46 protein-coding genes and 1 pseudogene (1 of these 47 running past the window's edge) are annotated in these 57671 nt (G+C 67.0%); 21 read left to right on the forward strand and 26 right to left on the reverse strand.

The window, feature by feature from the left end; all coding sequences use genetic code 11:
- Positions 1–365: 365 nt before the first annotated feature.
- The 18 genes from JHD77_RS29295 to JHD77_RS29380 form a co-directional block, all read right to left on the reverse strand.
- Positions 366–902: an HIT family protein gene (locus JHD77_RS29295; protein ID WP_023114306.1), complete on the reverse strand. Its 537-nt coding sequence runs from the start codon at positions 900–902 to the stop codon at positions 366–368.
- A 41-nt stretch (positions 903–943) separates the two neighbouring features.
- Complete coding sequence (locus JHD77_RS29300) at positions 944–2584, reverse strand: alpha/beta hydrolase family protein (RefSeq protein WP_073658683.1); 1641 nt, start codon at positions 2582–2584, stop codon at positions 944–946.
- Positions 2581–3792 carry an MFS transporter gene (locus JHD77_RS29305; protein ID WP_004349335.1) on the reverse strand — a complete coding sequence of 404 codons (1212 nt, stop codon included), beginning with the start codon at positions 3790–3792 and terminating at the stop codon, positions 2581–2583. Before JHD77_RS29305 ends, JHD77_RS29300 begins: the two co-directional genes overlap by 4 nt.
- Before the next feature lies 1 nt (position 3793).
- The gene (locus JHD77_RS29310) at positions 3794–3982 is read right to left on the reverse strand and encodes a hypothetical protein (protein WP_003088166.1); all 189 of its coding nucleotides are present in this window, start codon (positions 3980–3982) and stop codon (positions 3794–3796) included.
- A complete protein-coding gene (locus JHD77_RS29315; protein ID WP_191519456.1) occupies positions 3979–5130 on the reverse strand; it encodes a PepSY-associated TM helix domain-containing protein in 1152 nt (383 codons plus the stop codon). Before JHD77_RS29315 ends, JHD77_RS29310 begins: the two co-directional genes overlap by 4 nt.
- Positions 5131–5170: 40 nt before the next feature.
- Positions 5171–7585 carry a TonB-dependent receptor gene (locus JHD77_RS29320; protein ID WP_031756259.1) on the reverse strand — a complete coding sequence of 805 codons (2415 nt, stop codon included), beginning with the start codon at positions 7583–7585 and terminating at the stop codon, positions 5171–5173.
- A 208-nt stretch (positions 7586–7793) separates the two neighbouring features.
- Positions 7794–8744, reverse strand: coding sequence for a FecR domain-containing protein (locus tag JHD77_RS29325; RefSeq protein ID WP_031756261.1), 951 nt, complete (start codon positions 8742–8744; stop codon positions 7794–7796).
- Complete coding sequence (locus tag JHD77_RS29330) at positions 8741–9247, reverse strand: sigma-70 family RNA polymerase sigma factor (protein WP_003088185.1); 507 nt, start codon at positions 9245–9247, stop codon at positions 8741–8743. The genes JHD77_RS29325 and JHD77_RS29330 overlap by 4 nt, the downstream gene beginning before the upstream one ends.
- A 91-nt stretch (positions 9248–9338) precedes the next feature.
- Positions 9339–10019 carry a hypothetical protein gene (locus tag JHD77_RS29335; RefSeq protein ID WP_003114933.1) on the reverse strand — a complete coding sequence of 227 codons (681 nt, stop codon included), beginning with the start codon at positions 10017–10019 and terminating at the stop codon, positions 9339–9341.
- A gap of 106 nt (positions 10020–10125) precedes the next feature.
- A complete protein-coding gene (locus tag JHD77_RS29340; protein ID WP_003161731.1) occupies positions 10126–11352 on the reverse strand; it encodes a DUF2599 domain-containing protein in 1227 nt (408 codons plus the stop codon).
- 567 nt (positions 11353–11919) lie between these two features.
- Complete coding sequence (locus tag JHD77_RS29345) at positions 11920–13467, reverse strand: PucR family transcriptional regulator (RefSeq protein ID WP_031640646.1); 1548 nt, start codon at positions 13465–13467, stop codon at positions 11920–11922.
- A 63-nt stretch (positions 13468–13530) separates the two neighbouring features.
- On the reverse strand, positions 13531–14763 hold the full coding sequence (locus tag JHD77_RS29350) for an aromatic amino acid transport family protein (RefSeq protein ID WP_003105845.1): 1233 nt from the start codon (positions 14761–14763) through the stop codon (positions 13531–13533).
- A gap of 44 nt (positions 14764–14807) precedes the next feature.
- Positions 14808–15155 (reverse strand): cupin domain-containing protein, encoded by a 348-nt coding sequence (locus JHD77_RS29355; RefSeq protein ID WP_003088200.1) that lies wholly within the window; start codon positions 15153–15155, stop codon positions 14808–14810.
- A gap of 12 nt (positions 15156–15167) precedes the next feature.
- A complete protein-coding gene (locus JHD77_RS29360; RefSeq protein ID WP_016253533.1) occupies positions 15168–16568 on the reverse strand; it encodes an NAD(P)/FAD-dependent oxidoreductase in 1401 nt (466 codons plus the stop codon).
- A gap of 193 nt (positions 16569–16761) precedes the next feature.
- The gene (locus JHD77_RS29365) at positions 16762–17460 is read right to left on the reverse strand and encodes an anaerobic ribonucleoside-triphosphate reductase activating protein (RefSeq protein ID WP_016253532.1); all 699 of its coding nucleotides are present in this window, start codon (positions 17458–17460) and stop codon (positions 16762–16764) included.
- Complete coding sequence (gene nrdD / locus JHD77_RS29370) at positions 17457–17603, reverse strand: anaerobic ribonucleoside-triphosphate reductase (RefSeq protein ID WP_003088212.1); 147 nt, start codon at positions 17601–17603, stop codon at positions 17457–17459. Before nrdD ends, JHD77_RS29365 begins: the two co-directional genes overlap by 4 nt.
- 43 nt (positions 17604–17646) lie before the next feature.
- Positions 17647–19674, reverse strand: a complete 2028-nt coding sequence (locus JHD77_RS29375; RefSeq protein ID WP_003111559.1) for a ribonucleoside triphosphate reductase — start codon at positions 19672–19674, stop codon at positions 17647–17649.
- A 157-nt stretch (positions 19675–19831) separates the two neighbouring features.
- On the reverse strand, positions 19832–20641 hold the full coding sequence (locus JHD77_RS29380; protein WP_003088221.1) for a class I SAM-dependent methyltransferase: 810 nt from the start codon (positions 20639–20641) through the stop codon (positions 19832–19834).
- A gap of 167 nt (positions 20642–20808) precedes the next feature.
- On the opposite strand from JHD77_RS29380, the gene JHD77_RS29385 reads away from it, so the two are divergent.
- The 6 genes from JHD77_RS29385 (at position 20809) to metE (ending at position 32198) form a co-directional block, all read left to right on the forward strand.
- On the forward strand, positions 20809–22770 hold the full coding sequence (locus JHD77_RS29385) for a TonB-dependent receptor domain-containing protein (RefSeq protein ID WP_016851722.1): 1962 nt from the start codon (positions 20809–20811) through the stop codon (positions 22768–22770).
- Entirely contained in the window at positions 22770–26615 is a 3846-nt protein-coding gene (gene cobN / locus JHD77_RS29390) for a cobaltochelatase subunit CobN (protein WP_031756265.1), read from the forward strand. Before JHD77_RS29385 ends, cobN begins: the two co-directional genes overlap by 1 nt.
- Positions 26612–27088, forward strand: coding sequence for a MotA/TolQ/ExbB proton channel family protein (locus JHD77_RS29395; protein ID WP_003088234.1), 477 nt, complete (start codon positions 26612–26614; stop codon positions 27086–27088). Before cobN ends, JHD77_RS29395 begins: the two co-directional genes overlap by 4 nt.
- Entirely contained in the window at positions 27088–27414 is a 327-nt protein-coding gene (locus tag JHD77_RS29400) for a DUF2149 domain-containing protein (RefSeq protein WP_003088238.1), read from the forward strand. The genes JHD77_RS29395 and JHD77_RS29400 overlap by 1 nt, the downstream gene beginning before the upstream one ends.
- Positions 27415–27494: 80 nt before the next feature.
- The gene (locus tag JHD77_RS29405) at positions 27495–29765 is read left to right on the forward strand and encodes an OsmC domain/YcaO domain-containing protein (protein ID WP_031632880.1); all 2271 of its coding nucleotides are present in this window, start codon (positions 27495–27497) and stop codon (positions 29763–29765) included.
- A gap of 132 nt (positions 29766–29897) precedes the next feature.
- Positions 29898–32198 (forward strand): 5-methyltetrahydropteroyltriglutamate--homocysteine S-methyltransferase, encoded by a 2301-nt coding sequence (gene metE / locus JHD77_RS29410; RefSeq protein WP_003102365.1) that lies wholly within the window; start codon positions 29898–29900, stop codon positions 32196–32198.
- A 61-nt stretch (positions 32199–32259) separates the two neighbouring features.
- On the opposite strand, the gene JHD77_RS29415 is transcribed toward metE, so the two are convergent.
- Positions 32260–32829 (reverse strand): GNAT family N-acetyltransferase, encoded by a 570-nt coding sequence (locus JHD77_RS29415; RefSeq protein WP_003119171.1) that lies wholly within the window; start codon positions 32827–32829, stop codon positions 32260–32262.
- Between the two features lie 46 nt (positions 32830–32875).
- The gene (locus JHD77_RS29420) at positions 32876–33172 is read right to left on the reverse strand and encodes a DUF7660 family protein (RefSeq protein ID WP_003088248.1); all 297 of its coding nucleotides are present in this window, start codon (positions 33170–33172) and stop codon (positions 32876–32878) included.
- A 371-nt stretch (positions 33173–33543) separates the two neighbouring features.
- Here JHD77_RS29420 and JHD77_RS33165 point away from each other — a divergent pair.
- From JHD77_RS33165 to JHD77_RS29450, 7 genes and pseudogenes are all read left to right on the forward strand, one after another.
- A pseudogene (locus tag JHD77_RS33165) lies at positions 33544–34311 on the forward strand (PAS domain-containing protein); the annotation flags it as partial.
- A 180-nt stretch (positions 34312–34491) separates the two neighbouring features.
- Positions 34492–34839 (forward strand): methyl-accepting chemotaxis protein, encoded by a 348-nt coding sequence (locus JHD77_RS33170; protein WP_371020990.1) that lies wholly within the window; start codon positions 34492–34494, stop codon positions 34837–34839.
- 169 nt (positions 34840–35008) lie between these two features.
- The gene (locus JHD77_RS29430) at positions 35009–35521 is read left to right on the forward strand and encodes a (2Fe-2S)-binding protein (RefSeq protein ID WP_003088271.1); all 513 of its coding nucleotides are present in this window, start codon (positions 35009–35011) and stop codon (positions 35519–35521) included.
- A complete protein-coding gene (locus JHD77_RS29435; protein WP_031756269.1) occupies positions 35518–36507 on the forward strand; it encodes an FAD binding domain-containing protein in 990 nt (329 codons plus the stop codon). The genes JHD77_RS29430 and JHD77_RS29435 overlap by 4 nt, the downstream gene beginning before the upstream one ends.
- Positions 36504–38708, forward strand: a complete 2205-nt coding sequence (locus JHD77_RS29440; RefSeq protein WP_003102357.1) for a xanthine dehydrogenase family protein molybdopterin-binding subunit — start codon at positions 36504–36506, stop codon at positions 38706–38708. Before JHD77_RS29435 ends, JHD77_RS29440 begins: the two co-directional genes overlap by 4 nt.
- A 493-nt stretch (positions 38709–39201) precedes the next feature.
- Positions 39202–39582 (forward strand): DUF4354 family protein, encoded by a 381-nt coding sequence (locus JHD77_RS29445; RefSeq protein ID WP_003114920.1) that lies wholly within the window; start codon positions 39202–39204, stop codon positions 39580–39582.
- Between the two features lie 526 nt (positions 39583–40108).
- Positions 40109–41473 carry an AlbA family DNA-binding domain-containing protein gene (locus JHD77_RS29450; RefSeq protein WP_124121732.1) on the forward strand — a complete coding sequence of 455 codons (1365 nt, stop codon included), beginning with the start codon at positions 40109–40111 and terminating at the stop codon, positions 41471–41473.
- Positions 41474–41701: 228 nt separating this feature from the next.
- Here the strand turns inward: JHD77_RS29450 and JHD77_RS29455 are convergent, their stop codons facing one another.
- Both JHD77_RS29455 and JHD77_RS29460 read right to left on the reverse strand, forming a co-directional pair.
- Positions 41702–42199, reverse strand: coding sequence for a hypothetical protein (locus tag JHD77_RS29455; RefSeq protein WP_124121733.1), 498 nt, complete (start codon positions 42197–42199; stop codon positions 41702–41704).
- Positions 42200–42426: 227 nt separating this feature from the next.
- A complete protein-coding gene (locus JHD77_RS29460) occupies positions 42427–43047 on the reverse strand; it encodes a tyrosine-type recombinase/integrase (protein ID WP_003111265.1) in 621 nt (206 codons plus the stop codon).
- A 155-nt stretch (positions 43048–43202) separates the two neighbouring features.
- Here JHD77_RS29460 and JHD77_RS29465 point away from each other — a divergent pair, with 155 nt between their 5' ends.
- The gene (locus JHD77_RS29465) at positions 43203–43805 is read left to right on the forward strand and encodes a hypothetical protein (protein ID WP_003111266.1); all 603 of its coding nucleotides are present in this window, start codon (positions 43203–43205) and stop codon (positions 43803–43805) included.
- A 182-nt stretch (positions 43806–43987) separates the two neighbouring features.
- Here the strand turns inward: JHD77_RS29465 and JHD77_RS29470 are convergent, their stop codons facing one another.
- The 4 genes from JHD77_RS29470 to JHD77_RS29480 form a co-directional block, all read right to left on the reverse strand.
- Positions 43988–45127 (reverse strand): catalase family protein, encoded by a 1140-nt coding sequence (locus JHD77_RS29470; RefSeq protein WP_003088286.1) that lies wholly within the window; start codon positions 45125–45127, stop codon positions 43988–43990.
- 178 nt (positions 45128–45305) lie between these two features.
- Positions 45306–47201 carry a di-heme-cytochrome C peroxidase gene (locus tag JHD77_RS29475; protein WP_003088288.1) on the reverse strand — a complete coding sequence of 632 codons (1896 nt, stop codon included), beginning with the start codon at positions 47199–47201 and terminating at the stop codon, positions 45306–45308.
- A gap of 311 nt (positions 47202–47512) precedes the next feature.
- Positions 47513–47647 (reverse strand): hypothetical protein, encoded by a 135-nt coding sequence (locus JHD77_RS32690; RefSeq protein ID WP_003088290.1) that lies wholly within the window; start codon positions 47645–47647, stop codon positions 47513–47515.
- A gap of 157 nt (positions 47648–47804) precedes the next feature.
- A complete protein-coding gene (locus tag JHD77_RS29480; protein WP_003113487.1) occupies positions 47805–48902 on the reverse strand; it encodes a GNAT family N-acetyltransferase/peptidase C39 family protein in 1098 nt (365 codons plus the stop codon).
- A 189-nt stretch (positions 48903–49091) separates the two neighbouring features.
- Here JHD77_RS29480 and JHD77_RS29485 point away from each other — a divergent pair, with 189 nt between their 5' ends.
- The 7 genes from JHD77_RS29485 to rbsK form a co-directional block, all read left to right on the forward strand.
- Positions 49092–50579: a RimK family protein gene (locus tag JHD77_RS29485; RefSeq protein ID WP_003088294.1), complete on the forward strand. Its 1488-nt coding sequence runs from the start codon at positions 49092–49094 to the stop codon at positions 50577–50579.
- Positions 50580–50714: 135 nt separating this feature from the next.
- Positions 50715–52043, forward strand: a complete 1329-nt coding sequence (locus JHD77_RS29490; protein ID WP_003102344.1) for a sigma-54 dependent transcriptional regulator — start codon at positions 50715–50717, stop codon at positions 52041–52043.
- A gap of 218 nt (positions 52044–52261) precedes the next feature.
- Positions 52262–53221: a sugar ABC transporter substrate-binding protein gene (locus JHD77_RS29495; RefSeq protein ID WP_191519455.1), complete on the forward strand. Its 960-nt coding sequence runs from the start codon at positions 52262–52264 to the stop codon at positions 53219–53221.
- 21 nt (positions 53222–53242) lie between these two features.
- Positions 53243–54775: a sugar ABC transporter ATP-binding protein gene (locus tag JHD77_RS29500; protein ID WP_023911130.1), complete on the forward strand. Its 1533-nt coding sequence runs from the start codon at positions 53243–53245 to the stop codon at positions 54773–54775.
- Positions 54776–54798: 23 nt separating this feature from the next.
- Positions 54799–55797, forward strand: coding sequence for an ABC transporter permease (locus JHD77_RS29505; RefSeq protein ID WP_003088303.1), 999 nt, complete (start codon positions 54799–54801; stop codon positions 55795–55797).
- A gap of 3 nt (positions 55798–55800) precedes the next feature.
- Positions 55801–56814, forward strand: coding sequence for a LacI family DNA-binding transcriptional regulator (locus JHD77_RS29510; protein WP_003119158.1), 1014 nt, complete (start codon positions 55801–55803; stop codon positions 56812–56814).
- Between the two features lie 53 nt (positions 56815–56867).
- Positions 56868–57671: the 5' portion of a ribokinase gene (gene rbsK / locus JHD77_RS29515; RefSeq protein ID WP_003450278.1), read on the forward strand. It continues 123 nt past the right edge of the window; 804 of the gene's 927 nt are visible here — the first part of the coding sequence; its start codon is at positions 56868–56870; its stop codon lies beyond the right edge, outside the window.

A 57671-nucleotide genomic window follows, 5' to 3' on the forward strand; every position in this document is an offset into this window, starting at 1 on the left:
CGCCGGCGTTTCATGGCGGATAACCGCAAGCGGTTATTCGCCCTACGCGGCCTCGAAGCCCACCCAACCGCACGCGGTCATGCGTCCCGCGGCCCCGGAGTCGGGCCGTAGGGCGAATAACGCCACCGGCGTTATCCGCCGCTGCGCCGACGTCTCATGGCGGATAACCGCAAGCGGTTATTCGCCCTACGCGGCCTCGGAGCCCATCCAACCGCACGCGGTCATGCGTACCGCGGCCTCGGAGCCGGGTCGTAGGGCGAATGACGCCACCGGCGTTATCCGCCGCTGCGCCGACGTTTCATGGCGGATAACCGCAAGCGGTTATCCGCCCTACGCGGCCTCGAAGCCCACCCAACCGCACGCGGTCATGCGTCCTGCGCGGACTCGGAGTCCGGCCCAGACGATGTTCGGGGTTGGACGCCGTAGCCGAATGCCCGGCGCAATCCGGCGATCGCCTGTTGCCGATCCATGCCGCGCCCGGCCGGTGGATCGGCGCGTTCGCAGAATTCGCGCCAGACGAACAGGGTCAGCTCGGCGCCATCGGTAAGGGGTTCGGCGGTCGGCACGCCGAACTGCTGGAGCGTCCGGTAACGCGTGTCCTCCCAGAACAGTTCCTCGACCCAGTCGTACAGTGGAATCAGGTGGAAATGCACCGGCAGGCCGGGCATGTGGCCGTAGCGGCCGACATAGATGCGTCGCGGCCGCAGCAGCGCGTCCATTTCGCGTTCGACCCTGGCCAGCAGCGGCCCGAATTCGGCGAGGGCCTGTTCCGGCAACTGGTGGAAGGCCGTCGCCGGTTGCCGCGAGCCGAGCATGCAGTAGCCGGGCAGGGCCGAGTCGATCCGCTGGTTCAGCGTCCAGTGGCGGGTCTGGTGGATGATCAGCTCGGGCGGGATATGCATGGACGGCGCTCCGCAGATGGGGCGCCCACTGTAACCCGTCGTCAGGGAAGATCCAGCCCGGTCTTGCGCCGTTTCATTTCGTCGATGCGTTGTCGCAGCGCCAGGCGCTGGGCTTCCGGCTTGGCCAGCCACCAGTCGCGCACCGCCGAGTTGTCGTAGCGCGTCAGCCAGGCGGGGAAGCGCGCCATCTGCGCTTGCGGAAAGTCGTTGGCGCGGCCGCGCAGGTAGTGATCGAAGAAACCCAGCACCAGGGCGTTGGGAGCCTGGATGAGGACTTCCGTCGGTGCCGATCCGAGCAGCCCGTCGCGCAGCGGCCGGCGGATGAACAGCGGATTGTCGGTAAGCCCGGCATGGGCCGAATCGCGCAGTACCAGGCGATGAATGTCCTGGCGTTGGCCGGCGTGCTCGAAGCGTTCGTAGGAAAAGTCGTTGAAGCTTCTCGGGCGGGCCGGCGGTTCGATGCCGAACAGCCGGTAGAAGTTGCCAAGGTCGGCGTGCAGCATCAGCAGCGGTGCCGGGAGATCGCTATCGAAGGGCGCGAAGTCGAAGTCGCCGCCATCGAGGTTGACGGCCGCCGCGCAGCGTCGGTCGACCATGCAGACCGCGCCGGTGGTCGAGCCGCCGAAGGACATGCCCATCTCGCCGGTGTGCGCGAAGTCGCTGGCGGCCACCAGGTCGGCGACCCTGTCCGGGACCTCGCCGGCCTGCAGGCGGTCATGGACGAACAGGCGGTCGGCCAGCCATACCGGCGCGCTGAGGTTGATGGCGCGGTTGGCCGGGGCGGGCAGGTCGAGGGCGGTGTGCAACTGGCCGTCGAGGCGCTGGTCGAGATCGTCGCTGACATAGCCCTGGCGCATGGCCTGCGGCAAGCCGTCGTGGGCGGCCCGGCGCAGGTGTTCGACCAGCCCGGGGTCCATGGGCAGCAGCGTGCCATCGGGCAGGCGGGTCGGCGACGCGTCGCCGCTGTGCTGGATGGCGTAGACCGCGTAGCCGTGGCTGGCCAGTTCTTCCATCAGGGTCCAGTTGCCGCCGGCGAAGGCGCTGTAGCCATGGCTGTAGAACACCACCGGCAGGCGAGCGGAGTCGTCGCGCAGCGGGGCGTCCGGATAGGAATTGGTGCGCAGGTGCTTGAGGTAGGTGAGCAACGGCGGAAAGCCGAGTATTTCACCGAAGCCCCGCGCGGTGCTGCGCGCCTCGCCTGGGTCGAAATAGTGACGCGGCGCGGCGCCGGCGATCGGGCGTGCCGGGTACCAGGCGCGTACCAGCAGGCGCCGCGGCTGCCCGGCCGGGGCGCCGAGCAGGCCGGGCCGGCTGGGGTCATCCAGTTCGAAATCGCGCACGCCGACCGCATAGGGGCCGCTCGGCGCCGGCAGCGGCGCGACCGGGAACAGGTACAGCGCGGCGATTGCCAGCAGCACCAGCAGGCCGTACAGCGAACCGGTCCGGAACGGCAGGCCGCGCTCGGGCTTCCGGCGCAGGCAGGCGCCGAGCAGCAGGGAGAAACCGGCGAAGGCGCCGACGCCGGCTTGCCAGCGGTCGTCCCATGCAGCGTACAGGCTGGCGCCGAGCGCCAGCGTCGAGGCGAGCGCCAGCAGGCCACGGTGGCCGGGCAGGGCGGGTATCCACCAGGCGAGCAGGGCCGCCAGCAGGGTCGCGACCAGCAGCAGGTCGACAGCGGTCATGGTGCTTCGCTCCTCGTTTCCACGGGGCGCGTCGGTTGGCTCGGCCAGAACGCCGCCAGCGCCAGCAGCAGACCGACCAGCGCGTAGGGGGCGCGGCTGTCCAATTGGTGGAGCAGCGTGCCGAGCAGCGGCCCGCTGATCAGGCCGAAGCCATGTACGGCCACCAGGGTGCCGGCGGCGGCACCCTGTTCCTCGGCGCGCACGGCATTGGCGTTGAGCGCCGAGACTGCCGGGAATACCCAACCCATGCCCGCCGCGGCGACGAAGAAGGCCAGCCAGAGCAGCGGCGGCGAGTCGGCGAAGCACACGGCGGCGAAGCCGATGGCGGCGACCAGCCCGCCGACCCGGATCAGTCGCGGCGGTGGCCAGTCCAGGCGGCGCACCAGGAGCTGGGCCAGGATCAGCGCGACGCCCACTGCGGTCAGGGCGATGCCGGCCACCCGCGCGGCGTCGGCGGAATCCAGGCGCAGCCGGTCGAGGGCGAAGAAGCCCACGGTGATCTGCGCCACGGTGACGCTGAACATCGCCACGAAGCCCACCGCCAGCGGCCGCCGCAGGCGGCGGTCGCCGATCGCCAGGGCGGCGCCGCGGTTCGGCTGGCGACGCTCCTCGCGCGGCAGCCAGCGCCAGAGCGCCAGCAGGGCGACCAGGGGCAGCGCGCCGGTGACCAGCAACGGCAGGACCAGCCCGTGAGTCGCCAGGAGTCCGGCCAGCCCCGGCCCGATCACCATGCCTATCGCGCTGGCCGCGCCGAGTCCGGCCAGCGCCGCGGCGCGTCGTTGCGCCTCGACGTGATCGGCCACCAGTGCCGCCGTGCAGGCCGGCACCGCGGCGTAGAAACCGCCGGCGAGGCCGCGCAGGAGAACGATACCGGCGAAGGCGAACAGGGTCGGCAACGTCCAGTGCAGGGCGAGCACGATGAACAGGCAGAGCGAGCCGTAGGAGAGGGCGAAGCCGGCCAGCCCGCCGAGCAGTATCCGCCGTCGCCCATGCCGGTCGCTGGCGATGCCCCAGGGCCGCGCCGCGAGCATCCAGGCGATGCCGCCGACGGTCACCGCGGCGCCGGCCTGCCAGGGCGCCAGGCCGAGCTTGCGGGCGAGCGGGCCGACCAGGGCGACGAAGGACATCACCGCGAGGGTGCAGACGAAGGTCTCGAACATCAGCGGACGCAGGTCCAGGGTGTTGGCGGAGGGCGGCGGGGTGGTCACCTCAGGGGTTCCTTCGGGTTCGCGGCAGGCGCAGCCAGACCCAGCCGACCAGCACCAGCGGAGTGCCCAGGGCGAGCCAGGAGAGCAGGTCGTAGAGGCCGTCGCCGAGCAGCGCCGAGAGCAGCCCGAAGAGGCCGAGCAGGGCCAGTAGCAGGGGCCAGCGGAAGATCATCCAGAGACCGCGCCTCATGCCTTGCCCTCCGTCGCCAGGCTGCCGTCCGGCAGTTCCGCCAGGCGCTTCTCCAATGGCGTCTTGCGTCGGCCGAGCCAGAGGTAGAGACCGCTGGCGAGGATGACGATGCTGACGAGGTCGAGCAGCGCCCAGACGATCTTCAGCGGCATGCCGCCGTAGTCGCCGAAGTGCAGCGGCTGCGACAGCAGGAGCGTCTTCACGTACAGCGGCATCTCGCGCATGTCGGTGAGTTCGCCGCTCTGCGCGTCGATCAGTGCCGGCTTCAGCAGGCGCTCGGTGAGCGGCGTGTTGCCGCGCATGAACACCGCATAGTGATGCTGGCTGCTGAACTGGGTGCCGGGGAAGCCGACGAAGCTGACCTCCATGTCCGGCGCCGCCCGGCGTGCCGTGGCCAGGGCCGCGTCGAGCGAGCCGAGGCTCTGTAGCGGCGGCGCGTCCTTGTAGGGCGCGGTCATTTCCGCCAACTGCCCGCCTTGCCAGAGCATCAGGATTGGCAGGGCCAGGGTGTTGATCACTCCGGTCACGCCGACCACCAGTACCCAGGACAGGGTGACGATGCCCAGCAGGTTGTGCAGGTCCAGCCACTTCAGGCGACGGCTGCGTTCGGCGCGTACCGTGGCGAAGTCCAGCTTGCGCATGAACGGCGTGTATACCACCACCCCGGACACCAGCGAGGCCACCAGCAGCAGGCCCATCAGGCCGAGGAACAGGTAGCCGGGCAGGCCGAGGAACAGGTCGGTGTGCAGCTTCAGCATCAGGTACATGAAGCCGCCCGGCGGCGGCAGCGCGTCGAAGAATTCCCCGGTGCGCGCGTCGAACGGCTGCATGTGGCCGTTCTCCGGCGGCGGTACCAGGCTCGGCGCGCTGATCACCAGGCCCAGCGGGTCGTCCTTTTCGAATACCAGGAAGCGCACCACTTCGCCCGGCCGGGCGGCCAGGGCGCGGGCGATCACGTCGTCGTAGTCGATGCGCGGCGACTCGGCGGTGAGCGGCTCGAGCTGCGGATGCGGCTCGAAGTAGTGCTCGATCTCCTCGTGGAAGATCAGCGGCAACCCGGTGAGGCAAAGCATCAGCAGGAAGATCGTGGAGATCAGGCTGGTCCATTCGTGCACCAGGTACCAGGTGCGCAGGGTTTTCGCGGTCATTGGCTGGTCATCGGCGGTTTCTGGTTATGGTGGGGCGGACTCAGAAGTCCGCCGTGAGGGAAAGGGAAAGGGTGCGCGGCGAGCTGATCGACAGGTAGCCGTTGGCTGCGGTCCAGTAGTCCTTGCCCAGTGCGTTCTCCAGGTTGGCGCGCGCCACCAGCGGCTTGCCGGCGACCTGGAAGGCGTAGGCGGCGCCGAGGTCGACGCGGTTCCAGTGCGGCACGGCGAGGGCGTTGGCGCTGTCCACATAGGCCGAGCCGGTGTAGATCCAGCGGCTGTCGAGGGTCAGTCCGTCGACGAACGGGGTGTCCCAGCTGACCCCCAGGTTGGCCTGGCGGCGGGCCACGCCGGGCGCGTCCTTGCCTTCGCTGGCAGGGTCGCCGGTCTTGTTCTGCTCGGGCTTGATGTAGGTGGCGCCGGCCATCACCCGTACGCCGTCCAGCGGTTCGCCATAGAGGCTCAGCTCCACGCCGCGGTTGCGTTGCTCGCCGTCGGCGCGGAAGACGTTGCTGGCGTCGGTATAGGCGTTCGGTTTCCTGATCTCGAACAGCGCCAGGGTGGTGGTGAAGCCGCCCAGGTCGTACTTGGCGCCGATCTCGTATTGCTCGGCCTTGTACGGTGCCAGCACCTGGCCGGCGTTGGCCGCGGTCATCGGCGCCGCCTCGCCCTGGCTGAGGCCCTGGATGTAGTTGGCGTACAGCGACAGGTCCAGCAGCGGCTTGACCAGCACGCTGGCCATCGGCGTCCACACGTGCCGCTTGTCGTGGCTGGTGCGCGCGCCGCTGGTCTGGTCGTAGTTGCGCGACTCGATCTGCTGGCGGCGCACGCCCAGGGTGACCTGCACGCGATCCTCGAGGAACGACAGCCTGTCGGCCAGCGCCACGCCGCCGAGGTCGGTTTCATTGGTCTTCGGAATGCTCCCGTCGAGGCTGGAGAAGTCCGGCAGCGGCGTATGCGGCGAGGTCTGGTAGAGGTTGCCCGGCTGCATCCCGGTGAAGGCATAGACCATGCCCAGCCGTTCGTGCAGGCGGTTGACGCTGAGCGTCCAGTCGTGGCGGAGCGGGCCGGTGTCGAAGTTGCCGCGCAGGCCGACCTCGGCGGAATAGGTGCGGCGGTCGCCGCGCTGGCGTGCCAGGCTGTTGACGATATCGCCCTGGTTGCCGACGAGGATGCTGTTGGCGGCGATGGTTTCGTAGTTGCTCTGGCGGCCGCCGATGCTGGCGAACGCCGTCAGGTTGTCGGCGAGGTCGTACTCGCCGCGGTTGACCATGGAGTAATCCTCCTGGTCCAGGTAGGAATCGCGCAGGCCGAAGCGTGTCTTCGAGTCCGGGGCGTGGGGGATGTGGGTGGTTCCCGGGCCGGTCAGCAGCGGGCGCACCACGCCTTCCAGGCTTTCCTTCTGGTACAGCAGGTCGCTGGACAGGCGCAGGCGCTCGCCACGGAAGTCCAGGCCCAGGGAGAGCATGGGAAACTCGCGGCTCTGATGGTCGACGGCGGTATCGCCGTTGCGGTAGACGCCGTTGAAGCGCACGCCGAAGGCGTTGTTCTCGCCGAAGCGCCGGCCGATGTCGAGGTGAGTGCCGAGCTGGCCGCGCTGGGTCCAGTCGACGCTGACGCGGGTCAGCGGCTGGTCGTCGGCGCGCTTGGGCACCAGGTTGATGGTGCCGCCGACGCTGCCGCCGGGGGAAATCCCGCCGAGCAGGGCGTTCGGTCCCTTGAGCACTTCCACGCGCTCGGCGAATTCGATCGGTACCCGCCAGAACGGCAGCAGGCCATAGAGGCCGTTGAAGGCGACGTCGGCGTTCTGCACGCTGAAGCCGCGAATCGTGTAGCTGTCCACCAGGTCGCCGCGCCCGCCGACCACCCGCACCGACGGATCGTTGGCCTGTAGCAGGTCGGCGACGCTGCGCGCCTGCTGCTGCTCGATGGTCCTGGCGGTGTAGCTGGTGATGCTGAATGGCGCATCCATCACGTCGGCGTTGCCCAGCATGCCCAGGCGCGCGCCACGGGCCACCTGGCCGCCGGCGTACTCGGCGGGCAGGGTCTCGGCACCGGCGGCCTGGGCGGTGATCAGCGAGGATTGCAGTTCCAGCGCGCCATCGGTGGCTGCCGGCACCAGGGTGTAGCTGCCATCGCTGCGCTGCTGCAACTCCAGGCCGCTGCCCAGCAGCAGGCGGTGCAGCGCCTCGACCGGCGCGTAGCGGCCGCGCAGGGCGGCGCTGCGGCGACCCTCGGTGAGCGCCGGGTCGAACGCCAGGGATACCCCGTTGTCGCTGGCGAAGGCCGACAGGGTGCGACCGAGCGGGCCGGGGGCGATGTCATAGCTGCGCGCCGAGCTGGCGGCGGGCGCCTCGGCGGCAAGCAGGGCGGGGGCCGCGCCGGCGAGGGCGAGGGTCATGGCGGCGGCGTGGATGGCCAGGGACAGCGAACGGGGACGAAGCGTGCGTACGGGCATGTACAGGGTTCCTCGTGGTCTCTGCGGACCTTGGGTCGGGGCGGATTCCTCTACTTGCCAGCCGAGAAGGAAAAAGGTCTCAGGTCGAGGCGGTTATTTTTCTGCGGAGCACGGTATGTCGATGGCAACGCCTGTTCCGGCGCAACGGCGGACGGCCTGCCGGGGTGGACGCGAGGGGGCGGTTGCCACGGGGATGGCGGCCGCGCCGTCACGCCGGCACCAGGCTGATCCAGTAGTCGGTCACCCCGCGCACCTTCAGCGGATAGGTGGCCTGCAGCATGCCCAGCGTGCGCCGCAGGTCCAGCAGCGGATAGGCGCCCGACACCGCCAGCCTGGCCAGTTGCGGGTCGCAGCGCAGTACGCCGCGACGGTAGCGGGCGAGTTCGGCGAGCACCTCGGCCAGCGGCATCCGGTCGGCCATCAGCATGCCGCGGGTCCAGGCGTCCGGCAGGCCGTCGAAGGCCAGCCGGCGCGCTTCGCCGTCGGCGCCCAGGCGCACCGATTCGCCGCTTTCCAGCCAGCGCCCGCGTCCGTGGAGCGGGCTCAGTTCGACCCGCCCGGCGAGTACCGCGACCCGGGTCGCGGCCATCTCCTGGCGTACGTTGAAGCGGGCGGCACCGGCATGCAGCCGCGCTTCGGCGGTGGCGACGCGGAACGGACGCGGGTCGGCGCGGCTATCGACGAAGATCTCGCCGCGCAGCAGGCGTACCAGCCGCTGGCTGGCGTCGTAGGCCAGGTCCACGGCGCTGTCGGTGTTCAGGGTCAGCAGGCTGCCGTCGGGCAGGGTCAGGCGGCGCTGTTCGCCGACGCCGGTGCGCTGGTCGGCCAGCCAGTCGCGCAACGGTTCGGCCTGCCAGGTGGCGAGCCCCAGCGAGGCGCCGCCGAGGACCAGGGCGAGGTGCTTGATCGCGCGCCGCCGGTCCAGCCCGTGCTCGCGGCCGAGGGTCGGCAGGGCCAGCGCCGGCGGCAGTCGGCCGAGGCATTGCAGCAGGCGCTCGGCGCGCTCCCAGGCATGGGCGTGCTGCGGGCTGCGCTGCCGCCACTGGGCGCAGGCCTGGCGCGTGTCGTCGGTGCAGCCGCTGTCCTGCAGGCGCACCAGCCACTCGGCGGCCTCGTCGAGGATCGGCGAGGGAATCCGGCCTTCGTCCGCGGCGTTCATTCCATCAGCTCCAGGCACTGGCGGAAGGCCTGCTGCATGTAGCGCTTGACCGAACCCAGGGACACGCCCAGGCGCTCGGCGATGGCTTCGTACTTCAGGCCTTCGATCTGCGCCAGGAGAAACGCCTGGCGGACCCTGTCCGGCAGGCTGCCGAGCAGGGCGTCTACTTCATGCAGGGTTTCCAGCACCATCAACCGCTGTTCCGGCGGCGGCGCGAGGTCTTCCGGGAGGTTGGCCAGGGCATCGAGGTAGGCGCGCTCCAGCGACTGGCGCTGGAACCAGTTGATCATCAGCCCCTTGGCGACGGTGGTCAGGTAGGCGCGCGGTTCGCGCGCATCCAGTACCCGGCGCGAGGCGAGCAGGCGGGCGAAGGTGTCCTGGGCCAGGTCGGCGGCGTTTTCCGCGCAGCCCAGGCGTCGCCGCAACCAGCCTTGCAGCCAGCCATGGTGGTCCTGGTAGAGATGGCTCACAGCGTCGTGCAGGGAGGCGTCGGCCGGCGGCATGGAGGGGATCGCTGTTGTAATTGAGAATGAGTCTCATACTACTTACAGCGAGGGCATGCCTACAAGTCCCCCGGATCGGCGGCGCAGCGCCTCAAGCGTTTTCCAGGCCGTACTGGAAGAAAGCCATGTCGGCCAGGCGCCCGGTGGGGTAGAGGAGCCCCTTGCGGGCGGTCTCCAGGCGCGGGAACGACAGCCTTTCTTCGCCGATCAGGCGGTGCAGCGCGGTGAGGGTCCCGCCGTTGACGCTCGTCAGGCCCCGGCGTGGATACAGCGCGCGACAGGCGGCCACGTAGTGGCGGTCGAGGGCGGGAAACTCGCCCCAGACGCCGAGCAGGATCTTGCTCTTCAGGGTGTCGGTCCAGCTCACCCGGCTGCTGAGGGCGTCCATCGACCCGAGTACCGTTTCCAGCAGCTTGCGGTTGTGCGCCAGGCGCGCGCCGTTGCCGGCGAAATCCACCAGGGACAGCTCGAAGAGTTCCGGTCCGGCACCGCTGAAGAGCTGCCGGGCCAGCGCTTTCATCAGGTCCAGGTTGCTGTTCTGCAGCAGTCCCGAGGAGCCACGGAACATGCCCCAGTTGGCCAGGTAGAAACCCAGGTGCAGGGCGGTGGTGTCGAGCTGTTCGGGGGCGGTCAGGTCGTCCCAGCTGCGACTGGGGTCCCAGACATACTCCCAGAGGTACTCCCAGGCCCTCAGGCGCGGGTATTCGTTGCCCGGGGCGGGCGCCAGGCTGGCGTAGTAGCGGTGGACATAGCGGGCGGCATCGAAAGCCATGCGTTCGTTCCCTGGCGGCTTGGAAAGACGGCATGGTAGAACGCGTGATGTCAAAAGGCCATATCGCTGTTCGCAGGGGACGCCGTAGCGCCCCCGCGGAGCGGCCTCAGGTGTTATTGCAGCCCTTGGCGATGGAGTCCTCGTTGGAGGTGTACGGCCGCGAGGGTTCCAGGTTCCACTCGGGCTTGTTGCGGGCGACGTTGAAGTGGCAGACCAGTTGTCGGCGCATGCTGCCGATATTGCTGTCGCGGTTGTCCGGGTTGTCCTTCCATTCGCTGTCCAGGTAGTGGTCGACCACCAGCTCGTTGAAGAAATTGTTGGTCTGGTTGTCCTGGATCTTGCGCCCGCAATCGGTCGGTACCACTTCCAGGGTCATGATCTTCTTCCTGAAGCCCGGATCGTCGCGCTCCACCCAGGTGGCGCTTTCCACATAGCGCTCGCAGGCATTCTTCTCGCTGGTCGGGTAGATCGCCTGCTTACGCCCGTCGTAGGCGAACTGCGCGTCCTGCTGGCGGGTCTGCGGCAGTCGCATGTTGATGATCGGGAGGAATGCCTGGACCGACTGGTACCACTGGATCTGGTTGAGCCGAGCGCCCTCCAGGCCGGCGTCCTCGGTGTAGAACGCGGCGAGGATCGACGGCGACTTCGGCGGGTTTTCCTCCCACTTGGCCAGGCGCAGTTCGTTCTGGGTGGTGAAGGATTCGTCGGCGATCTGCGCCATCGCCCGGATGCTCTGGTAGAAGGCCGGGCCGGCGGCGGTATTGCGCTCGTCGCGGACGTCGAAGGAGCACTGCCGCGAATGGTCGCCGCGGTTCTGCCGGTAGTTCGCCGCCCACTGCTCGGCGGTGCTGACGTTGATGTCCTGGCAGGACTTCTCGACGCTGTTCGGCGTGCGCCGCGAATCGGTGCAACCCTGCTGGGCGCGGTCGTCGGTGGCGGCGTCGATGGGGAAGGAACAGAGCACCGCATAGTCCTGGTGGTCCTTCGGATTACCGAAGATGGTGTCGAAGATGAAGCCACTCTTCAGGCCATAGGCGAGCTTGCGGTACTTGGCGTCCTTGCGCAGGTAGGAGGCGGAGACGCCGCCGCTTTTCTGGCTCTTCGGACTGATGCTGTAGAACATGTAGTCGGTCGAAGGCCAGGTGGCGCGGAACAGCACGCCGGAACAGAGGAATGCCGGCTTCGACGGTCCGCCGCAATCCTGGCGGGTGTCGTTGTACAACTGGTTGAGCCGGGCGACCACGTCGTTGCCCCGGTCGGCCTGGGCCGCGGGTGTCAGCGCCAGGCCGGCGGCGGCGAGAAGGTAGAGAAAGATGGATCTGCTTCCGTTCATGGGATGGACTCCACGCAGGTTCGAAGGAGCGGGCCGGGGGCGGCCCGGTTGGTCCCGATGGGGACGAGCGCGACGGGCGGATCGCGGGGGATGAAGCGCTTGCGACGGCATGGCCGTCGGCGTTGGGACGTCAGCGGGACGTGGTGGCGCCAGTCTGCAACCGGGCGCTGCCGGGAATGCCGGGCGACCCCGGCGGGCGCTGGGCGGCGGGGGCCTGCCGAGCGTGTGGGGGAAGTCGCTCGAGGGAGGCGGTGAAGACCGCCGGCGGAGATACGAACAGGGTGGGTAGCGGGGCGGATACAGCGTGGATTCCGTTACGCATCGCAGGCCTCCTTTGCGCCGCGCCGATGGGCTTCCGTCTTACCGTTCGAGCCTAGAAGCGCGGGCCGCGCCGCTCCAGCGGCGGGGTGGCTAGCTAGCAAGGGGGATTAATGCATTCGCAACGGCGCTCGCTGCGATGCACCGTGGTCCGGCATCCACAGGCCACGCCGCTGCCAGGCAACTGTTCCTGGCCGCGCCTGTTGGCGGCGGCGTCGCCCTGCAAGCGCCAGGTATCGGGCTCCGCCGTCAGTCCATGTCGCCGCCATGGTGCGCGGACTGCTCCAGGAGGCTGCTCTTCGCCGTCCTGCCCCTCGCTTCCGGCGACAGCCGGGTTGCCTGCAAGGCGAACCAGAGGGTCGCCACATCGGCGGTGCTGTCCAGCGAGCGACCGCTGATTTCCTCGATGCGGCGTATCCGGTAGACCAGGCTCTGCTTGTGTATGTGTAGCCGCTGCGCGGCGTTCAACCAGGACCTGTTTTCCTCGAGAAAGACCTGCAGCGTGTGTAGCAGTGCGGAGCCATTGGCCGCGTCATAGTCGTGGAGGGCGCCGAGGACCAGGCGGAACGCCCGCTCGGCCTCGGCGAGGCTTCTGGGTAGCCAGGGCGCCTCGTCGTCCAGTTCCGCGTAGCGACACAACGGTCGCCGGGAATGGCTGTGGGCCAGGGCCAGGCGCGCTTCGCGCAAGGCCTCGGCGCAACGTTCGGCACGACGGAGCGGAGCGCTCACGCCCAGCGAGCTGTCCAGGGCTTCCTGCAGTGTCGAGGCGAGGCCGGCCTGGTGCAGCAGAATGATTTCCTGGCCTTGCGCGCGAACCAGCAGGCGTGAGTCGTGGCCCCGGAAAAGACCGATAGGGTCGGTCGCGAGCCCCTCGGAACTTGCCACGGAAACGACTGCATCGTCGAGATCGAGCCCGGGCAGCAGTTCCTCCAGCCGCTCCTCGGCTTGTTCCCGGTATAGCCGTCGTTGCAGCAGGTCGTCGAGCAATTCCGAACCCAGGCGCAGGTGGCGTTCGCTTTCGACGCGCAGCCGTTCGATCTCTATGCCGAGCACTGCCGTCAGGTGGTGCAGGAGACTGTAGTCCGGCAGCCGCTCGCCCAGGGCTATCAGCAGGCAGTTCCGGTCGGAGGGAATGCCGATGCTGAGCGCTTCGCCTTCCGCGAGCGGATGGCGAAGGACCATCGGCTGCGGCTCCGCCTGCTCGCGACGGCGGTTGCGCAGCGCGTCGGCCAACTCCACGGGCAGCCCTGGCAGGCCTGGCTGCCAGGCCGCCAGGGTGTCGGGAACAATGAGGTAGAGGCTGCTCCGCACGTCCTTGCCGAGGCGTTGCAGCAGCGCCGGCAGGCCCAGTCCCTGCATGCTCAACCGGGCGCTTTCGTATATCCGGGCCAGGGCGTTGCGGCGCTCGTATTCGTCTTTCTGCCCCGCATCGACGATGGCCCGGGTCACGGCGGCGAAAGGGACGCCGTAGTGGGTGAGAATCAACGGGAAGCCCAGGGCCTCGGCCGTCTCGCGCAGGGCATCGAGGTCGCTCGGGGCCTCCATGTTCTCGCCGATCATCATGCCTGCCAGGCCGGCCTCGGCCAGTCTTCGGACGTAACGCCGTTGCCGCTCGGCCTCGCTCGGTATGCCCAGCCCGGTGGTCATCAGCAGGTCACCCTCGCCGAGCCATTCGGTGGGGTCGTCGAGTTCGCAGACATGCGCCCAGCGAACCGGGCGGTCGAGGCCGCCGGCTCCGCTCAGCAGGCGTGAACGGAGTTCGGGGAGGGCGATCAGGTGGCGGATGCTCTGCGGCATGTCCAGGAAACTCCAGGCATGGGCCTTCAGTGTAATCGCCCCGGGCGCAGGCAGCGCGCCCTGTCACCAACTGGCGGGCAGCATCCCCAGTGCCGAGGCGATCGCATAGACCCCGCTGGAGGCGAACACCAGGACGATCAGCCCCTGTATCAGCGGATGGGCATACCAGCCGCAGCTGAATGCCGGCAGTTGGTCGCCGTGGCGCCGCGCCGCGTTGAGCAGGAGGATGGGGATGATGCCCATCAGTACGCCGCCGAAGGTACCGGCGAAGTACAGCGCGTTCACGAAGCCGCCGAGCCCCGCATAGGCCAGCAGGAACGGCGGGACCGAGACCGCGGCGAGCACCGCCAGGCGTTTGCGCCGGTTGGTTTCGCTGCCCAGGCGGAAGTGGTCGAAGATATTGGTGAACAGGCACCCGCCGAGTCCCCAGTAGGAGGTCAGCATCGCCAGCAAGGCGAAGGTGTTCGCCACGTAGTAGGCCCATTGGCCGAGGGAGCGTCCCCAGCTCAAGGTCGCCACCTCGCTGAGGTTGTCGGGGCCGACCAGGGCGATGACCGAGGCAGGAATGGCCGCCACCAGCAGGAAGGTCAGCAGCATGCCGACCACGATCAGGCGCGGCACGCGCCCGGGGGTTGCCAGGTTGCCGCGCACCAGCTCCGGAACCAGGAACTGCGCGCCGAACACGAAGACCGCCAGGTTGAACACTGGAACCACGTATTGCCACTGGCTCTGCCAAAGGTGGGCGAGACGGGCGTCGTCGTGCATCAGGGTAGCGCCGATGAGGATGCAGACGATGGCCACCATGCCGGCGCTGATCAGCTTCTCGCCCACGCCGAGCGCCTTCAGGCCCAGGTAGAGCACCAGCGCCGAGGGGACGAAGAAGATCAGGCTGCCGACCTGGCGCGTGAGGCCGTACTGGCCGAAGAACTCGAGCATGATGTTGCCGCTGCCGGTCATGTAGGCGACCAGGGCCCCGTAGCTGTTGGCCGCCACCGCGATGAAGATCAGCCAGCCGCCGAGCGGGCCCAGGTAACGCCGGGAGAGGCCGCTGAGCTGGTTGTTGCCGCGGGTTCTCAGGCAGGCTTCGGTCACGTAGAGCATGGTGACGATGCAGAAGAGGCAGGTCAGGGCCAGGCATACCAGCAACGGCACGTAGCCGACCTTGCGGGCGGCGTAGGCCATGCTCAGCACGCCGGCGCCGATGTTGGTGCCGATGATGATCGCGATCGTCTCGAGCGAGCCCAGGGGATGGGCCTTGAGGCCCGATGCGTTGTCGTTCGCTTCTCGCATACCCATTTCTTGTTTCCTCTGTCAGGGCGGTGGAGTTCGGTTCTTCGGGGTCAGTCGAAGATCAGGTAGGTCTTGCGCACGGTCTGGCGGATGTCCCAGGTGCCCTGGGTGGCAGCGGCGAAATAGAGCGCGTCGCCGGCGCGAAACTCCACGGCCTGGCCTTCGTCCGGGGTGAAGCGACCTTCACCGCTGACGATGTAGCTGTACTCGGCCTGCTCGACCTGTCGGCGGAAGCGCCCCGGGGTGCATTCCCAGATGCCGGTCACGCCGTTGCCGTCGGCGAGCGGGCGGTGGGCCGCGGTACGGGTCAGGGCTACCGGTTCGCCCAGCGGCTGGCCGACGGGCGTGGGCGAGGTGAAAGGACTTTCGTCGTCGAGACGGATGAGCGAAGGGTTCATGCCATGGGCTCCTCAGGATTTGTCTTCAAGGCCGGCGGGGGCGAAGCGCGCGAGAAAGCGGTCGGTGGCCGAGGGCGCGGTACCGGCGAGTTCCGCGCGTTCCTTGCGCAGGACGGCGTTGCGCACCAGGGAGCCACCCAGGTAGCGCAGCGGCTCGGGGGGGAAGCTCCGGCAGCGGCGTTCTACCAGCGGACAACGGCTCCACGGGTCGTCGCGGCCGAGGGCGAGGCTGGCGAGGATCCGCCCGCCCAGGCGGCTCGGTCCCACGCCGTTGCCGCTCCAGCCGATGCCGTAGTGGATGTTCTCGTGCAGGTGGCCGAAGACCGGCAGGCTGTCGTAGGTACGGTCGATGGGGCCGGACCAGCCGTCGACCAGCGGGATGTCGCCTAGCGAGGGATAGGTGCGGCGGAAGTCGGCCTCGGTCAGGGCCAGGCTCTCCCGGTCGACGTCGAATACCCGGTCGATGCGCGAACCGTAGCTGATGGCGCCGGTGCCCTTGCCGAAGGCGATGCGCCCGTCGCGGGTGGTGCGGTAGTAGTCCACCATCAGTTGGGAATCGGTGATGGCTTCCCCGCCGGTCCAGCCGATTCGCTCCAGCCGTTGCGGTATCGCCTCGGTAACCGCGATGGAACTGTTCACCGGCACGATCAGCCTGGAGAGCCTGGGCAGGGCGGCCGACCAGGCGTTGGTCGCGAGAACCACCGCCTTGGCCTGAACCCGGGCCCCGGCGCTCAGCAGCTGTGCCGGCTGGCCGGGAACGATCTGGCTGACGCCACAACGCTCGTGGATTTCCACGCCGAGGGCCAGCGCCACGCGGCGCATGCCTTGCACCAGCAAGGCTGGTTGCACGGTGGCATTGCTGCGCTCGAAGACCCCGGCGAGATGCACCGGCGAACCGGTCCGGCGTGCCACTTCGCTGGCGTCGAGGCGTTCGAAGGGACTGACGCCGAGCCGTTCGCAGGCGGCGAGGGTATCGTTCCAGGCGTCGAGGTGGTGCGCCGTGGTGGCGGTCCACAGCCAGCCCTTCTGCTGGAAGTGCGCATCGATGTCATGCCGCGCGCAGAACTCCCCGAGTTCCTGGATCGCCCGCTCCGCGCTTTCGCCAAGGAAGCGCGCCTGCGCCTCGCTGCAGAAGCCCAGCAAGGTGCCGATCTTCGGCCACCAGGACATCACGAAACCACCGTTCCTGCCGGAAGCGCCGCCGCCGCAGACGTCCTGCTCCAGCAGCAGGACCCGTGCGTCCGGCTCCAGTTGCTTGAGGGTGATGGCGGTCCAGAGCCCGACGAAACCGCCGCCGACTATCGCCACGTCCGCCGAGTGGGTGCCGACGAGGGGGGCGCTGGCGGCGTCGGCCAGGTCGGTCGAGCGCATCCAGTGGCTGGGGGTCAGGGGAGGGGTGAGCGTGAGTTTCATGGCGCGGGTCCGGGGTCGCTGAATCTGGAGCAAGGGTGGCGAGCGGCGCCGTCCGCGACAATTGGACGCAACTAGGAATCGAGGAGGTGCTCTCGTACGATCGTATGAGTCTTGTGAAGGACAGGCCTGGTCGGGACTGCCCGCCCTGTCCGAGCGAGCTGGCAGGCCCGAGCGGCGCCGCTGAACCGGAGGCTCAGGCGTCGCGCAGTTCGAAGGCGGGAAACAGCTCTTCCAGTTCTCGCCATAGCTGCGCAGCGCCCTGCGGCGCGGGCTTCGCGAGAAGCTGCGGATCGAGCTGGCGGGCCGGGCGCGCCAGTTGTACGGCGAAGCGCTCCACGCCCATCTCGCGCAGGCGCGTCGCCAGGCGCCAGAGGCGTTCGCTATCGAACAAGCGCCAGTGCACCGTGGTCCGGCATTCGTAGGCCACGCCGCTGTCCAGCAGGCATTCCAGGCTGCGCCAGTTGGCCGCGCCGCTGCCGTCCACGCCGGTAATGGCGGCGACGTCCTCGGCCGGCGCCTTGACGTCGAAGCCCACCCAGTCGCTCTGCGCCAGCACCCGGGCGAAGGCGCGGGGGTTGATGCCGGCGCTGTGCAGGCCGACGCGGAAGCCCAGTTCGCGGACCGTGCGCATGGCGTCGCCGAGGGCCGCCTGCAGGGTCGCCTCGCCGCCGCTGAAGACCACCGCCTGCAACAGGCCCTGGCGTCGGCGGAGGAAGTCGAGCAGGCGTGACCAGGGGATTTCCTCCGCGCCGCGCGGCGCGATCAGTTCCGGGTTGTGGCAGTAGCGGCAGCGCCAGGCGCAGCCCTGGCAGAACAGCACGCAGGCGAGCAGGCCGGGGTAGTCGAGGGTGGTCAGGGGCACCAGGCCCCCGACCCTGAGCGTGGCGCTCATCGCGTCTCGCGGAAATGGCGGCGTTCGCGATGCTCGGACTGCTTGCCGGCATTGAACGCTGCCACGGGACGGTGGTAGCCCATCACGCGGGTCCAGACTTCGCAGCGCTGGCGCTGGCCTTCGGGCAACTGGTTGGGGTTCATCGGTGGTACTCCTTGCTGGTGGATGAAAGGAACGACAGGCGACTCAACCGCCGCAGCCGCCGCAACAGCTCTTGGGCGTGGAGCGTTGCAGCAGCTCCTCGTCGCACTTCGGGCAGAACTCGTGCTCGCCGGCCAGGTAGCCGTGCCGCGGGCAGATCGAGAAGGTGGGGGTGACGGTCAGGTACGGCAGGCGGAAGCGACCGAGGGCGGTGCGCACCAGGGTCTTGCAGGCTTCGGCGGAGGAAATCCGCTCGGCCATGTAGAGATGCAGCACGGTGCCGCCGGTGTACTTGCATTGCAGGGCGTCCTGCAGCTCCAGCGCCTCGAACGGGTCGTCGGTGAAGCCCACCGGCAGTTGCGAGGAGTTGGTGTAGTAGGGCGCCTCCGGCGTGCCGGCCTGGAGGATGCGCGGATAGCGCTTGCGGTCCTCGCGGGCGAAGCGATAGGTGGTGCCCTCGGCGGGCGTGGCTTCCAGGTTGTAGAGGTGCCCGCTGTCCTCCTGGAAACCCACCAGCCGCGCGCGCACGTGATCGAGCAGGGCCAGGGCCATCTCGCGCCCGGCTTCGCTGTGCAGTCCCTCGCGGTCGTCGCTGAAGTTGCGCACCATCTCGTGCAGGCCGTTCACGCCGATGGTGGAGAAATGGTTGCGCAGGGTGCCCAGGTAGCGTCGGGTGTAGGGATAGAGGCCGGCATCCATGTGCTGCTGGATCACCTTGCGCTTCAGCTCCAGGCTGGCGAAGGCGAGTTCGAGCAGGTGGTCGAGCTGGCGGTAGAGGCCGGCGGCGTCGCCACGGTGGCGATAGCCCAGGCGCGCGCAGTTGATCGTCACCACGCCCAGCGAGCCGGTCTGCTCCGCCGAGCCGAACAGGCCGTTGCCACGCTTGAGCAGTTCGCGCACGTCCAGTTGCAGGCGGCAGCACATCGAGCGCACCTGGTTGGGCTGCATGTCCGAGTTGAGGAAGTTCTGGAAGTAGGGCAGGCCGTAGCGCGCGGTCATCTCGAACAGGCGCGTGGCGTTGTCGCTGTCCCAGGGGAAGTCGTGGGTGATGTTGTAGGTCGGGATCGGGAAGGTGAATACCCGGCCGTGGGCATCGCCGGCCTGCATCACCTCGATGTAGGCGCGGTTGATCAGGTCCATCTCGGCCTGCAGCTCGCCGTAGGCGAAGGGCATCTCCTCGCCGCCGATGCGCGGCACCTGGTCGCGCAGGTCGTCCGGGCAGACCCAGTCGAAGGTCAGGTTGGTGAAGGGCGTCTGGGTGCCCCAGCGCGACGGCACGTTGAGGTTGTAGATGAACTCCTGGAGGGCCTGGCGCACGCTGGCGTAGTCGAGGCGGTCCTTGCGCACGTAGGGCGCCAGGTAGGTATCGAAGGAGCTGAAGGCCTGGGCCCCGGCCCACTCGTTCTGCAGGGTGCCGAGGAAGTTGACCATCTGCCCCAGGGCGCTGCCCAGGTGCTTCGGCGGACCGGCCTCGACCCGCCCCGGCACGCCGTTCAGGCCTTCGTTCAGCAAGGTGCGCAGCGACCAGCCGGCGCAATAGCCGGCGAGCATGTCGAGGTCGTGGATATGCAGGTCGGCGTCGCGGTGGGCGGCGGCGATGTCGGCATCGTAGACCTCATCCAGCCAGTAGTTCGCGGTGACCTTGCCGGATACGTTGAGGATCAGCCCGCCGAGGGAATAGCCCTGGTTGGCGTTGGCGCGCACCCGCCAATCCTCGCGGGACAGGTATTCGTTCATCGACGCGGCGACGTCCACCAGGGTCTTGCGCTCGCGGCGCAGCCGGCCGTGGCGTTCGCGGTAGACCACGTAGGCGCGCGCCGTGGGGTAGTGGCCGGCCTCCATCAGCACCCGTTCGACCAGGTCCTGGACCCGTTCGATATCCAGGCAGGCGCGTTCCGGCAGGCGTTCCACCACGCGTTCGGCGAGCGCCTGCGCCTGCTGCGGGTCGAACTCGCCGGTGGCTTGGCCGGCGGCGGCGATGGCGCGTTCGATCTTGCCGGGATCGAAAGGGACTTCACGTCCGTTGCGCTTGAGCAGGGTGGCCGGCCAGGTAGCCTTCCGGGGCTGGGTCATTTCAACTTCTCCACAACATGATGTGTTTTGATTTTGCAAAACAACAATATGTTGTGGATTCTGGCGAGCGATGCCGAGCCGGCGTTGATCTGCGTCAACGTCCGGCGGATTGGCCGGGTTCCATTGGAGGTATTCCCCGTGCTCGGGTGACGGCGTATCAGGCCTGGGCGAGGCGGGCGAAGACGACGTAGTTGTCCAACTGCTGCCAGACCGTGGCGGCCTCGGCGAAACCCGCCTGGCGCAGGGCGGCGAGATGGAAATCGAGCGAGCAGTCTTCGTCTTCGCTGGCGCGCCTGAGCGGGCGCCGCGCGAAATGGGCGTCGCGCTGCGCCTTCAGCGGGGCCAGCCGGGGGATCTGCGCGGCGCGTTGCCACCAGTCTTCCCAACTGTCCGCGCCGCTGGCCACGGACGCCTGGAGGACCCGCTCGCGGTGCTTCCGGGACAATTCCGCGAGTCCCGGCCAGCGTCGGTCGTAGCGCATGTGGTCGGCGTTCAGCAGCACGCCGCCGGGGGCGAGCAGCTCGCCGGCCTGGGCGTAGAACCCGGCGAGTTCGGCGGGCGACAGCCAGTGCAACGCGGTGGAAGAGAGCAGCGCCGCGGGCCGTTCGCCGGCGAGGGACTCGCGCGCTTCGGCGACCCGTTCGGTCCAGCCTGGATCGGTGAGGTCGCACTCCACCACGCGGACCCGTTCGGCGAAACCGGCCAGCGCCGTACGCGCGATCTCCAGCAGCATGACGTCGGCGTCCAGCGCCACCACCCGCGCCGCCGGGAAGCGTTCGAGCAGGCGCCGGCCGAGGGAGCCCGGGCCGCAGGCGGCGTCGATGGCGGTGAAGCGCCCGTCGCGGCCGAAGAGGTCTTCGAGCAACTGGAACATCGCCTCGTAGCGCTCCTCGCGCTGGCGGATGTAGCCCTCCTGCTGGCGGTCCCAGCGTTCGAGGAGCGCCATGATCTGCTCGGTTGCGGTCATCTTTCCTCCTGGGGGGCATGCCCGGTTGAGAGTGGGGTCCTGTGCTTCGAGGGATACGGCGAGCGAGACGTTCCCTCGCCTCGATGAAGAAGAAACGGCGGGCATTCTTCATTCGAAGAAATGTTATGTTATAACTTATAAGTATTCATAATTCATACCTGCCGACCATGACCCCCCATTCCTCCCCGCACCGTCTTCCTCCGCTGCGGCTGGCCCGCGCCGTGCCGTTCCTCTACCTGCTTCCCTGCCTGGCGCTGGCCGCGCCGGTCGACCTGGAGCCGACCGTGGTCAGCGCCACCACTACCGAGCGCAAGCTGCGCGACGCCCCGGCCAGCGTTTCGCTGATCGCCGCCGAGGACCTGCGGCGGCGCCCGGTGCGCGACCTGCAGGAAGCCCTGCGCGGTTCGGAAAGCCTGCAGTTCAACGGCGTCGGCATGTCCCGGCGGGGCATCAGCGTTCGCGGCATGTCCAGCGAGCACACCCTGGTGCTGGTGGACGGCCAGCGGATCTCCACCTCGTCCGGGGCCATCGCCCATTCCGACTTCGACCTCGGCTGGGTGCCGGTGGAGAGCATCGAGCGTATCGAGGTGGTACGCGGACCGATGTCCTCGCTCTACGGTTCGGAAGCCCTCGGCGGGGTGGTGAACGTGATCACCCGGCGCGCCACCGATACCTGGACGGGCAGCGGTCTGCTCGATGGCGGCGTGCGCGAGGACGGCCTCGGCGGGCAGAGCCACCAGCTCGGCGCCTATCTCGCCGGGCCGCTGGTGCCCGGCAAGCTGGGCCTCGCCCTGAACGGCGAGAGCCGCCGCCAGCAGGAAACCCCGGACGCCGATGAGCGCCGACTCTCCGAGCTGGAAGGCGGCAACGCCGACAGCGGTGGGCTGAACCTCAGCTGGACCCCGGACGACGCCCAGCGCATCGACCTCGGCCACCAGCGCGGGCGCGAACGACGCTGGCGCAACAGCGAGACCGGAGGGTCGCGCTCGCGCTACTACGAGTCGCGCGACGTGATCGAACGCGAGCGCTGGTCGCTCGCCCACAATGGCCAGTGGGACTGGGGCAGCAGCCAGCTGCGCACCTACCGCAACCGCCTGGAGCGGCACAACGCGCGTTCCGACGGACAACCGCCGAGCAACCCGCAGCGCCTTACCGACAGCGTGGTCGACGGCCACCTCAGCGTGCCGGCCTTCGAGCGACATCTCTTCACCCTCGGCGGCGAATGGCGCAAGGAAGAACTGGAGGATCGCTCGGTGAATACCGCCGGCGACGCCAGCGCGCGACACAAGGCGCTGTTCCTGCAGGACGAGATCGCCTTCGGCCCGGACTGGTCGCTGACCCTCGGCAGCCGCTTCGACAAGCACGAGGCGTTCGGCTGGGAAAGCAGTCCGCGCCTGTACCTGCTGCACCACCTTTCCGATGCGCTGACCCTGCGCGCCGGCGTCGGCCGCGGCTACAAGGCGCCGAGCCTGAAGCAGCTATCGCCGGAGTATGCGGCGGTCGGCGGCGGCGGGCGCTTCACCATCTACGGCAATCCCGACCTGAAGCCGGAGACCAATACGTCCTACGAACTGGGCGCCGACTACCAGGGCGATGGCTGGTCGCTGAAGGGCACGGTGTTCGAGAACGATGTCCGCGACCTGATCCAGACCGTCTGCGTAGCGCGCTGCGGGGTGCGCGGCGGCGAGGTGCGCAACTACGAGAACGTCGACAGGGCACGGATCCGCGGCCTCGAGCTGGGCGGCGGCGTGGACCTGCCGGCGGACCTGCGCTGGGAACTCAACTACACCTACCTCGACGCGCGCAACCGCACCGCCGGCCAGCGCCTCGGCGACCGCTCCCGGCACCTCGCCAACAGCCAATTGCGCTGGAGCCCCAATGCCCGCTTCAGCGCCCAGTTGCGCACCGAATACGTCGGCAGCCAGGTGGCCTACAGCAGCAACGTCGGCTATGCCCTGCCGGCCTACAGCCTGTGGCACCTGGAGCTGAGCCAGAAACTCAACGAGAACCTGACGCTGCGCGGCGGCATCGAGAACCTCGGCGACCAGCGCCTGGCCGACGACGACACGCACTTCACCTACGCCGAACCTGGGCGGACCTTCCATCTCGGCCTGGTGGCGAGCTTCTGATGCGCCGTTCGCTACTCTTCTGCGGCGCGCTGCTGGCCAGTCTCTGTGCCTGGGCGGAGCCGGCTCAGGTGCGTCTGCTCAGCAGCGATTTCGTCCTCCCGGGCAAGCACCAGCGCCTAGCCGGTTGGGCGCGCGAGGCCGGTGTCGAGTTGCGCGGCCTGCGCCTCGGCATCGGCGAGGCGCCGCCCGGCGAGTGGCTGGACGGCGGCAACCTGCTGATCCTCGACACGCCGCGGCCGACCGATCGCGCCCAGGTCGAGGAGGCGCTGGGCGAGCGCTTGCAAGGCGGGACGCAACCCTGGATCCGCGTCGGCGGCGGTCCTCCGGGCTTCGGCAACCTGCCGGCGGCGCTGGGCGGGCGCCTGGTCGGCTACTACGCGAACGGCGGCGAAGCCAACCTGCGCCGGCTGTTCGAGGCGGTCCAACGCTGGCATGCCGGCCTGCCCGTCGACGCGTTGCCGGCGCCGCAGCCCCTGGCGCAGGCCGGCTTCTATCATCCCGACGCACCGGCGCCGTTCGCCGGCCTCGCCGACTACCTGGCCTGGGGCGCCTCGCGCTGGGCCAGCGATGCCCCGCGCATCGCCTTCCTGATCCCGCGCGGCGCCATCGCCGACGCCCAGACCGGCGCCATCGACGAACTGTTGCGGCGTAGCGAGCGGCACGGCCAGGCGCCGCTGGCGGTGTGGTTCGACGACAGCGATCCGGAGGCGTTGAGGAAGTCCTTCGCTGGCGCCGATGTCCAGGCGCTGGTCAACCTGCAGCACCTGCAGAACGGCCCGGCGCGCCGTGCCGAGTTCCTCGCGCTGGACGTGCCGGTATTGCAGACCCTCGGCTACCGCGACGGCAACGAGGCCGACTGGCTGGCCGCCGCCAGCGGGGTGGCGCCGCGTACCGTGGCGGCCTTCCTCGGCATGCCGGAAACCTGGGGAATGAGCGATCCGCTGGTCATCAGCGCCCTGGAGAACGGCGAGCCGAAGCTGATGGCCGGGCAGGCCGAGGCCCTGCTGGACAAGCTCGACCGGCTGCTGCGCCTGCGTCGCCTGCCGGCGGCGGACAAGCACCTAGCGCTGATGTTCTGGAACCACCCGGAGGGCGAGAAGAACGTCGCCGCCTCGCATCTCAATGTACCGGCCAGCCTGGCCCGTCTCGGCGAAGCGCTGCGGGCGGCCGGCTACCGGGTTGCGACGAGCGACGAAAGCGCGCTGATCGATACCGCCCAGCGCCTGCTCGGCGGCTACTACCGGCCGCAGACCCTGGACGCGCTGTATCGCGACGGCCTCGCCGCGAGCCTGCCGCTGGACGCCTACCTGCACTGGTTCGAGGCGCTGCCGGCGGATCTGCGCGAGGAGATGCGCGCGCGCTGGGGCGACCCGCGTCGACATTGGGCCTTGCGCGATATCGACGGCCAGCGACGCTTCGTGTTCCCGGCGGCGCGCCTGGGTAATCTGCTGCTGTTGCCGCAGCCGCCGCGCGCCGGCCGTCCGGGCGAGGCCTACCACGACAGCGCGGTGCCGCCGGACCATCTCTTCCTGGCGGTCTACCAGTTCGTCCGCGAGGGTTTCGGCGCCGACGCGCTGATCCATTTCGGCACCCATGGCACCCAGGAATGGCTACCCGGCAAGGACCGCGGGCTGGCGGTGGGCGACTACCCGCTGCGGGCGCTCGGCGACCTGCCGGTGTTCTACCCGTACATCCAGGACAACGTTGGCGAGGCGATCCAGGCGCGCCGGCGCGGGCGCGCGGTCACCGTCAGCCACCAGACGCCGTCGTTCGCCCCGGCCGGGCTGTACGACGAACTGCGCGACCTGCACCAGCTGATCCACGAATACCAGCAACTGGACGAGGGCGCGGTGCGCGAACGCAGCGCCGAGCAGATCCGCGCGGCGGTGCGGGCGGCGCACATGAACGACGACCTGGGCTGGAGCGAGGCAGCGATGCGCGAGGATTTCCCGGCGTTCCTCGGCGTGCTCCACGACCACCTGCACCGACTGGCCGGCTCGGCGATGCCGCTGGGGCTGCACACCTTCGGTGTCGCCGCCTCGCCGGAGCTGCGCCTGGGCACCGTCATGCAGCAGCTCGGCGAGCCCTACTACCGCGCGCTCGGTCTCGACCCCGACGAACTGTTCGCCGCCGATTTCAGGGCGCTGCGGGAAGGTCGTGCCTACCGCACACTGCAACGCTACCTGCGCGACGGTGGCGAGATCGCCAAGGTGGCCGATCCGCGCCTGCGCGAGCAGTTGCTGCGCGCCCGCGAACTGGACCGCCAGCTCGCCGACACCGGCGAACTGGAGGCGCTGCTCGCCGGCCTCGCCGGGCGCTTCGTCGCGCCCGGGCCGGGCGGCGATCCGATCCGCAATCCGCAGGTACCCAGCGGGCGCAACCTGTTCGCCTTCGAGGCCGACAAGGTACCGACCCGCGCCGCCTACGAAGCCGGCGCCGAGGCCTTCGGCCAACTGCTGGAAAGCTACCGCGCCGAGCACCAGGGCAGGGCGCCGGAAAAGCTCGCCTTCAGCCTCTGGTCGTCGGAAACCATGCGCCACCTGGGCATCGTCGAAAGCCAGGCGCTGCACGCCCTCGGCCTGCGCCCGCGCTGGGACGCCGGTGGCCGCCTGCTGGCGCTGGACATCGTGCCGGCGGCGGAACTGGGGCGTCCACGGGTGGACGTGGTGCTACAGGTGACCAGTGTCTACCGCGACCAGTTCGACGGCTTCATGCGCCTGCTCGCCGAGGCCATCGAGCGCCTCGCCGCGCTGGACGAGCCGGGCAACCCGCTGGCGCGCAACAGCCAGGCGCTGGAGCGGCGCCTGCGCGAACGCGGCGTCGAAGCGCCACTGGCGCAGCGCCTGTCGCGCCTGCGGCTGTTCGGCAATGCGCCGGGCGACTACGGCACCGGGGTCACGCAACTGACCCTCGATTCCACCCGCTGGGACGACGACTCGGCGCTCGCCGAGCAGTTCCTCGGGCGCTTGCAGTACGCCTATGGCAGTCGCGACTGGGGCGTGAAGCTGGATGGCGGCAACCTGTTCGCCGAACAGTTGAAGGGTGTACAGGCGGCGATCCTCTCGCGCTCCTCGACGCTCAACGGCGTGCTCTCCACCGACCACCCGTTCGAGTACCTCGGCGGCCTGTCGCTGGCGGTACGCCACCTCGACGGCGCCAGCCCGGCGCTGTACATCGCCGACCTGCGCCAGCGCCAGCCGCGCACCACGGCCGCCGCGCAGTTCCTCGCCAGCGAGCTGCGCGGGCGCTACCTCAGCCCGCAGTGGATCGCCGCGATGCAGCGCGAGGGCTACGCCGGCAGCCTGGAAATGCTCGACCTGGCCAACAACCTGTGGGGCTGGCAGGCGGCGGATCGCACCATGGTCCGCGCCGACCAGTGGCAGGCGTTGCACGACACCTTCGTCATGGACCGCCGCGAGCTGGGTCTCGCCGAGTGGTTCGAAACGCACAATCCGACCGCCCAGGCGCAGATCATCGCGCGCATGGCCGAGGCCATCCGCAAGGGCTACTGGGACGCCAGCGAGCAGACCCGCCGCGAACTGGCCGAGCGCTGGCGGCAACTGGCGGCCGCCGGCGCCGGCGAGGTCGGCGCGGCGACCACCCGTGAATTCATCGAACGGATGGCCGGCGGTTTCGGCGAGGCCGCGGCGCAGGCAGAGGGCGCGGCCGCGTCCGGTGCCGGCGAAACGGTCAGCGGCCGCGTCCTCGAAGAAGTCGCGCCGCCGCCGTCCGGCGAGCCGCAGCCGTGGCTCCGGCTGGCCGCCGCCGTGCTGCTCGCGCTGTTCGCCGCCGGCGCCGTCCGGCAATCCGTAGTCAATCGTCGTCCGATGGAAAATCGCTCATGAATGGTCTGGAAACCAGCCTCTACGAACTCACCCGCCTGTTCCTGCTGCCGGTGCTGCTGTTGATCCTCGCCGCGCTGGCCTACGCCTTCGTCGCCCTCGGCGGCTTCGCCATGGAAGCCTGGCAGCGCCGTCGCGGGCGCTACCGCTCGCGCCTGGCGGCCTGGCAGGCGCTGCATGGCGGCAACAGCGACGATCTCGAACTGTGGATCATGCAGCGCCTGGAATGGCTGCGGATCACCTCGCGCAGCGCGCCGATGCTCGGCCTGGTGGCGACCATGATCCCCATGGGACCGGCACTGCTGGCGCTGACCCGCAACGACGCCCAGGGGATCGGCGAGAACCTGGTGGTGGCGTTTTCCGCGGTGATCCTGGCCCTGGTCGCCGCCAGCATCACCTTCTTCATCCTTACCGTGCGTCGCCGCTGGCTGCTCCAGGAACTGCGCGCCGTCGAACGCGCGCGGGAGGCCGGCTGATGCGCTTCCTCGAACACGACGAGGCGGACGACCCGATCCTCTCGATGGTCAACCTGATCGACCTGTTCCTGGTGGTGATCGGCATCCTCCTGATCGTCATCGTGCAGAACCCGCTCAACCCGTTCAGCCAGGACAAGGTGGTTGTGGTCGAGAATCCCGGCGAGGCGGACATGCGCATGCTGGTCAAGGACGGCAAGGAGCTGAAGCGCTACCAGGCCAGCGGCGAGATCGGCGAAGGGCAGGGCAGCCGCGCCGGAGTGACCTACCGCTTGGCCGACGGACGGATGATCTACGTGCCGGAGAGCGGCGGGGAGGCCGGCAAGTAGCGACGCGTACGGCGGAGAGCTGGGACTTTTGCCCGGAGTTCCCGGATAATGGCCGGTTTCCGTTTCTCTTGGTGCTCGCCGTGGAAGTAAAGGTCAATTTTCTCGATAACCTTCGACTGGAAGCCAGGTTCGATGATTTCACGGTGATCGCCGACCAGCCGATCCGCTACAAGGGCGACGGCTCCGCGCCGGGGCCGTTCGACTACTTCCTGGCGTCGTCGGCGCTGTGTGCCGCCTACTTCGTCAAGCTGTACTGCCAGACGCGCAACATCCCCACCGACAACATACGCCTGTCGCAGAACAACATCGTCGACCCGGAGAACCGCTACCGGCAGATCTTCAAGATCCAGGTGGAACTGCCGGCCGACATCTCGGAGAAGGACCGCCAGGGCATCCTCCGCTCCATCGACCGTTGCACGGTGAAGAAGGTGGTGCAGACCGGACCCGAGTTCGTCATCGAGGAGGTCGACAACCTCGATGCCGACGCCCAGGCGCTGCTGATGCCCGGCACCGATGCCGCCGGCTGCACGCGCATCCCGGGCAAGGACCTGCCGCTGGAGCAGACCATCGCCAACCTGTCGGCCATCCTCGCCGGCCTCGGCATGAAGATCGAGATCGCCTCCTGGCGCAACATCGTGCCCAACGTCTGGTCGCTGCACATCCGCGATGCGCAGTCGCCGATGTGCTTCACCAACGGCAAGGGCGCGAGCAAGGAAAGCGCGCTGGCCTCGGCGCTGGGCGAATTCATCGAGCGGCTGAACTGCAACTTCTTCTACAACGACCAGTACTGGGGAGAAGAGATCGCCAATGCGGCGTTCGTCCATTACCCGGACGAACGCTGGTTCAAGCCCGGCCGCGACGATGCGCTGCCGCTGGGACTGCTCGACGGCCATTGCCTGGCGATCTACGACCCCGACGGCGAGCTGCGCGGCTCGCACCTGTACGACACCAACTCGGGCAACGTGCAGCGCGGTATCTGCGCCTTGCCCTTCGTGCGCCAGTCCGACGGCCAGGTGGTGTATTTCCCCTCCAACCTGATCGAGAACCTCTACCTCAGCAACGGCATGAGCGCCGGCAATACCCTGGCCGAGGCGCAGGTGCAGTGCCTGTCGGAGATCTTCGAGCGCGCGGTCAAGCGGCAAATCCTCGAAGGCGAACTGGCGCTGCCGGACGTGCCGCCGGAGGTGCTGGCCAAGTACCCGGGCATCCTCGCCGGGCTCCGCGGCCTGGAAGAGCAGGGCTTCCCGGTACTGGTCAAGGACGCCTCGCTGGGCGGCGAATTCCCGGTGATGTGCGTGACCCTGATGAATCCGCGCACCGGTGGCGTGTTCGCTTCCTTCGGCGCCCACCCGAGCTTCGAGGTGGCCCTGGAGCGCAGCCTGACCGAACTGCTCCAGGGGCGCAGCTTCGAAGGCCTGAACGACCTGCCCCAGCCGACCTTCGAAAGCCATGCGCTGACCGAGCCGAACAACTTCGTCGAGCATTTCATCGACTCCAGCGGCGTGGTGTCCTGGCGCTTCTTCAGCGCCAAGGCCGATTTCCCGTTCGTCGAGTGGGACTTCACCCGGCAGGGCGAGGCTGCCAACGCCGAGGAAGCCGCGACCCTGTTCGGCATCCTCGAAGCCATGGGCAAGCAGGTCTACATGGCGGTGTACGAGCACCTCGGCGCTACGGCCTGCCGGATCCTGGTGCCGGGCTACTCGGAAATCTATCCGGTGGAAGACCTGATCTGGGACAACACCAACAAGGCCCTGGCGTTCCGCGAGGACATCCTCAACCTGCACCGCCTCGACGATGCTGCGCTCGGGGCGTTGCTGGAGCGCCTGGAAGACTGCGAGGTGGACGACTACACCGACATCACCACGCTGATCGGCGTCGAGTTCGACGACAACACGGTCTGGGGCCAACTGACCATCCTCGAGCTGAAAGTGCTCATCGGCCTCGCCCTGAAGCGCTTCGAAGACGCCAAGGAAGGCGTGGAGGCGTTCCTCCAGTACAACGACAACAGCGTCGAGCGCGGCCTGTTCTACCAGGCGCTGAACGTGGTGCTGGAGGTCGTCCTCGACGACGAGCTGGAGATCGCCGACTACGAGGCCAATTTCCGCCGCATGTTCGGCGACGCGCGGATGGACGCCGCGCTGGGCTCGGTGGACGGCAGCGTGCGCTTCTTCGGCCTGACGCCGACCAGCATGAAGCTGGAAGGGCTCGACCGGCACCTGCGGCTGATCGACAGCTACAAGAAGCTGCACGCGGCGCGAGCCAGGATGCAGCCCGTGGTCGACGGCGAGGCCGGCGCTGCCGCGGCTGGCGGTCTCAAGCCTCGGCGCATGGCGATCCGCAAGCGCAAGTGAGGAGGGCGCCGAGGTCAGGGCGCGAGGATGATCATGAGGGAAACTTGATTTCATCACGAAGAAATTGAGTTTGTCTCATGGCATGAGCCTCACGAGAATCCCTCCATCGACCTTTCGACTGGAGGAACACCCATGGCCCTGGCCCACACTCTCGGCTTCCCACGCATCGGACGCGATCGCGAACTGAAAAAAGCCCAGGAAGCGTTCTGGAAGGGTGAGCTGGACGAGGCCGGCCTGCGGGCCGTCGGTCGGCAGCTGCGCGCTGCCCACTGGCAGGTACAGAAGGATGCTGGCATCCAGTTGCTGCCGGTCGGCGATTTCGCCTGGTATGACCAGGTGCTGACCCATTCGCTGACCTTCGGCGTGATCCCCGAGCGCTTCCGGGCGCACGGCGAGGCCGGGCCGACCCTGCATACCCTGTTCGGCATGGCCCGTGGCGTCAGCGACGACAGTTGTTGCGGCGGTGCCCATGCTCAGGAAATGACCAAGTGGTTCGACACCAACTATCACTACCTGGTCCCCGAGTTCAGCGCCGATCAGCAGTTCCAGCTGAGCTGGGAACAACTGTTCGAGGAGGTCGACGAGGCCAGGGCCCTCGGCCACCAGGTGAAGCCGGTGCTGATCGGTCCGCTGACCTACCTGTGGCTGGGCAAGGCCAAGGGCGCCGAGTTCGACAGGCTCGACCTGCTGGACCGCCTGCTGCCGCTCTACGGCCAGATCTTGCGTCGTCTCGCCGGCCAGGGCGTGGAGTGGGTGCAGATCGACGAGCCGATCCTGGTCCTCGACCTGCCGCAGGCATGGAAGAACGCCTTCGAGCGCGCCTACAACCTGCTACAGGGCGAACCGCTGAAGAAGCTGGTCGCCACCTACTTCGGCGGCCTGGAAGACAACCTGGGCCTGGCCGCCAACCTCCCGGTGGACGGCCTGCACATCGACCTGGTGCGAGCGCCGGAACAGTATCCGAGCATCCTCGACCGCCTGCCGGCCTACAAGGTCGTCTCGCTGGGCCTGGTCAACGGGCGCAACGTCTGGCGCTGCGACCTGGAGAAAGCCCTGGAGGTGGTGCGCCATGCCCGGGAGCGCCTGGGCGAGCGGCTGTGGGTCGCGCCGTCCTGCTCGCTGCTGCACAGCCCGGTGGACCTGGAACGCGAAGACGGGCTGGACGCCGAGCTGAAGAGCTGGCTGGCTTTCGCCGTGCAGAAGTGCCGCGAAGTCGCGGTGCTGGCCCGTGCCGCCACTGAGCCGGAAGCCGCCGAGGTGCTTGCCGCCCTGGAAGAGAGCCGTGCGGTCCAGGCCAGCCGCGCTTCTTCGCCGCGAATCCACAAGCCGGCCGTGCAGGCGCGCCTGGCCGCGATCAAGGCCAGCGACGCCCAGCGCCGCTCGCCGTTCGCCGAACGCATCGCCAGGCAGCGCGCCGGACTCGACCTGCCGGCGTTCCCGACCACCACCATCGGCTCCTTCCCGCAGACCTCGTCGATCCGCCTGGCCCGCCAGTCGTTCAAGCAGGGCAAGCTGAGCGAGGCTGAGTACATCGAGGCGATGCACAGCGAGATCCGCCATGCGGTGCAGATCCAGGAGCAACTGGGGCTGGACGTGCTGGTGCACGGCGAGGCCGAGCGCAACGACATGGTCGAGTACTTCGCCGAGCAACTGGACGGCTACGTCTTCACCCGCTTCGGCTGGGTGCAGAGCTACGGCTCGCGCTGCGTGAAGCCGGCGGTGATCTATGGCGACCTGAGCCGTCCGCGGGCCATGACCGTGGAGTGGATCAGGTACGCCCAGAGCCTTACCGACAAGGTGATGAAGGGCATGCTGACCGGCCCGGTGACCATGCTGATGTGGTCCTTCCCGCGCGAGGACGTGTCTCGCGAGGTGCAGGCGCGCCAGTTGGCCCTGGCGATCCGCGACGAAGTGGTCGACCTGGAGGCCGCCGGCATCAGGATCGTGCAGATCGACGAGGCGGCTTTCCGCGAAGGCCTGCCGCTGCGCCGCAACGCCTGGCCGCACTATCTGGAGTGGGCCACCGAGGCCTTCCGCCTGTGCGCCTCCGGAGTCCGCGACGAAACCCAGATCCATACGCACATGTGCTACAGCGAGTTCAACGATGTGATCGAGTCCATCGCCGCCATGGACGCCGACGTGATCACCATCGAGACCTCGCGTTCGGACATGGAGCTGCTGGAGGCTTTCGAGCAGTTCGACTACCCGAACGAGATCGGTCCGGGCGTCTACGACATCCATTCGCCGCGCGTGCCGAGCCGGGAAGAGATCGTCGCGCTGCTGCGCAAGGCGGCCCGGCGGATACCCGCCGAGCGGCTCTGGGTCAACCCGGACTGCGGCCTGAAGACCCGCGCCTGGCCGGAAACCGAGGCAGCGCTGGTGAACATGGTCGCCGCCGCCCGCGAACTGCGTGGCGACCTCGCCCGCGGTTGACCGGCGGGCCTGGTGAGCGGAACGGGACGCCTGGCGTCCCGTTCCGCATTTGCACGTCGGTTCAGCGCGGAGCGTCCACCAGCGCCCGTAGCACATGGTCTTCCCAGACCCCGGCGATCTTCAGGTAGGCGCGGGCGTAGCCTTCCTTCTCGAAGCCGAGGCTTTCCAGCAGGCGCTCGCTGCGTGCGTTGCGCGGCAGGTGGCTGGCCATGATCCGGTGCAGGCCGAGCTGCTCGAAGCAATACCGGTTGGCTACCCGCAGGGCTCGTGCCATCAGGCCGCGGCCCTGCGCCGCAGCGGCCAGGGAAAAGCCCAGGTGGCAGGCCTGGAATACCCCGCGGACGATATTGGTGTAGCTGCAGCGCCCCAGCACCTCGCCGTCGTCGGGATCGAGCAACAGCAGGAGAAGCGCCTCGCCTTCGTCCATGCTCGCCACCTGTAGCAGGGTGCGGGCGCGGGCGTTGTCCACGGAAAAATACCCCGGGTCGCGCAGCGGCTCCCATGGCGCCAGGTGCTCGCGGTTGGCGTTCTCGTAGCGGCTGGTCCGGACGAAATCGTCGGGTTGCAGCGCGCGCAGGAGGAAGTCCGCGTCGCGATGCAATATCGGCACCTGCCGCCGGTTGCCCGGCAAGACCCTCGGGTAGCCGGGCGGGAAGGGCGCCAGGGCAGACTTGAAGTCATTCATAGAACTTGCCCGCCAGCATCAGCTGCGCCGCGCGCCGCCAGGCATTCTCCGGCCTGGAATAGCCCGGCAGGCCGTCGCGGGAGTCCTCGCCCCAGGTCGCGGCGGCATCGAGGAAGCCACCGATGCTGCCGTTCTCCCAACCCAGCGGGCTGGGGCCGAACGGCTTCGGCGGGTTGGCGGCGGCAAGGCGGCGGTCTTCCTCCCAGTCCGCCGCTAGCGCGGCGAGGAAGCGCAGGTAGCCCGCTTCGTCCTCGACCTGTTCGGCCAGCGCGTAGAGATCGGTTGCCATGTGCTTCCTCCTGGAAGTGGGTTTCGGGATACGACAGCGCGAGGTCGGAGCGCGGTCAGTCTGGGCGCAGCGATCATAGCGCGGACCGGCGCTGGCATGGCTCGCAGCCTGGCTGATGCGCGGGCGCGGGGCGATTGTCTGGGCGTACCAATGCCTGCCTCAACCAGAGCGTCTCGGTAGTCGGGCTGGCCGGCCTGGCGATCCTGGCATCGCGCGCCCCGCTGGGCCCCGCCCGCTAGGGGACGGACGGCGATGCGGGCACCGAGGAAAGTTACCGGAGCCCGATCTACACTGGCGTTTAGCGGTAGGACGGCTATCTCCGGTTCTCCACTCCCTCGCGATGGACAGGTGCCATCAAGGAGTCGTGCGCGATGCTCTTCGGCAGAAAAAGCAGGGCGGTGGAAAGCGCCGCCAAGGATGAAGACCTGGCGTGGCGACTCGAGGCCATCGGGCAGAACGTCGCCACCATCCGTTTCACTCCCGATGGCCAGATACTGTCCGCCAACCCGCTGTTCCTCGCGGTGGTCGGCTACTCGGCGGACGAGCTGGTCGGGAAGCACCATCGGATCTTCTGCGAAGAGGACTTCCAGGCCTCCGCCGCCTACGTGCGCTTCTGGAAGGAACTGGCCAGCGGCACGCCCCAGCGCGGCGTGTTCAAGCGCCTGCGACGCGACGGTTCGCCGGTCTGGCTGGAGGCCACCTATTTCCCGGTGAAGAATGCCGAAGGGGCGGTCGTCGAGGTGCTGAAGATCGCCGCCGACGTGACCCGCAACCATTCCGAACTGCTCCTGCTCAACGCGATCAACGACGCCATACGCCAGTCCATGGCGGTCATCGAGTTCACCCCGGACGGCGAGATACTCGATGCCAACGAGAACTTCCTGCGTCTCTTCGGCTACAGCCTCAAGTCGCTCAAGGGCCAGCACCACCGCATGCTCTGCTTCGACGAGTTCTATCGGGAGAACCCGGATTTCTGGGCTCGGCTGCGGCACGGCGAATTCTCCCGCGGGCATTTCGAGCGCCGCAGCGCCGCCGGCGAGCGGGTACATATCGAAGCCACCTACAACCCGGTCAAGGACAGTTCGGGGCGGATAATCAAGGTCATCAAGTTCGCCATCGACGTTACCGAGCAGGTCAATCGCAACGAGGAGGTACGGCGCGCCGCCGAGCTGTCGTTCTCCACCGCGGAAGAGACCGCGCAGATTTCCACCCGCGGCATCGACTCCCTCGACCAGTCCGTCGCCCTGTCGGCCAAGACCCTGTCGATGGTCAACACCGCCGTCGGCCTGATTTCCCAGCTCACCCACCAGACCAAGGACATCGAGAACATCGTCACCACCATCCAGAGCGTCGCCGAACAGACCAACCTGCTGGCCCTCAACGCCGCCATCGAGGCGGCTCGCGCCGGCGACATGGGGCGCGGCTTCGCGGTGGTCGCCGACGAGGTGCGGCAACTGGCGGCGCGCACCAGCGGCGCCACGGTGGAGATCAAGAACGTGGTCACCGAGAACGTCAAGCTGACCCAGCAGATCAACCACAACATGCAGACCATCGAGTCCAGCGCCCAGGAGAACAACAACCAGATCACCACCGTGGCCGGCATCATGCAGGAGATCAGCAAGGGCGCCGAGCACGTGGCGCGGGTGGTGTCGAGCCTGTTCAAGTGACCTCGGCGCAGGGCTCCGGCGGCCGATAGCGGCGCAGGCGTCGAGCATCCGCCCGCCTTTGTGGCATGGCCATGGCCGTCATTTACTTTGAACGTATCTTCGAGCCGTTCGGTCGGACCTGAAAAAGCGGCATCCGCCGCGCCGATGCACCGACCGTGAGGCTTGTACCATGACCAATCCGGAGCCGGCGGACCTGCCGATCAGCCTGCTGATCAATGGCCAGCGCCGAGAGCTGAGAGTACCCCCGTGGCTGACGCTGCTCGACCTGCTGCGCGAGCGGCTCGACCTGGTGGGCAGCAAGAAGGGCTGCGACCACGGCCAATGCGGCGCTTGCACGGTGTTGCGCAACGGTCGCCGGATCAACGCCTGCCTGACGCTGGCGGTGATGTGCGACGGCGATGCACTGACTACCATCGAAGGTCTGGCCGAGGGTGATCGCCTGCATCCCCTGCAACAGGCGTTCATCCGCCATGATGCCTTCCAGTGCGGCTACTGCACGCCCGGACAGATCTGTTCGGCCCTTGGCCTGGCGAGCGAGGGGCGGGCGCGCTCGCGGGCGGAGATCCGCGAGGGCATGAGCGGCAACCTGTGCCGCTGCGGCGCCTACGGCAATATCCTCGACGCTGTGGAAGACGCCTTGCCGCTGCTCGATCGCGACGGACAGGGAGGGCAGCGCGCATGACGCCCTTCGCCTATGCCAAGCCGGCCGACATCGAGCAGGCGCTGGGCCTCGCCGGCCCGGAGTCGCGCTACATCGCCGGTGGCACCAACCTGCTCGACCTGATGAAGGAAAACGTTGCCAGGCCCCGGCGACTCATCGACATCACCGGCCTCCCGCTGCGCGACATCCGCCGGACGCCCACCGGCGGCCTGCTGGTCGGAGCCCTGGTCAGCAACGCCGAACTGGCCTGGAATCCCGCCGTGGAGGCGGACTATCCCTTGCTAGCCCAGGCGATCCTCGCCGGCGCCTCGCCGCAGTTGCGCAACATGGCCAGCACCGGCGGCAACCTGTTGCAGCGTACCCGCTGCCAGTATTTCTACGACACCGGCACGCCATGCAACAAGCGCGAGCCGGGCAGCGGATGCCCCGCGCGCAGCGGGCTGAACCGCAACCATGCGATCCTCGGCGCCAGCGAACACTGCGTGGCGGTACATCCATCCGACCTGTGCGTGGCGCTGGCGGCGCTGGAGGCTCAGGTACTGGTGCGCGGCCGCGCTGGCGAGCGGCGGGTCGCTTTCGCCGACTTCCATCGCCTGCCGGCGGACACGCCCGAGCGCGACAACTGCCTGGCCGTCGACGAACTGGTCACCGCCATCGAGCTGCCAGCGCCGCGCTTCGCCCGGCATTGCCACTACCTGAAGGTGCGCGACCGGGCCTCCTACGCCTTCGCCCTGGTCTCGGTGGCGGCGGCCCTGGAACCGGACGGCGAGCGCATTGGCGAACTGCGCCTGGCGCTCGGCGGCGTGGCCCACAAGCCATGGCGCCTCGCAGAACTGGAGGAACGTTTCAGGGGCCACCCGGCGAACCGGGACAGCTATGTCCGCTTCGCCGAAGCGCTGCTGCGTGACGCCAGGCCGCTGGCCCACAACGCCTTCAAGATCGGATTGGCGCGCAACGCCATCGTTCGCGCACTGGAAGAAGCCCACTCGGGAGGGATCGGCCAATGAGCAGCCTGCCACACAGCACCGGGCAAGCCCTGGATCGCGTCGACGGGCCAGCCAAGGTCACCGGCCAGGCTCGCTACGCCGCCGAATATCCTGCCGCCGACCTGCTCCACGGCAGCGTGGTCAGCAGCGACGTCGCCCGCGGCCGGGTGCGCGGCATCGACTGTGCGGCGGCCCTGGCGGTACCCGGGGTGGTCGCGGTACTGCATCACCTGAACCGGCCGCCGATGGCGGGCGACGACGAGCCCTACAAGGACGCCGATGCCGCCGAAGGCGAACCCTTCCGCCCGCTGTTCGACGACCGCGTCCTGTACAGCGGCCAGCCCCTTGCCCTGGTCCTAGCACGGAGCCTGGAACTGGCCCGCTACGCGGGCTCGCTGCTGCGCATCGATATCGAGCCCGAGCCGCACCAGACCGACCTGCTGGCCGCCCTCGACCAGGCCCATGAGGCTCCCGCCGAACTGCCCGCCGAGCGCGGCGACTTCTACACCGCCTACCGCGCCGCGCCGATTCGGGTCGAGGCCAGCTACAGCACGCCGATCGAGCACCACAATCCCATGGAACCGCACGCGTCCACGGTCATCGTCCAGCCCGACGGCAGCCTGCTGGTGCACGACAAGACCCAGGGGACGCAGAACAGCCAGGCCTACCTGCAAAAGGTCTTCGGCCTGCCCGCCGACAAGGTAAGGGTCTGTGCCGCCTACGTCGGCGGAGCCTTCGGCTCCGGCCTGCGTCCGCAATACCAGTTGGCCCTGGCGGTGATGGCGGCGCTGCAACTGCGGCGGTCGGTGCGCGTAGTGCTGACCCGCCAGCAGATGTTCACCTTCGGCTACCGGCCGCGCACCCTGCAGCGCCTGCAACTGGGCGCCGATGCCGAGGGGCGCCTGCTTGCGCTGGGCCACCAGGCGACAGCGCAGACCTCGCGCTTCGAAGACTTCACCGAGCACGTGGTGGAGTGGAGCGGCATGCTCTATCGCTGCGAGAACCTTTCCCTGGCCTACCGTCTGGTGCCGCTGGACGTCTATACCCCGCTGGACATGCGCGCCCCCGGCGCGGCGCTGGGGCTGATCGGGCTGGAATGCGCGATGGACGAACTGGCGGTGCGGCTCGGCATGGACCCCATCGCGCTGCGCCGGTTCAACTTCGCCGAGCGCAACGGCAACGAGGACAAGCCGTACTCCAGCAAGGCGCTGCTGGCCTGCTACGAGGAGGGCGCCCGGCGCTTCGGTTGGCAGGCCCGCGACCCACGGCCACGGAGCATGAGCGAAGGGCGCCAGTTGCTCGGCTGGGGCATGGCCGGCGGCGTCTGGGAGGCCATGCAGAGCAAGGCCAGCGCGAGGGCGCGGCTGGAGGCGGACGGCCTGCTGCGGGTGGCCAGCGCGACCACGGATATCGGCACCGGCACCTACACGGTGATGACCCAGATCGCCGCCGACGCCGCTGGCATGGCGCCGGAAGAGGTGCGCTTCCAGCTTGGCGACAGTGCGTTGCCCAAGGCTCCATTGCAGGGCGGCTCGTTCACCGTCTCGTCGGTCGGTTCCGCCGTCCGCCTGGCCTGCCTGCGCCTGCGCCAGGCCCTGGTCGCCCATGCCAGGGCCCGCCATCCGGAGCTGGCCGGCACCGCCGAAGAACGCTTCCGCATATGCCGTGGCCATCTGGAAGCGGGCGATACGCGATACGCCCTGGCCGACCTGCTGCAAGGGCTGCCGGAAGACGCGTTGCAGGTGGAGGTGGAAGCTGAACCCTCGGCGCGGCGCAAAGGCTACGCCACCGCGACCCATTCGGCGGTATTCGTCGAGGTGCGGATCGACGAAGCCCTCGGTACCCTGCGTGTGAGCCGGGTGGTCAGCGCGGTCGCGGCGGGGCGGGTGATCAACCCGAAGACCGCTCGCAGCCAGATACTCGGCGGGGTGGTCTGGGGCCTGGGCATGGCCTTGCAGGAGGAAACCCAGGTCGACCATGCGCTGGGCCGCTGCATGAACCACAACCTCGCCGAGTACCACATCCCGGTTAACGCCGATATTGGCGATATCGAGGTGATCTTCGTCGACGAACCCGACGATATCGTTAACGAACTGGGCTCCAAGGGCGTCGGCGAAATAGGCATCGTCGGCGTCGCCGCCGCAGTGGCGAATGCCGTGTACCACGCCACCGGCCGCCGCCTGCGCGACTTCCCGCTGACCGTCGACAAGTTGCTCGGCTGAGCCCGGCAGCCTGCGCAAGCGGCTTGGCGGCCACCTGCCGGGTCGCCGGGCTGGACTCTCCCCCAAGGGAAGATCGCAGGCCCCGCTCGCCACCCGCAACGGAGTCGAACACGACATGCCGCCGACAGCCTCGGTGGCGCCCTCGCCGAGCGCTACCGCGATGCCGGTCCAGGCGCACTTGTTGCATCGCGGCCACGCCGAAGCGGACCTGCCCGGCGCCCATTGGGCCATCGCCTGGGCCGAGCGTCCGGCCTGTGGTTGCAAGCGTTCGAGCGCAACCTGGCGGGCGCGAGGACCGTGTGGGTTGGAAGACCGGCGTTCCGCGTAGCGAGCGGTTTTCGCCTGGAAGCACGGTTGCGGGAAAAGTTCCGCTGGAAACCCTCCGACTTGCAGAACACGAGGCGCCCCGCATTCCTTGGCACTGCGCTTGATCGCGGCGAAAAGACCCACGGAAAATCACCGGGTCGTTCAGTCTTTGCCAAAGGAAATCAGTATGAAGAACGCAATGGCCCTGACCCTGGCCGGCCTGCTGGCCGCTCCTTCCCTCGGCTTCGCCGCCGCGCCGGACGCAGTGATGGTCTTCGCCCGCCAGGGCGACAAGGGCAGCGTATCCGTCGGCGACAAGCACTTCCGCACCCAGGCCTTCAAGGTCCGCCTGGTGAATGCGGCGAAGAGCGAGATCAGCCTGAAGAACAGCTGCCTGGTGGCGCAGTCCGCCGCCGGCCAGTCCTTCAGGCTGGATACCGTGGACGAGGAACTCACCGCCGATACCCTCAAGCCGGGCGCCTCCGTCGAAGGCGACGCGATCTTCGCCTCCGAAGACGACGCGGTGTACGGCGCATCGCTGGTCAGGCTGAGCGACCGGTGCAAGTAGGCGGGTAGCCGTTGCGCAGCGAAAGCCGCAGGGCAGCCTCGGCGGCTTTCGGGTGCGAGGAAACGGCTTTCGAAGGTTTCGGCGCGAATCTGAAATCATTCAGGGCGCGTTTCCGGTGCTTCTGGTTGCCTGGGCTGGGGGCCGAATTCCAGTTACCCGGGCCTAGGGGAGGGTAGACATCGTTCCAGGCTGCGCCCGAGCGAGGCGCTCGACCCACAAGGCACGCCCGGCCCCCTCTCCCGCGTGCGGGAGAGGGTTGGGGTGAGGGCCGCCAACACCACATTTCAAAAACCAAATCCGCAGCACTCAAGCCGCGACTATTGCGGTTAGCAGTGGGGGAGGTTGTGGTTCTGCGGGTGGCAATAGAGGTGCCCACCAGGTATGGGAGAGGCTATGGCTTAGGGAGGGAAAGGCTGTATACGGCCAGAAGCGGACGTCAGAGGCATCAATAGATCGACGCTGCTGAGCCGGTGCAATTGCTGTAATGTGTCTAGCATTCCTGAATAGTGCGCAAGGATGTTGCCATATGACAGTTTCCCGCGAACGTCTAGCCGACCTCTTGGTTGACCCTCGAGAAGATCTTGATTGCGAGATCAAAAACTGGCTTGATCTGCAAGATTCAAACGATGACAAGGCGACTTTCGCAAAAGCTGTGCTCGCCCTCGTTAACCACGGTGGTGGGTTTATCATCCTCGGTCTCGTTGAAACTGATGCGGGCATGGTGGAGGCGGAGGGGCGACCGGCCACACTTGACCGTTACAGCCAAGACCTGATTAACGGCATCGTGCAAAACTACTGTGATCCACCGTTTCACTGTGCGGTGCACATCGTTGCAAACCCAACGGGTGCAGTCTTTCCTATCGTGATCGTCCCCGGCGGGCATCGTGCGCCTGTTAGAGCACGCCGAGCCGGGCCAAATGGAAACACCGTTCAGAATAACGCGATCTATATTCGCAAGCCGGGCCCTCGTAGTGAGTCCCCCCAAAGTGCGCAGGATTGGGATGACCTCCTAGCGCGATGCCTCCGGAATCGACGCGACGAGATGTTCGATCAAATCAGAGATTTGATCTCTGGATCCGTTCCACAAGTGGAGCAACCACCTGAACCTGCCAGGCTCGACGAATGGATAATGTCTAGCCGTGAACGCTGGAGGGGACTCACCGAGCCACTTCCTGAAAGAGTTGGGCCCCGACTGCCTCATGGTCGCTTCTACGTCGCCTACGAAATAGTCGGCGAACGCAGGCAAATCGCCCCCGCACAATTCCCCGAGCTACTTAGAGCAAGCGTTACGAGACACACCGGCTGGCCGCCGTTCTGGTATCCGACGCGGGCCGGAATTCAGCCTTACCTATTCGACGGCGCTGTCGAGTGCTGGTTGGGAGGTGATCCCCAAACTCCGGTAGAAGCTCGAGATGCGGCGCACTCTGACTTCTGGCGGATCCATCCAGATGGCTTGGCCTTCCTGCTTCGTGGTTTTCAAGAAGATGGCATGGATGCGCAACTACCGGGGCGCGCCCCAATTCCCCCCGCTACTGTTTTCGATATTACCCTTCCGGTCTGGAGAGTTGGCGAAGCCCTGCTGCACGCGAGAAGCCTCGCAGCCAATCTTTTTGAGGGACCGACCACGATTAGGTTTGTTGTCAATTACGAAGGGCTAGCCGGTCGATCCTTGGCAAGTATCACCAACCTCCGCCCCGTTCGGGAAGGCCGAGTTGCCCGCCAAGACACGATCACTTTGAATTCGCACATTGACGCTCAGGCGATAGATCCGAACTTGCCGGAGATTGTTCACCCCCTTTTATCGCCTCTCTATGCGCTTTTTGATTTCTTTGAACTACCTATGCAGTTAGTGGTGGAGGAACTCGCCAACATGAGGGCGGGTAATTTCTGAATTGCCAATGGGTGGCTTCTATGGAAAGACGGCTATTGGGCGATAGCGGCTTTTTAAGAACGGCTGCTATGGGTCGTTAGCAGCCGTTCGCCAGAGACCGCTAACGATCTAAAGCTGCCCTTCACAAGGGCAGCTAACGGCCAAAAAGCGGACTAGGGGAGCGGTCTATAGCCAGTCTCGAGTGAGCGAGCAGAGCGATTTAAGTCAGTTGTTAGAGGCAAATTATTTTTATGGTTTTGGTATCGCCATCACATCGCTTGTGACTTGGCTTGTATTAATGCTTGTGTGTTTTTCAGACTCCCTGAATACAATTACATCCTTTGCTTTTAATCCGTCATCTTCGCCTTGCAGATGCGTGCGAACTTTTATAATTAGAGAGCGAATATCACTCGAGCCCGGTACGTGAGCTAGAGAGTTAGAAAGCTCTTCAGCTAGTTCTTTTGGTAGCCAGACAAAGGCTTGAAAAGATAGTTTGTTGAGCTGGTGGTAGTCTACGCCTCCGCCTTCTTTTATCCAGGCGGCAAGCAGCTCTGCAACAATCTCGCTTTTTAGTCTGATCTCTTTCTGGTTTTCGAGCTCCAGAACTCTTAAGTCGTACTCATGCTTAATGGACGCTTTAAGTCTCTCGATTATCCATGAGCGAAAGATATAAGCGATAAAGCCTAGAATGGCTACAGTGGAAACTGAACCAAGCAAACCCATAACAAAAGGTCTTAAATTATCCACAGTTCTTCCTTAGGAGTTTCAAAGCTAAGCTAACGAGTAGAAATAAGCAGTTTGGTGATCACGACAGAGTCTACACCGAGGTTACGAGGTTTTTGATACAGTGTCTATGATCAAAATGGATTGATTGCTCCCGCCGTAAACGTCCGTTTCTGGCTGTTTGCTGCCTGTGGCGGACGGATCTTTGGGTCGGATTGCGACGGTCATCCCTCGACCGCCGCAGTTGCTCGTCAGACCTCAGTCTGCTCCGCCATCTCCAATGCGTCATCGACCTCAATCCCTAGGTATCGGACCGTGCTCTCAAGCTTCGTATGGCCGAGCAGGAGTTGCACTGCTCTTAGGTTCTTTGTTCTGCGATAGATCAGTGATGCCTTCGTACGTCTCATCGTGTGGGTGCCATACATGGCTGGATCAAGGCCAATCGCTTTTACCCAAGCTTTGACGATTCGGGCGTATTGCCGGGTAGAGAGATGTTCTGAATCATGTAGCCGGCTTGGAAAAAGGCAATCCTCGCTCTGGAGATGGGCTTGATGTATCCAAGCTTCCAGAGCCACCCGCGTTTGCTCTGTAATCTCGAACTGCACTGGACGCTGGGTTTTCTGCTGCATCACGATCGCTCGCGAAGATACGTGTTCCCCATGGGCAACATCGCGGACGCGAAGCGTGGTCAAATCGCAGGCTCGTAGCTTGCTGTCGATGGCCAGATCGAAAAGAGCCAAATCCCGGGTTTCTTCCGCGATTTGGAGCCTTACCCGTATGGCCCAGATATCTTTGAGCCGGAGCGGGGCTTTCTGCCCGACCAGTTTTCCTTTGTTCCATGGTTGATGGTTGTATGTCGCAATAGTGTTCATGGTTTGTCCTCCATGTGGGAAGGACAAGGATGGCCAACCAGAGCCAAGGACGCTTACCGACACAAAGGAGACTTTGATTGACCTAGGGCGCCTCTCTAGGCACTATTCTTCGGTATATGAACTGCTAAATTTTGAACATGAATAGGGGGTGAAGGATGGAGGATGAGGCATTTAGTATCTGGACGCCGCACCAGGCGTTCTACATTCAGTCGATGCTCTTCAATACAGCCTCTGCCTTCCAGTCGTGCAACATTGCAGAAAAGATCATCCAGAAGATCTCAGATGGGGAGATTGATCCGCAAGAGAAGAAGGACATACTACTGGACTGCTTGCAGAACGTCGTCAACCAGTCTGGAGCTATATCGCGATACTTCTTCCCGTCGCGTGATGGTGTGAAAGGAACGGACAAGAAGACCATTCACAGGGATCGCGGACAGTATCTATCAAAGGTCTTTGGTGTAAAGGACGACAGCCCCCTGATGAATAGGGCGTTAAGAAATTCGATTGAACACTTTGACGAGCGGCTTGATCTTTATCTTCAAGACGGGATAGTCGGATACATCTTTCCTAGCCTCATTCTTCCTGAGCCTGAAGACTCGGATGTGCCTCATCACATTTTCAGGGCTTACTACTTGAAGGAAGGCATTTTTCAAGTGCTAGGTGAACGATACGAGATCCAGCCAATTGTTGATGAGATGGCCAGGATTCATGATCTCTTAGTCAAGTTTGACGGCAATGGCGGTGTCTTCCGCTCGTAAAAAGGGAGTAAACCTCCTTTTTATTGTGCTGACGCATAGATTTTGTCTAAGACGAAGTTCGCCACCTTGGCGATCTCTGGAGCCTCTGACGAATGTCCATTTTGGGCCGTTTTCTGACAGTCCAAATTGGTGAAATCAATACCAAGAGAGACGCCATACGCAGCTACCTTCCACCCAACTCTTCACCCATTCCTCCCCAACCTATACCCACTGACCGCCTCGTAAACCGCCTTCCGCAACCGGTTGATCCCGCCGATCGGCCGATGCTCCGGCAGTGCGTGCCAGGGGTTGAACGAGAGGTTGTCACAGAACAGGTTCTGTTCCCGGCTATCGAAATCCTGAGCTGGCACAATGATGTCGGCTATGGTAGCGAAGGGCGCGTCCGACTCCTTCCATTCGACGCTGGTGTCTTCGATGGGCATGTACTTGGCCGGGTCCTGGCGCTGCACCTGGAAGGCGTAGCAGGCGGGGGTGCGGTCGATGGAGAGTTGCTGGTACAGGGCGGCGCGGAGGAAGTTGGGCAGGTCCTGGTTCTGCTTCGGTAGCTGGTAGGCCGGGCACTTCTCCGGGGCGGGGACGACGCGGAACTTGATGTTGTGTTCGCCCAGCTTGTACGGCGAGATGCCGTTGTAGCCGGCGTGCAGCGGGCTGTCCGGGGCGGGGGCGAGGGTGCGCAGGGCGATCAGCAGGTGGCGTAGTTCCCAGCTGGCGGGGTTCCAGTTGGGGAAGAAGGCCAGGGCTTTCTTGCCGTCGGCCTGGGCGGCGAAGTTCTGCCGGTATTCGGCGATGTCGCGGATGAAGAACACCGGCTGGTTGAACATGACGAAGTCCTGCTCGCCGTCATGGCCGCGGCCGGGCAGGAGTTTTTCGCCGGGCACGTCGAGCAGCTTGATGGCCATGCCGCGCGCGTCGTTCTTGCTGTCGAACTGCGGGTAGGCGTTGCCGTTGGAGAAGCGCACCCAGGCGTTCCAGCTCTTGCCCGCTTCGGCGAACACGCCGCGACGCAGGGTCGGGTCGAGGTCGGCGCGTACCTTGAATTCGGCCTTCACGCAGCCGTGGGCCTTGGCGTGGGCATCGCGCAGGACGCGGGTGTTGTCGCGGTGCTGTTCGACCACGCGGATGGCGTCCTGGATGATCGCCTGGGTGATGCGGGCTTCGTCCGGGGCGATCTGCTCTTCCGCGGACACCGGGCCGGAGAATTTCCAGGCGTAGTAGAGGCTGCCGATGGCCCAGCCGCCGAGGCCGACGGCCAGCAGCAGGAGGAGCAGGCGGCCGAGCCATTTGCCGAGGAACAGCCAGGCGTGGGTGAGGAGTGCGCGCATGGAGTGGGTGTCCTTGGTGGTGTGCGTTGGCTGTGGGCTTTTATTCTTCTTGGGCGGGGAGTGCGCCACGATTGCTTCTCCCCGTCCTCTGGCTAGGCGTCCCCCCTGAAGGGAGAGGGGCTGCTCGGGGTGGAGAGGGGCGGCGGCGCCATGCCTCGCGCTTCTCCATTTCCCAGGTTCAGCGTTGCGCGGTCCGTTGCTCCGGCGCCGGGCATTTCGGGCCGGGCGTCCAGGGTGGGGTCTGGGCCGGGACCAGGCGGCGCTCGAATTCGGGGTTGCCGAGCACCTTCAGGTATTCCACCAGCGCCCAGCGTTCTTCCGGGCTGAGGGCGCGGCCGATCACGCCGTTCTGCCGGCAGCCGTCGCGGAATTCGTGGCCGCTGTTGCGGTTGCCGGTGAGGCGGGTGTCGAGGAGGAAGCCGCCGGGGAATTTCTCGGTGCGGAATCCAACGAATTTCGGATCGAATTCGAAGGTGCCGACGTAGAACTGCGGCGAGCGTTCGGCGGCCGGGGAGAGCAGTTGGAACAGGTTGGGCACCGAGCCGTTGTGCAGGAACGGCGGGGTCGCCCAGACGCCGTCCAGCGGGCGTGCCTTGTAGGCGCGCAGTTCCTGTACGCCGATCGGCAGGTCGAAGCCGTTCATGGTCTTTTGCTGTTCCGGCGGGATGCCGGCGTCCCGGTAGGCGCGCTGCTCGACGAAGGCGGTGATGTAGGCCAGGCCCTTGGCCGAGGACAGTTGCGAGAGGTCGAGTTGCTGCGGATCGGCGCCGATCAGCTGGACGTTCATCCGCGCCAGTTCGTCGACGCTCCAGCCGAGCTTGCGCAGGTCGTAGCGGTGGTCGGCGATGTTGTCGGCGGTGGTCGGATCGGTGCCGATCACCTCGGTCGGCACCATGTGCATGCGCCACTCGGGATTGCGTCCGGGGGCGGCGTATTCCGCCGGTTGCACCTTGGGTGCATGGCAGAAGGCGCAGTTGGCTTCGAACAGGGCGCGGCCCTGGGAGGCGCGTTGCAAGTCGATGCGGCCGAAGAGGTCTTCCGGCCAGGTCGGCGGTTTCAGTTGTTGCAGGGTTTCTTCCAGGGCGTGCAGGTCGTGCAGGCGTACGCTGGAGGCGTAGCGCTGCTCGCCCCGCAGCGGCTGGCCGTGCTCGTCGAAGATCTGCAGGCGCGCGCCGACGCCGAGGGCCTCGCCGATATTGCGCGCCATCGGCTGCATGGCCGAGCCGTTCCATTGCACCCAGTCGAATTTCCAGATGTCCCAGACCTGCGGATAGCTCACCGGGGCGTTGGCGACGCGGTAGTTGCCCGGGTCGATGGCATCGCCGAAGACGCTGTTGGCGATGCGCCCGAAGGCGTCGGTGCGGCCGGGGCCTTCCTCGGTGGGGTAGAGGTGGCGGCGGGTGTCGTTCCAGGCGGTGCGCAGGAGGGTGTCGAGCACGGCCTTGAAGTCGGCGCGCAGTTGCGACTTGTCCTGTTCGTAGCGTTCGCCGAGGACTTTCCTGGCGAAGCGGTTGAACTTGAACGGGTTGTAGTAGGTGGCGGCCATGCTCGCGCCGAGCGCCTGGCCGAAGGCGCCGCCGCGCAGGGTCGGCACGGTGGCGGCGATGGAGTGCATGGCGGCGCCGCCGTCGATGCGCAGCGACTTGCCCTGGTAGCGCAGTTCGCCGGTGTGGCAGGCGGCGCAGGTGATGTCCAGGTAGCGGGTGCCGGTCTTCTCGTCGCGGTGCTGGCTGAAGCCCACCGGCAGGTTGCCGGGGTTGAGGTCGCTGGCCTTCTGCTGCGGATCGACGAGGAAGCCGAAGCGGGCGAGGTATTCGGGGGCGGCGAAGGGTTCTTCGGAGAAGGGCAGTTCGAGGGCGGTGAACCAGTCGTAGTGCAGGCCCTTCACCAGGGTGCCCTGGGGCGTGTAGTAGAAGCGCTGGCGGGCCTCGTCCTGCCATTGCGGCAGGTAGCGTACCTCGCTCGGCGCCTGGTAGTGGGGCAGGTTGGGATTGGCGACGTAGTAGACCACCACCCCGACGACCGCCAGCACGATCACGCCGACAACCAGCAGAGCCTTTTTCACGGTGCGCATCAGGAACGTCCTTGTAGGCCTTTTTTGGGCACCGTTATGCCAAGGCGTTGGCATATTGGCAAGCTGCTATCAGCTTTTTTGACAAGGTTTTCTTGACAGCGAACGGGTGAAACGTTTGCGCAGGCCTCGCCTGGCGATGTTGACGACGAAAGCTCGGTATTTCACCGGAGAAAGGCGGGACGCCGGAGCGTCTTGGAACGGCAGGGCGAGGCGCCAGCGGCCTGCCGGTCAGAGACCGGAGAAGGCCAGCCAGGCGATGATTGCGGCGTAGAGCATCCAGGTGGGATCGGTACGGCGGTCGAGCAGGGCTTTCATTTCTTCGCCTCCGCGCTCCAGAAGCCCTGGGCGTTGCGGAAGGGCTGGCGGGCCAGTTGTTCCAGGCGGGTGATGCCGTCGGCGCGCATGGCATTGATCAGGGCCGAGAAGGATTTGGCGGAGTAGCTCATGGTGTCGTCTCCAGTTCCGTTCTGGTTATTCGGGGATCTGGCGACTATGTAAACATCGGCGTTGGCGAATGAAAAATGGATAGTCTCACTAGCCACTATCGATGGAATTGATTGATAGGCGAGAACATCTCCCCGCCGCAGGGCGGGGCGATGCGGATCATTCCGGGTTGAACAGGATCACCGCCGCGCGCAGCTTGCTGCGGCCGAAGCGGCTCATCTTGTCGAACTCGGCGTGGCTTACCGGGATGTGCTGGCAATCCAGCGGCTGGCGGTGCTGGCTGTGGTCGACGTCGGGATCGTGGAGGTAGACGAAGTCCTCGTCGTAGTGGGTGACCAGCACCCAGTGCGGGGCCTTGGAGCGGGTCAGGCGGTAGCTGCTGATCAGCACCAGCGGCTGGCCGCCCCTGGCCAGCTGGCGTGGGATGTCGAGCCTGGCCGAGCGCTTCTGCTCGACGCCCGAGGCGTCCAGTTCCTCGCAGAAGTCCTCGTGGACCAGGCGCATCACCGCCTTCTTGTCTTCGTTGCGTACGCCGTCGAGGAACAGCGGGCCGCCGGCGGACAGTACCAGCTTGACCCGGAAGCCGCGCCGCCAGGCGGCCAGCGCCAGGCCCTGGGGGCTACAGCCGCCGTGCCCGGCGGTCATGTAGATGGTGGTCGCCTCGCGCCACAGGCGCAGTTCCTCGCGGCGGGTCAACTGGCGTTCCGGTTGCAGCGCGCCCATGGCCATCAGCAGGCAGGCCGGGCCGCAGGTGAAATCGGTGGTCTGCCGGTAGAAGGGCACGTGGCGGCGCTGGTCGTGGCCGGGGTTGCGGATGCGTTTCTCGAAGCGCAGCGCTTCGCTGTGGTCCTCGTAGTAGTCGCGCACGGTGGCGAAGGGACGGTAGCCGTTGCGCTCGTAGAGGGCGATGGCGCCACGGTTGTCCGGGCGCACTTCCAGGCGCATGTAGGCGCGGTCGTTGTCCCGCGCGGCCTGCTCGGCGGCTTCCAGCAGCTTCTGGCCGAGGCCGATGCCGCGGGCGCGCGGGTCGATGGCGATGGAGTAGAGGCGGGCCAGCGAGGTGCCTTCGTGGAACAGCACCAGGGCGTAGCCGAGCACGCCGCCGTCGCCCTCGGCTACCGTCAGGCTGGCGTGGGCGCGGGTGAGCATCCACTGGAAGTTGCGGCGGGACAGGCGATCGTAGTCGAAGCAGCGGTTTTCCAGCTCGACCAGGGCGGACAGGTCGTCCACACCGGCCGGGCGGAGGGTCAGGTTCATAGCGGTCTCCACGGCCGCGGGCGGGAACTTCCGCGCGGGCGTGCTGTAATGGGTGCTGTACGCTTCGGTTTGCTGGCAGGCGCCATAGAGCGGTTTCGCAAGGGATTCCCGCCGAGTATTGGCCGGGATGCGTGCGCCGGCAAGCCGGTTCCGAATGCGCCGTGGTTTCGCTGTCCCCCGGGAGGTGTCGTGAGCAAGCTGTTCATCATCGTGGAACGCAAGGAAGACTGGACGTCCTATTACCCCAGCGAGGATGTGGTCACCGCCCAGGAATACCTGGAACTGCCCATCGACGACGACACTGGCAAGCGGGTCCAGGTGATCAACCTGTGCCGGCACTACAAGTACCTGCGCCATGGCTACTACTGCTCGCTGCTCGCCGAGGCGCGCGGGCACAAGGTGATCCCCTCGGTGCGGACGATCAGCGAGCTGGCCAGGAAGTCGCTGTACAGCCTGGTCCTGGAAGATCTGGATCGCACCCTGGACAAGGCCCTGGCCGCGCACCCCTACGGCAGCACCGATGGTTTCACCCTGACCCTGTATTTCGGCCGTACCGATATCGAGCCGCTGCAGGACCTGGCGCGACAGTTGTTCGAGGCGTTTCCCTGCCCGTTGCTGCTGGTGGAGTTCAAGCGCAACCGCACCTGGCACATCGAGGGCATCAAGCCCGGCGCCATCCACAAGCTGCGCGAGGACCAGGAAGACCTCTTCGCCAATGCCCTGGACAGCTTCAGCCGGCAGATCTGGCGCAAGCCGCGTTCGCGCAAGCCGTTCCGCTATGACCTGGCGATCCTCCACGACCCCGGCGAGGCGTTCCCGCCCTCCGACGCCAAGGCGCTGAAGAACTTCGTGCGGGTCGGCCGCAGCCTCGGCATCGACGTCGACCTGATCGAGCGCAAGGACTATTCGCGGATCGCCGAGTACGACGCGCTGTTCATCCGCGAGACCACCAATGTCGCCGACCACACCTACCGTTTCGCCAAGAAGGCCGAGAGCGAAGGGTTGGTGGTGATGGACGACCCGGTGTCGATCCTGCGCTGCACCAACAAGGTGTACCTGGCCGATCTGCTGCGCAGCCACAAGCTGGGCATGCCGGCCACCGAGATTCTCTACAAGGAGAACCCGCAGGAACTGGAGAAGGTCGGCGAGCGCCTGGGCTTCCCGCTGGTGCTGAAGATTCCCGACGGCAGCTTCTCGCGCGGGGTGATCAAGGTGGAGGACCAGGAGCAGTTGCTGGCGGCCAGCGCCGAGCTGTTCGAGCGCTCGGTGCTGATCCTTGCCCAGGAGTTCTTCTATACCGAGTACGACTGGCGTATCGGCGTGCTCAACCGCAAGCCGATCTTCGCCTGCCAGTACTTTATGTCCAAGGGCCACTGGCAGATCTACGACCACAGCCCGGACGCCGAGGAGGTCAGCGGCGATTTCCGCACCATGCCCGTGCACGAGGCGCCGCGCAAGGTGGTGGAGCTGGCGGTGAAGACCGCCAACCTGATCGGCGACGGCCTCTACGGGGTGGACCTGAAGCAGGCCGGCGACAAGGTGGTGGTGATCGAGGTGAACGACAACCCGAACATCGACTGCGGGGTGGAAGATGTCTACCTCGGCGACGACCTCTACAAGCTGGTCCTGGAGGAGTTCGTCCGGCGCCTGGAAGTCAAGCGTCGCGGCTACGACTGATAAGACGATTTCGGCATTGGCGATATAAACAAAGATTCACTTTCGCGCGTCAAAAAATTGCTAGATTTTCCTTTCAGAGCGCCAACATGCCGTTTTTATGACGGTTCAAAGAATTGGCGCCGCAAAGGAGCACACATGCCAGATGCATCGAACCTCCGCCGTCTGCTGGTGGTGGACCCGTGCGACGATTGCCGGCGCCTGTTGCCGGGACTTCGCGAGGCGGGTTGGGCAGTGGACAGCTGCGCGCTGGAAACGGCGCGCGAACGCGCCTGCGACGTCGGCCTGCTGCGCCTGCGGCCGTTCCACCTGGAGCGGCCGGAGACGGTGAAGGACCTGATCAGCCGCAGCGGCACCGAGTGGATCGCCGTGCTCAGCCCGGACACCCTGCCGGTGAATGGCGTCGGCGATTTCGTCTGCGAATGGTTCTTCGACTTCCATACCTTGCCGTTCGACATGGCGCGGGTGCAGGTGACCCTCGGCCGCGCCTTTGGCATGGCCCGCCTGCGCGGGCGCGGCACGGTGCCCGGCGATGCCGAGGGCGAGCACGAACTGCTCGGCGAGAGCCTGGCCGTACGCGACCTGCGCCGGCTGCTGGCGAAGCTGGCGCCGACCGACTCGCCGGTACTGATCCGGGGCGAGAGCGGCACCGGCAAGGAACTGGTCGCGCGTACCCTGCACCGGCAGTCGCGGCGCGCGGACAGGCCGTTCGTCGCGATCAACTGCGGGGCGATTCCCGAGCACCTGATCCAGTCCGAGCTGTTCGGCCACGAGAAGGGCGCCTTCACCGGCGCGCACCAGCGCAAGGTCGGGCGGATCGAGGCGGCCGACGGCGGCACCCTGTTCCTCGACGAGATCGGCGACCTGCCGCTGGAGTTGCAGGCCAACCTGTTGCGCTTTCTCCAGGAACAGCAGATCGAGCGGGTCGGCGGTAGCCGGCCGGTCGAGGTGGACGTGCGGGTGCTGGCGGCGACCCATGTCGACCTGGAGGCGGCGATCGATGCCGGGACGTTCCGCGAGGACCTCTACTACCGGCTCAACGTCCTGCAGGTCGGCACCGCGCCGTTGCGCGAACGGAGCGAGGACCTGCCGCTGCTGGCCCAGCATTTCTCCCGGCTCTACAGCCTGGAGACCGGCCGCCGCCCGCGCCGCTTCAGCGAGGACGCGCTGGCGGCGATGGCGATGCACGCTTGGCCGGGCAATGTCCGCGAACTGGCCAACCGGGTACGTCGCGGGTTGGTCCTGGCAGAGGGAAAGCAGATCGAGGCCCAGGACCTCGGCCTGGAATGCGCGCGCGGCGACGGCCCGCCGTTGTCCAGCCTGGAGGTCTACAAGCTCTGCGCCGAGCGCCAGGCGATGTGTGATGCGCTGGCCCGTTACGGCGACAACCTCAGCGTGGCCGCGCGGATGCTCGGGGTGTCGCGGCCGACCTTCTACCGCCTGTTGCACAAGCACCGGTTGCGCTGAGTGGGCGGCGGGAGATCTGCCGGCCAGGCAAAATATCCTGCGTTTCCCAGCCGTAGCGAACTAGAATCCAACCGATCCCGACCGGTTCGCGACAGTTGCTCGTGGCGATTGACAGAATCTGTCAGATCGACGCATATTCACCTAACGCAAACGTTTGCGTCTGGATAATCTCCTGGAAAAGCCTCAATACAACGATAAGAAAAGCTGGAGGATACACCATGAAGCGGGTCGCTTCCCGGCGCCTGTTGGTTGCCGTTGTGCTGACTGCCTGTTCCTCGTTCCTGCCCCTGTCCGCCGTCCACGCGGAAACTCCCGAGAAGCCCAGGATCGCGCTGGTGATGAAGTCGCTGGCGAACGAGTTCTTCCTGACCATGGAGGACGGCGCCAAGGCCTACCAGAAGGAGCATGCCGACCGGTTCGAACTGGTTTCCAACGGCATCAAGGACGAGACCGATACCTCCAGCCAGATCCGCATCGTCGAGCAGATGATCGTGTCCGGGGTCGACGCACTGGTGATCGCGCCGGCCGATTCCAAGGCGCTGGTGCCGGTGGTGAAGAAAGCGCTGGATGCCGGCATCGTGGTGGTCAACATCGACAACCGCTTCGACCCGCAGGTGCTGCAGGCGAAGAAGATCGGCGTGCCCTTCGTCGGGCCCGACAACCGCAAGGGTGCGCGGCTGGTCGGCGAGTACCTGGCGAAGCGACTGAAGGCCGGCGACGAGGTCGGCATCATCGAAGGGGTCTCCACGACCACCAATGCCCAGCAGCGCACCGCCGGCTTCAGGGATGCGATGGACGCGGCGGGGATGAAGATCGTCTCCTTGCAGTCGGGCAACTGGGAAATCGAGAAGGGCAACGCGGTGGCTTCGGCGATGCTCAACGAGCATCCGGACCTCAAGGCGCTGCTCGCCGGCAACGACAGCATGGCCCTCGGCGCGGTATCGGCGGTGCGCGCGGCGGGCCGCGCCGGGCAGGTGAAGGTGGTCGGCTACGACAATATCCAGGCGATCAAGCCGATGCTCAAGGATGGCCGGGTGCTGGCCACTGCCGACCAGTTCGCCGCGAAGCAGGCGGTGTTCGGTATCCAGACCGCGCTCAAGCTGCTCGCCGGGCAAACCCCGGAACATGAGAAGGACGGCGTGGTCGAGACGCCTGTCGAGTTGGTGACCGCGCCCTGAGCCGTCCGATGGAGCCTTCCCATGTCTAGCGACGCATTGCCGCTGCTGAGCATCCGCGGGGTCGGCAAGACCTACGCGCAGCCGGTGCTGGCGGAGATCGACCTGCAATTGTTCGGCGGCGAGGTGCTGGCCCTGACCGGCGAGAACGGTGCCGGCAAGAGCACCTTGTCGAAGATCGTCGGCGGCCTGGAACGTCCCGGCGCCGGCAGCCTGGAGCTCCTCGGCCGGCCTTACGCCCCCGCTAGCCGCCGCGAGGCCGAGGCGCTGGGCGTGCGCATGGTGATGCAGGAACTGAACCTGCTGCCGACCCTGTCGGTGGCGGAGAACCTGTTCCTCCACGACCTGCCCCGGCGCGCCGGCTGGATCGACCGTCGGCGCCTGCGCGCGGCGGCCCGCGAGGCGATGGCCCAGGTCGGCCTGGAGGCGATCGATCCCGACACGCTGGTCGGCGACCTCGGCATCGGCCACCAGCAGATGGTCGAGATCGCCCGCAACCTGATCGGCGACTGCCGCTTGCTGATCCTCGACGAACCCACGGCGATGCTTACCGCGCGCGAGGTGGACATGCTCTTCGAGCAGGTCGAGCGGCTGCGCGAACGCGGCGTGGCGATCGTCTACATCTCCCATCGACTGGAGGAACTGGCGCGGATTTCGCAGCGCATCGCGGTGTTGCGCGATGGCCACCTGGTCTGCGTCGAGCCGATCGAGCGCTACGACGCCGACCAACTGGTGACCCTGATGGTCGGCCGCGAGCTGGGCGAGCGCTTCGACCTGGGTACACGGCAGATCGGCGCGCCGTTGCTGCGGGTGGAGCGGTTGAGCCGGCGCGGCAAGGTGCATGAGGTGTCGTTCGAGGTGCGCGCGGGGGAGATCTTCGGCATTTCCGGACTGATCGGCTCCGGGCGCACCGAATTGTTGCGCCTGATCTACGGCGCCGACCGCGCCGACGGTGGGCAGGTCCTGCTCGGCGATCCGCCGCAGCGCCTGAGCCTGCGTTCGCCGGCCGACTCGGTGCGCCAGGGGGTGGCGCTGATCACCGAGGACCGCAAGGGCGAGGGCCTGCTGCTGGACCAGTCGATCAGCGCCAACCTCGCCCTGGGCAACCTGCCGGCGCTGGCGCGCCACGGGGTGATCGACCGGCGCCGCGAGGAAGCCCTGGCGCGGCGCCAGGTGGAGGCGCTGCGGGTGCGCTGCGCGGACACCGCGCAGGCGGTGGGCGAACTGTCCGGCGGCAACCAGCAGAAGGTGGTGATCGGCCGCTGGCTGGAACGCGACTGCCAGGTGCTGCTGTTCGACGAGCCGACCCGGGGCATCGACGTCGGCGCCAAGTTCGACATCTATGCCTTGCTCGCCGAACTGACCCGCCGGGGCAAGGCGCTGGTGGTGGTGTCCAGCGACCTGCGCGAGCTGATGCTGATCTGCGATCGCATCGGCGTGCTCTCGGCGGGACGTATGGTGAACACCTTCGAGCGCGACGCCTGGACCCAGGACGCGCTGCTGGCGGCGGCCTTCGCCGGTTACAAGAAACGCGACGCGCTGCTGGCGACGTCGTGAACACGCAACGCAAGGAACCAGAAATGAGCGACCCGACGTCTTCCGCTACCGCCGCCGCAGCGCCAACCCTGCGACGCGGCAACTATTTCGGCCTGGGCACCTACCTCGGCCTGGCCGGCGCGCTGCTGGCGATGATCGCGCTGTTCTCGGCGCTGAGCAGCCACTTCCTCAGCTATGGCACCTTCCTCGCCATCGCCAACCAGATCCCCGACCTGGTGGTGCTGGCGGTGGGCATGACCTTCATTCTGATCGTCGGCGGCATCGATCTCTCGGTAGGCTCGGTGCTGGCCCTGGCGGCCTCGGCGGTAAGCCTGGCGACGCTCGGCTGGGGCTGGGGCGTGCTGCCGGCGGCGATGCTCGGGATGGCCTGCGCGACCCTGGCCGGCTGCGTCACCGGTTCGATCACGGTGGCCTGGCGGATTCCCTCGTTCATCGTGTCCCTCGGGGTGCTGGAGATGGCCCGTGGGCTGGCCTACCAGATGACCGACTCGCGCACGGCCTATATCGGCGACGCCTATGCCTGGCTGTCCAATCCGCTGGCGTTCGGCATCTCGCCGGCCTTCGTGATCGCCCTGCTGGTGATGTTCGCCGCCCAGGCGGTGCTCACCCGCACGGTGTTCGGCCGCTACCTGATCGGCATCGGCACCAACGAAGAAGCGGTGCGATTGGCCGGTGTGAACCCGAAACCCTATAAGATTGCAGTATTCGCCCTGATGGGGCTGCTCGCCGGGTTGGCCGCGCTGTTCCAGATCTCGCGTCTGGAAGCGGCCGATCCCAACGCCGGGGTCGGCCTGGAACTCCAGGTCATCGCCGCGGTGGTGATCGGCGGCACCAGCCTGATGGGCGGGCGAGGTTCGGTGGTCAGCACCTTCTTCGGCGTGCTGATCATTTCCGTATTGGCGGCGGGGCTGGCGCAGATCGGTGCGTCGGAGCCGACCAAACGAATCATTACCGGGGCGGTGATCGTGGTAGCGGTGGTGCTGGATACCTATCGCAGCCATCGCGCCCGCAGACAGGGCTGAACGATGGCGACAATGAAGGACGTGGCGGCGATGGCGGGGGTTTCCTTCACCACCGTATCGCATGTGGTGAACAGGACGCGGCCGGTCAGCGACGCGGTGCGCAAGAAGGTCGAGGACGCCATCGCGCAGCTGCACTACGTGCCCAGCGCGGTGGCGCGCTCGCTGAAGGTGCGCACCACCTCGATCATCGGCCTGCTGGTGCCGAACAGTACCAACCCGTATTTCGCCGAGCTGTCGCGCGGCATCGAGGATTGCTGCGAGCGCAACGGCTACTGCGTGATCCTCTGCAACTCCGACGACAACCCGCAGAAGCAGGCCAACTACCTGCGCGTGCTCCAGGAGAAACGCATCGACGGCCTGGTCCTGGCGTCCGCCGGCGGCGACGGCGCGCTGGCCAAGGGACTGGCGAACATGCGCACGCCGACCGTGATCGTCGACCGCGAGGTGGAAGGCGTGGAAGCCGACCGGGTGCAGATCGACCATGAGATGGGCGCCTACCTGGCGACCCGCCACCTGCTCGAACTGGGCCATCGCGACATCGCCTGCATCGGCGGGCCGCTGTCGACCAAGGTCTCGACGCTGCGGGTCGAGGGCTACCGGCGGGCGATGGCCAAGGCCGGCCTGGAGGTGCGCCCGCAGTGGCTGCTGGAAAGCGAGTTCAGCAGCCCCGGCGGCTACCACGCGGCGCTCGGCCTGCTGGGCGGCGAGGGCGAGCGACCGACGGCGATCGTCGCCGGCAACGACATGATCGGCATCGGCGTGCTGCGCGCCGCGGCCGAGCTGAATATCAGGGTGCCGCACGAACTGTCGGTGATCGGCTTCGACGATATCGAGCTGAGCCGCTTCGTGTTTCCCGCCTTGACCACCGTGGGCCAGTCGATCCGCCTGCTTGGCGAGATCGCTGCGCAATTGCTGCTGCAACGCATCGCCGAGCGCGAGGAGCCGATGCAGCGGCGGGTGGTGGCGCCGGCGCTGGTCCTGCGCGAATCCACCGCGCCGCCGCTGGTGCGGGTCTGAACCGGGCGCCGGGGGCGCCCTCGCTAGAGAGAGGCTGGAACAAGGACGCAACGATGCAAGCGAAAGTACTGGTGGTGGGCAGCCTGAACATGGACCTGGTGGTGCGCGCGCCGCGCCTGCCACGGGGCGGCGAGACCCTCGCCGGGCAGTCCTTCATCACCGTTCCCGGCGGCAAGGGAGCCAACCAGGCGGTCGCCGCGGCGCGTCTCGGCGCGGAGGTGGCGATGATCGGCTGCCTTGGCGACGATGCCTACGGCGACCAGTTGTACCGTGCGCTACAGGCCGAGGGCATCGACTGCCAGGGCGTCGAGCGGGTGGCCGGGGAGTCCAGCGGAGTGGCGCTGATCGTGGTCGACGACAGCAGCCAGAACGCCATCGTCATCGTCGCCGGCGGCAACGGCCACCTGTCGCCGGCCGTGCTGGCGCGCCACGAGCACTTGCTGGAGCAGGCGCAGGTGGTGGTCTGCCAGCTGGAAAGCCCGCTGGAGACGGTTGGCCATGTGCTGCGCCGGGCCCATGCGCTGGGCAAGACGGTGATCCTCAACCCGGCGCCGGCCACCCGCGACGTGCCGGCGGAGTGGCTGCCGCTGGTGGACTACCTGGTCCCCAACGAGACCGAAAGCGAACTGCTCTGCCGCCTGCCGGTGGACTCCCTGGAGAGCGCCGGGCGTGCCGCCGAGCGCCTGCGCGAAATGGGCGCCGGCAGGGTGATCGTCACCCTCGGCGCACAGGGCGCCCTGCTGGTGGGCGAGGGGCGGGTCGAGCATTTCCCGGTGGCGCGGGTCAAGGCGCTGGATACCACGGCGGCCGGGGACACCTTCGTCGGCGGCTTCGCCGCGGCCCTTGCGCGCGGCCTC

This window comes from Pseudomonas sp. P20 (assembly GCF_016463925.1).
Classification (GTDB): Bacteria; Pseudomonadota; Gammaproteobacteria; order Pseudomonadales; family Pseudomonadaceae; genus Pseudomonas; species Pseudomonas aeruginosa.

Coding starts and splice junctions, on each gene's coding strand:
- JHD77_RS29295 (WP_023114306.1), bottom strand. CDS start 902: ATGCATATCCCGCCCGAGCTGATCATCCACCAGACCCGCCACTGGACG.
- JHD77_RS29300 (WP_073658683.1), bottom strand. CDS start 2,584: ATGACCGCTGTCGACCTGCTGCTGGTCGCGACCCTGCTGGCGGCCCTG.
- JHD77_RS29310 (WP_003088166.1), bottom strand. CDS start 3,982: ATGAGGCGCGGTCTCTGGATGATCTTCCGCTGGCCCCTGCTACTGGCC.
- JHD77_RS29315 (WP_191519456.1), bottom strand. CDS start 5,130: ATGACCGCGAAAACCCTGCGCACCTGGTACCTGGTGCACGAATGGACC.
- JHD77_RS29320 (WP_031756259.1), bottom strand. CDS start 7,585: ATGCCCGTACGCACGCTTCGTCCCCGTTCGCTGTCCCTGGCCATCCAC.
- JHD77_RS29325 (WP_031756261.1), bottom strand. CDS start 8,744: ATGAACGCCGCGGACGAAGGCCGGATTCCCTCGCCGATCCTCGACGAG.
- JHD77_RS29330 (WP_003088185.1), bottom strand. CDS start 9,247: ATGCCGCCGGCCGACGCCTCCCTGCACGACGCTGTGAGCCATCTCTAC.
- JHD77_RS29335 (WP_003114933.1), bottom strand. CDS start 10,019: ATGGCTTTCGATGCCGCCCGCTATGTCCACCGCTACTACGCCAGCCTG.
- JHD77_RS29340 (WP_003161731.1), bottom strand. CDS start 11,352: ATGAACGGAAGCAGATCCATCTTTCTCTACCTTCTCGCCGCCGCCGGC.
- JHD77_RS29345 (WP_031640646.1), bottom strand. CDS start 13,467: ATGCCGCAGAGCATCCGCCACCTGATCGCCCTCCCCGAACTCCGTTCA.
- JHD77_RS29350 (WP_003105845.1), bottom strand. CDS start 14,763: ATGGGTATGCGAGAAGCGAACGACAACGCATCGGGCCTCAAGGCCCAT.
- JHD77_RS29355 (WP_003088200.1), bottom strand. CDS start 15,155: ATGAACCCTTCGCTCATCCGTCTCGACGACGAAAGTCCTTTCACCTCG.
- JHD77_RS29360 (WP_016253533.1), bottom strand. CDS start 16,568: ATGAAACTCACGCTCACCCCTCCCCTGACCCCCAGCCACTGGATGCGC.
- JHD77_RS29365 (WP_016253532.1), bottom strand. CDS start 17,460: ATGAGCGCCACGCTCAGGGTCGGGGGCCTGGTGCCCCTGACCACCCTC.
- nrdD (WP_003088212.1), bottom strand. CDS start 17,603: ATGAACCCCAACCAGTTGCCCGAAGGCCAGCGCCAGCGCTGCGAAGTC.
- JHD77_RS29375 (WP_003111559.1), bottom strand. CDS start 19,674: ATGACCCAGCCCCGGAAGGCTACCTGGCCGGCCACCCTGCTCAAGCGC.
- JHD77_RS29380 (WP_003088221.1), bottom strand. CDS start 20,641: ATGACCGCAACCGAGCAGATCATGGCGCTCCTCGAACGCTGGGACCGC.
- JHD77_RS29385 (WP_016851722.1), top strand. CDS start 20,809: ATGACCCCCCATTCCTCCCCGCACCGTCTTCCTCCGCTGCGGCTGGCC.
- cobN (WP_031756265.1), top strand. CDS start 22,770: ATGCGCCGTTCGCTACTCTTCTGCGGCGCGCTGCTGGCCAGTCTCTGT.
- JHD77_RS29395 (WP_003088234.1), top strand. CDS start 26,612: ATGAATGGTCTGGAAACCAGCCTCTACGAACTCACCCGCCTGTTCCTG.
- JHD77_RS29400 (WP_003088238.1), top strand. CDS start 27,088: ATGCGCTTCCTCGAACACGACGAGGCGGACGACCCGATCCTCTCGATG.
- metE (WP_003102365.1), top strand. CDS start 29,898: ATGGCCCTGGCCCACACTCTCGGCTTCCCACGCATCGGACGCGATCGC.
- JHD77_RS29420 (WP_003088248.1), bottom strand. CDS start 33,172: ATGGCAACCGATCTCTACGCGCTGGCCGAACAGGTCGAGGACGAAGCG.
- JHD77_RS29430 (WP_003088271.1), top strand. CDS start 35,009: ATGACCAATCCGGAGCCGGCGGACCTGCCGATCAGCCTGCTGATCAAT.
- JHD77_RS29435 (WP_031756269.1), top strand. CDS start 35,518: ATGACGCCCTTCGCCTATGCCAAGCCGGCCGACATCGAGCAGGCGCTG.
- JHD77_RS29440 (WP_003102357.1), top strand. CDS start 36,504: ATGAGCAGCCTGCCACACAGCACCGGGCAAGCCCTGGATCGCGTCGAC.
- JHD77_RS29445 (WP_003114920.1), top strand. CDS start 39,202: ATGAAGAACGCAATGGCCCTGACCCTGGCCGGCCTGCTGGCCGCTCCT.
- JHD77_RS29450 (WP_124121732.1), top strand. CDS start 40,109: ATGACAGTTTCCCGCGAACGTCTAGCCGACCTCTTGGTTGACCCTCGA.
- JHD77_RS29460 (WP_003111265.1), bottom strand. CDS start 43,047: ATGAACACTATTGCGACATACAACCATCAACCATGGAACAAAGGAAAA.
- JHD77_RS29465 (WP_003111266.1), top strand. CDS start 43,203: ATGGAGGATGAGGCATTTAGTATCTGGACGCCGCACCAGGCGTTCTAC.
- JHD77_RS29470 (WP_003088286.1), bottom strand. CDS start 45,127: ATGCGCGCACTCCTCACCCACGCCTGGCTGTTCCTCGGCAAATGGCTC.
- JHD77_RS29475 (WP_003088288.1), bottom strand. CDS start 47,201: ATGCGCACCGTGAAAAAGGCTCTGCTGGTTGTCGGCGTGATCGTGCTG.
- JHD77_RS32690 (WP_003088290.1), bottom strand. CDS start 47,647: ATGAGCTACTCCGCCAAATCCTTCTCGGCCCTGATCAATGCCATGCGC.
- JHD77_RS29480 (WP_003113487.1), bottom strand. CDS start 48,902: ATGAACCTGACCCTCCGCCCGGCCGGTGTGGACGACCTGTCCGCCCTG.
- JHD77_RS29490 (WP_003102344.1), top strand. CDS start 50,715: ATGCCAGATGCATCGAACCTCCGCCGTCTGCTGGTGGTGGACCCGTGC.
- JHD77_RS29495 (WP_191519455.1), top strand. CDS start 52,262: ATGAAGCGGGTCGCTTCCCGGCGCCTGTTGGTTGCCGTTGTGCTGACT.
- JHD77_RS29500 (WP_023911130.1), top strand. CDS start 53,243: ATGTCTAGCGACGCATTGCCGCTGCTGAGCATCCGCGGGGTCGGCAAG.
- JHD77_RS29505 (WP_003088303.1), top strand. CDS start 54,799: ATGAGCGACCCGACGTCTTCCGCTACCGCCGCCGCAGCGCCAACCCTG.
- JHD77_RS29510 (WP_003119158.1), top strand. CDS start 55,801: ATGGCGACAATGAAGGACGTGGCGGCGATGGCGGGGGTTTCCTTCACC.